Annotated in this window: 57 protein-coding genes (1 of these 57 running past the window's edge); 36 read left to right on the top strand and 21 right to left on the bottom strand. The window is 63.1% G+C overall.

The window, feature by feature from the left end; genetic code table 11:
• From thyX to R4P70_RS21615, 6 genes are all read left to right on the top strand, one after another.
• Nucleotides 1–91, top strand: the 3' portion of a protein-coding gene (gene thyX, locus R4P70_RS21590; protein WP_099697732.1) for an FAD-dependent thymidylate synthase. It extends 662 nt beyond the left edge of the window; only the last 91 of its 753 coding nucleotides appear in the window; the start codon falls outside the window, past its left edge; its stop codon occupies nucleotides 89–91.
• A 43-nt stretch (nucleotides 92–134) separates the two neighbouring features.
• Nucleotides 135–1040 carry a 4-hydroxy-tetrahydrodipicolinate synthase gene (gene dapA, locus R4P70_RS21595; RefSeq protein WP_003942142.1) on the top strand — a complete coding sequence of 302 codons (906 nt, stop codon included), beginning with the start codon at nucleotides 135–137 and terminating at the stop codon, nucleotides 1038–1040.
• Entirely contained in the window at nucleotides 1041–3050 is a 2010-nt protein-coding gene (locus R4P70_RS21600; RefSeq protein WP_019748179.1) for a ribonuclease J, read from the top strand.
• Between the two features lie 59 nt (nucleotides 3051–3109).
• Entirely contained in the window at nucleotides 3110–3733 is a 624-nt protein-coding gene (locus R4P70_RS21605; protein WP_020969462.1) for a TIGR03085 family metal-binding protein, read from the top strand.
• A 124-nt stretch (nucleotides 3734–3857) separates the two neighbouring features.
• Nucleotides 3858–6629, top strand: a complete 2772-nt coding sequence (locus R4P70_RS21610) for a DNA translocase FtsK (RefSeq protein ID WP_019748180.1) — start codon at nucleotides 3858–3860, stop codon at nucleotides 6627–6629.
• 45 nt (nucleotides 6630–6674) lie between these two features.
• On the top strand, nucleotides 6675–7655 hold the full coding sequence (locus tag R4P70_RS21615; protein ID WP_019748181.1) for a TerC family protein: 981 nt from the start codon (nucleotides 6675–6677) through the stop codon (nucleotides 7653–7655).
• 10 nt (nucleotides 7656–7665) lie between these two features.
• Here R4P70_RS21615 and R4P70_RS21620 read toward each other — a convergent pair whose 3' ends face one another.
• Complete coding sequence (locus R4P70_RS21620; RefSeq protein ID WP_019748182.1) at nucleotides 7666–7950, bottom strand: YciI family protein; 285 nt, start codon at nucleotides 7948–7950, stop codon at nucleotides 7666–7668.
• Nucleotides 7951–8009: 59 nt separating this feature from the next.
• The gene (locus tag R4P70_RS21625; RefSeq protein WP_019748183.1) at nucleotides 8010–8534 is read right to left on the bottom strand and encodes an amino-acid N-acetyltransferase; all 525 of its coding nucleotides are present in this window, start codon (nucleotides 8532–8534) and stop codon (nucleotides 8010–8012) included.
• 120 nt (nucleotides 8535–8654) lie between these two features.
• Here R4P70_RS21625 and pgsA point away from each other — a divergent pair, with 120 nt between their 5' ends.
• The 5 genes from pgsA to pspM all read left to right on the top strand — a co-directional run bounded on the left by pgsA (nucleotide 8655) and on the right by pspM (nucleotide 12107).
• Nucleotides 8655–9296 carry a CDP-diacylglycerol--glycerol-3-phosphate 3-phosphatidyltransferase gene (gene pgsA / locus R4P70_RS21630; protein WP_019748184.1) on the top strand — a complete coding sequence of 214 codons (642 nt, stop codon included), beginning with the start codon at nucleotides 8655–8657 and terminating at the stop codon, nucleotides 9294–9296.
• A complete protein-coding gene (locus tag R4P70_RS21635) occupies nucleotides 9293–9790 on the top strand; it encodes a CinA family protein (RefSeq protein WP_021333594.1) in 498 nt (165 codons plus the stop codon). Before pgsA ends, R4P70_RS21635 begins: the two co-directional genes overlap by 4 nt.
• Nucleotides 9791–9880: 90 nt before the next feature.
• Nucleotides 9881–10261: a helix-turn-helix domain-containing protein gene (locus R4P70_RS21640; protein WP_003942191.1), complete on the top strand. Its 381-nt coding sequence runs from the start codon at nucleotides 9881–9883 to the stop codon at nucleotides 10259–10261.
• A 156-nt stretch (nucleotides 10262–10417) separates the two neighbouring features.
• Nucleotides 10418–11230 carry a phage shock protein PspA gene (gene pspA / locus R4P70_RS21645; RefSeq protein WP_003942098.1) on the top strand — a complete coding sequence of 271 codons (813 nt, stop codon included), beginning with the start codon at nucleotides 10418–10420 and terminating at the stop codon, nucleotides 11228–11230.
• A 31-nt stretch (nucleotides 11231–11261) separates the two neighbouring features.
• Nucleotides 11262–12107 (top strand): phage shock envelope stress response protein PspM, encoded by an 846-nt coding sequence (gene pspM / locus R4P70_RS21650; protein WP_020907518.1) that lies wholly within the window; start codon nucleotides 11262–11264, stop codon nucleotides 12105–12107.
• A 39-nt stretch (nucleotides 12108–12146) separates the two neighbouring features.
• Here the strand turns inward: pspM and R4P70_RS21655 are convergent, their stop codons facing one another.
• Genes R4P70_RS21655 through R4P70_RS21665 form a run of 3 tightly spaced genes read right to left on the bottom strand, consistent with a single transcriptional unit; the run spans nucleotide 12147 to nucleotide 14032 of the window.
• Nucleotides 12147–12752, bottom strand: coding sequence for an energy-coupling factor transporter transmembrane component T family protein (locus R4P70_RS21655; RefSeq protein WP_019748187.1), 606 nt, complete (start codon nucleotides 12750–12752; stop codon nucleotides 12147–12149).
• On the bottom strand, nucleotides 12749–13429 hold the full coding sequence (locus R4P70_RS21660) for an energy-coupling factor ABC transporter ATP-binding protein (protein ID WP_021333596.1): 681 nt from the start codon (nucleotides 13427–13429) through the stop codon (nucleotides 12749–12751). The genes R4P70_RS21655 and R4P70_RS21660 overlap by 4 nt, the downstream gene beginning before the upstream one ends.
• Before the next feature lie 6 nt (nucleotides 13430–13435).
• A complete protein-coding gene (locus tag R4P70_RS21665) occupies nucleotides 13436–14032 on the bottom strand; it encodes a biotin transporter BioY (protein WP_019748189.1) in 597 nt (198 codons plus the stop codon).
• 237 nt (nucleotides 14033–14269) lie between these two features.
• On the opposite strand from R4P70_RS21665, the gene R4P70_RS21670 reads away from it, so the two are divergent.
• From R4P70_RS21670 to recX, 8 genes are all read left to right on the top strand, one after another.
• Nucleotides 14270–14446 (top strand): hypothetical protein, encoded by a 177-nt coding sequence (locus R4P70_RS21670; RefSeq protein WP_003942133.1) that lies wholly within the window; start codon nucleotides 14270–14272, stop codon nucleotides 14444–14446.
• A 17-nt stretch (nucleotides 14447–14463) separates the two neighbouring features.
• Nucleotides 14464–15177, top strand: coding sequence for a PIG-L deacetylase family protein (locus R4P70_RS21675; protein WP_029255236.1), 714 nt, complete (start codon nucleotides 14464–14466; stop codon nucleotides 15175–15177).
• A gap of 73 nt (nucleotides 15178–15250) precedes the next feature.
• The gene (locus R4P70_RS21680) at nucleotides 15251–15889 is read left to right on the top strand and encodes a TetR/AcrR family transcriptional regulator (RefSeq protein WP_019748192.1); all 639 of its coding nucleotides are present in this window, start codon (nucleotides 15251–15253) and stop codon (nucleotides 15887–15889) included.
• 2 nt (nucleotides 15890–15891) lie between these two features.
• The gene (locus R4P70_RS21685) at nucleotides 15892–17442 is read left to right on the top strand and encodes a glycerol-3-phosphate dehydrogenase/oxidase (RefSeq protein WP_317831722.1); all 1551 of its coding nucleotides are present in this window, start codon (nucleotides 15892–15894) and stop codon (nucleotides 17440–17442) included.
• A gap of 12 nt (nucleotides 17443–17454) precedes the next feature.
• Entirely contained in the window at nucleotides 17455–18618 is a 1164-nt protein-coding gene (locus tag R4P70_RS21690) for a glycosyltransferase (RefSeq protein WP_021333599.1), read from the top strand.
• A 52-nt stretch (nucleotides 18619–18670) separates the two neighbouring features.
• Nucleotides 18671–18865: a DUF3046 domain-containing protein gene (locus tag R4P70_RS21695; RefSeq protein ID WP_003942185.1), complete on the top strand. Its 195-nt coding sequence runs from the start codon at nucleotides 18671–18673 to the stop codon at nucleotides 18863–18865.
• A gap of 273 nt (nucleotides 18866–19138) precedes the next feature.
• Nucleotides 19139–20176, top strand: a complete 1038-nt coding sequence (recA, locus tag R4P70_RS21700; RefSeq protein WP_007735170.1) for a recombinase RecA — start codon at nucleotides 19139–19141, stop codon at nucleotides 20174–20176.
• Between the two features lie 8 nt (nucleotides 20177–20184).
• Nucleotides 20185–20763: a recombination regulator RecX gene (recX, locus tag R4P70_RS21705; protein ID WP_020907522.1), complete on the top strand. Its 579-nt coding sequence runs from the start codon at nucleotides 20185–20187 to the stop codon at nucleotides 20761–20763.
• Between the two features lie 115 nt (nucleotides 20764–20878).
• On the opposite strand, the gene R4P70_RS21710 is transcribed toward recX, so the two are convergent.
• From R4P70_RS21710 to gluA, 4 genes are all read right to left on the bottom strand, one after another.
• Nucleotides 20879–21775: an amino acid ABC transporter permease gene (locus R4P70_RS21710; RefSeq protein ID WP_007735172.1), complete on the bottom strand. Its 897-nt coding sequence runs from the start codon at nucleotides 21773–21775 to the stop codon at nucleotides 20879–20881.
• A complete protein-coding gene (locus tag R4P70_RS21715; protein WP_019748198.1) occupies nucleotides 21772–22452 on the bottom strand; it encodes an amino acid ABC transporter permease in 681 nt (226 codons plus the stop codon). The genes R4P70_RS21710 and R4P70_RS21715 overlap by 4 nt, the downstream gene beginning before the upstream one ends.
• 99 nt (nucleotides 22453–22551) lie before the next feature.
• Nucleotides 22552–23388 carry a glutamate ABC transporter substrate-binding protein gene (locus R4P70_RS21720; protein ID WP_020907523.1) on the bottom strand — a complete coding sequence of 279 codons (837 nt, stop codon included), beginning with the start codon at nucleotides 23386–23388 and terminating at the stop codon, nucleotides 22552–22554.
• Between the two features lie 126 nt (nucleotides 23389–23514).
• Entirely contained in the window at nucleotides 23515–24243 is a 729-nt protein-coding gene (gene gluA, locus R4P70_RS21725) for a glutamate ABC transporter ATP-binding protein GluA (RefSeq protein ID WP_007735175.1), read from the bottom strand.
• Nucleotides 24244–24474: 231 nt separating this feature from the next.
• On the opposite strand from gluA, the gene miaB reads away from it, so the two are divergent.
• Together miaB and R4P70_RS21735 are read left to right on the top strand one after the other, a co-directional pair.
• A complete protein-coding gene (miaB, locus tag R4P70_RS21730) occupies nucleotides 24475–26022 on the top strand; it encodes a tRNA (N6-isopentenyl adenosine(37)-C2)-methylthiotransferase MiaB (protein WP_044480362.1) in 1548 nt (515 codons plus the stop codon).
• Entirely contained in the window at nucleotides 26019–26609 is a 591-nt protein-coding gene (locus tag R4P70_RS21735; RefSeq protein WP_020907525.1) for a hypothetical protein, read from the top strand. The genes miaB and R4P70_RS21735 overlap by 4 nt, the downstream gene beginning before the upstream one ends.
• A gap of 92 nt (nucleotides 26610–26701) precedes the next feature.
• On the opposite strand, the gene R4P70_RS21740 is transcribed toward R4P70_RS21735, so the two are convergent.
• A complete protein-coding gene (locus R4P70_RS21740; protein ID WP_317831726.1) occupies nucleotides 26702–28087 on the bottom strand; it encodes a DUF349 domain-containing protein in 1386 nt (461 codons plus the stop codon).
• 139 nt (nucleotides 28088–28226) lie between these two features.
• On the opposite strand from R4P70_RS21740, the gene R4P70_RS21745 reads away from it, so the two are divergent.
• The 7 genes from R4P70_RS21745 to R4P70_RS21775 all read left to right on the top strand — a co-directional run bounded on the left by R4P70_RS21745 (nucleotide 28227) and on the right by R4P70_RS21775 (nucleotide 35502).
• Entirely contained in the window at nucleotides 28227–28988 is a 762-nt protein-coding gene (locus tag R4P70_RS21745; protein ID WP_283567489.1) for a class III extradiol dioxygenase subunit B-like domain-containing protein, read from the top strand.
• A complete protein-coding gene (gene miaA / locus R4P70_RS21750; protein ID WP_259119686.1) occupies nucleotides 28976–29911 on the top strand; it encodes a tRNA (adenosine(37)-N6)-dimethylallyltransferase MiaA in 936 nt (311 codons plus the stop codon). Before R4P70_RS21745 ends, miaA begins: the two co-directional genes overlap by 13 nt.
• Before the next feature lie 84 nt (nucleotides 29912–29995).
• Nucleotides 29996–30667: a class F sortase gene (locus tag R4P70_RS21755; RefSeq protein ID WP_317831734.1), complete on the top strand. Its 672-nt coding sequence runs from the start codon at nucleotides 29996–29998 to the stop codon at nucleotides 30665–30667.
• A 32-nt stretch (nucleotides 30668–30699) separates the two neighbouring features.
• Nucleotides 30700–31569, top strand: coding sequence for a diaminopimelate epimerase (gene dapF, locus R4P70_RS21760; protein WP_283567491.1), 870 nt, complete (start codon nucleotides 30700–30702; stop codon nucleotides 31567–31569).
• Between the two features lie 75 nt (nucleotides 31570–31644).
• Complete coding sequence (gene hflX / locus R4P70_RS21765) at nucleotides 31645–33120, top strand: GTPase HflX (protein ID WP_003942213.1); 1476 nt, start codon at nucleotides 31645–31647, stop codon at nucleotides 33118–33120.
• Nucleotides 33113–34120, top strand: coding sequence for a hypothetical protein (locus R4P70_RS21770; RefSeq protein ID WP_317831739.1), 1008 nt, complete (start codon nucleotides 33113–33115; stop codon nucleotides 34118–34120). Before hflX ends, R4P70_RS21770 begins: the two co-directional genes overlap by 8 nt.
• 56 nt (nucleotides 34121–34176) lie before the next feature.
• Nucleotides 34177–35502 (top strand): alpha/beta hydrolase, encoded by a 1326-nt coding sequence (locus tag R4P70_RS21775; protein WP_317831741.1) that lies wholly within the window; start codon nucleotides 34177–34179, stop codon nucleotides 35500–35502.
• A 39-nt stretch (nucleotides 35503–35541) separates the two neighbouring features.
• Here the strand turns inward: R4P70_RS21775 and R4P70_RS21780 are convergent, their stop codons facing one another.
• From R4P70_RS21780 to R4P70_RS21795, 4 genes are all read right to left on the bottom strand, one after another.
• Nucleotides 35542–35799, bottom strand: a complete 258-nt coding sequence (locus tag R4P70_RS21780; protein WP_003942144.1) for an HPr family phosphocarrier protein — start codon at nucleotides 35797–35799, stop codon at nucleotides 35542–35544.
• Between the two features lie 97 nt (nucleotides 35800–35896).
• Nucleotides 35897–37960 (bottom strand): fructose-specific PTS transporter subunit EIIC, encoded by a 2064-nt coding sequence (locus tag R4P70_RS21785; protein ID WP_021344069.1) that lies wholly within the window; start codon nucleotides 37958–37960, stop codon nucleotides 35897–35899.
• A gap of 18 nt (nucleotides 37961–37978) precedes the next feature.
• On the bottom strand, nucleotides 37979–38974 hold the full coding sequence (locus R4P70_RS21790) for a 1-phosphofructokinase family hexose kinase (RefSeq protein ID WP_020907534.1): 996 nt from the start codon (nucleotides 38972–38974) through the stop codon (nucleotides 37979–37981).
• Entirely contained in the window at nucleotides 38971–39738 is a 768-nt protein-coding gene (locus tag R4P70_RS21795) for a DeoR/GlpR family DNA-binding transcription regulator (RefSeq protein WP_020969481.1), read from the bottom strand. The genes R4P70_RS21790 and R4P70_RS21795 overlap by 4 nt, the downstream gene beginning before the upstream one ends.
• A gap of 191 nt (nucleotides 39739–39929) precedes the next feature.
• Here R4P70_RS21795 and R4P70_RS21800 point away from each other — a divergent pair, with 191 nt between their 5' ends.
• From R4P70_RS21800 to R4P70_RS21810, 3 genes are all read left to right on the top strand, one after another.
• Nucleotides 39930–41603, top strand: coding sequence for a putative PEP-binding protein (locus tag R4P70_RS21800; protein ID WP_317831745.1), 1674 nt, complete (start codon nucleotides 39930–39932; stop codon nucleotides 41601–41603).
• Between the two features lie 75 nt (nucleotides 41604–41678).
• Nucleotides 41679–42959, top strand: a complete 1281-nt coding sequence (locus R4P70_RS21805; RefSeq protein WP_317832133.1) for a uracil-xanthine permease family protein — start codon at nucleotides 41679–41681, stop codon at nucleotides 42957–42959.
• 185 nt (nucleotides 42960–43144) lie between these two features.
• Nucleotides 43145–44287, top strand: a complete 1143-nt coding sequence (locus tag R4P70_RS21810) for an acyl-CoA dehydrogenase family protein (protein WP_019748214.1) — start codon at nucleotides 43145–43147, stop codon at nucleotides 44285–44287.
• A 92-nt stretch (nucleotides 44288–44379) separates the two neighbouring features.
• On the opposite strand, the gene lexA is transcribed toward R4P70_RS21810, so the two are convergent.
• Nucleotides 44380–45108 carry a transcriptional repressor LexA gene (lexA, locus tag R4P70_RS21815; protein ID WP_020723648.1) on the bottom strand — a complete coding sequence of 243 codons (729 nt, stop codon included), beginning with the start codon at nucleotides 45106–45108 and terminating at the stop codon, nucleotides 44380–44382.
• A 256-nt stretch (nucleotides 45109–45364) separates the two neighbouring features.
• On the opposite strand from lexA, the gene R4P70_RS21820 reads away from it, so the two are divergent.
• Together R4P70_RS21820 and nrdR are read left to right on the top strand one after the other, a co-directional pair.
• Entirely contained in the window at nucleotides 45365–46105 is a 741-nt protein-coding gene (locus R4P70_RS21820) for a LysM peptidoglycan-binding domain-containing protein (RefSeq protein WP_047889278.1), read from the top strand.
• Nucleotides 46106–46300: 195 nt separating this feature from the next.
• Nucleotides 46301–46798 (top strand): transcriptional regulator NrdR, encoded by a 498-nt coding sequence (nrdR, locus tag R4P70_RS21825; protein WP_020907539.1) that lies wholly within the window; start codon nucleotides 46301–46303, stop codon nucleotides 46796–46798.
• Nucleotides 46799–47084: 286 nt separating this feature from the next.
• Here nrdR and hrpA read toward each other — a convergent pair whose 3' ends face one another.
• Complete coding sequence (gene hrpA / locus R4P70_RS21830) at nucleotides 47085–50990, bottom strand: ATP-dependent RNA helicase HrpA (RefSeq protein ID WP_070797209.1); 3906 nt, start codon at nucleotides 50988–50990, stop codon at nucleotides 47085–47087.
• A gap of 53 nt (nucleotides 50991–51043) precedes the next feature.
• Between hrpA and R4P70_RS21835 the strand changes: the two genes are divergently transcribed.
• Nucleotides 51044–51721: a Pr6Pr family membrane protein gene (locus R4P70_RS21835; RefSeq protein WP_070797210.1), complete on the top strand. Its 678-nt coding sequence runs from the start codon at nucleotides 51044–51046 to the stop codon at nucleotides 51719–51721.
• On the opposite strand, the gene R4P70_RS21840 is transcribed toward R4P70_RS21835, so the two are convergent.
• Nucleotides 51692–52009 carry a DUF2322 family protein gene (locus tag R4P70_RS21840; protein ID WP_020907542.1) on the bottom strand — a complete coding sequence of 106 codons (318 nt, stop codon included), beginning with the start codon at nucleotides 52007–52009 and terminating at the stop codon, nucleotides 51692–51694. The two genes, R4P70_RS21835 and R4P70_RS21840, sit on opposite strands and share 30 nt — an antisense overlap.
• A gap of 132 nt (nucleotides 52010–52141) precedes the next feature.
• On the opposite strand from R4P70_RS21840, the gene R4P70_RS21845 reads away from it, so the two are divergent.
• On the top strand, nucleotides 52142–53365 hold the full coding sequence (locus R4P70_RS21845; protein WP_317831753.1) for an aspartate aminotransferase family protein: 1224 nt from the start codon (nucleotides 52142–52144) through the stop codon (nucleotides 53363–53365).
• A gap of 3 nt (nucleotides 53366–53368) precedes the next feature.
• Here the strand turns inward: R4P70_RS21845 and R4P70_RS21850 are convergent, their stop codons facing one another.
• On the bottom strand, nucleotides 53369–53635 hold the full coding sequence (locus tag R4P70_RS21850; RefSeq protein ID WP_007732799.1) for a hypothetical protein: 267 nt from the start codon (nucleotides 53633–53635) through the stop codon (nucleotides 53369–53371).
• Nucleotides 53636–53652: 17 nt separating this feature from the next.
• On the opposite strand from R4P70_RS21850, the gene R4P70_RS21855 reads away from it, so the two are divergent.
• The gene (locus R4P70_RS21855; protein WP_317831756.1) at nucleotides 53653–54351 is read left to right on the top strand and encodes a hypothetical protein; all 699 of its coding nucleotides are present in this window, start codon (nucleotides 53653–53655) and stop codon (nucleotides 54349–54351) included.
• Here the strand turns inward: R4P70_RS21855 and R4P70_RS21860 are convergent.
• The 3 genes from R4P70_RS21860 to R4P70_RS21870 form a co-directional block, all read right to left on the bottom strand.
• Entirely contained in the window at nucleotides 54337–55017 is a 681-nt protein-coding gene (locus R4P70_RS21860; protein WP_003942237.1) for a PhzF family phenazine biosynthesis protein, read from the bottom strand. The two genes, R4P70_RS21855 and R4P70_RS21860, sit on opposite strands and share 15 nt — an antisense overlap.
• Before the next feature lie 80 nt (nucleotides 55018–55097).
• Entirely contained in the window at nucleotides 55098–55637 is a 540-nt protein-coding gene (locus tag R4P70_RS21865; RefSeq protein WP_003942122.1) for a carboxymuconolactone decarboxylase family protein, read from the bottom strand.
• Nucleotides 55638–55639: 2 nt separating this feature from the next.
• Nucleotides 55640–56227 carry a peroxiredoxin gene (locus R4P70_RS21870; RefSeq protein ID WP_003942119.1) on the bottom strand — a complete coding sequence of 196 codons (588 nt, stop codon included), beginning with the start codon at nucleotides 56225–56227 and terminating at the stop codon, nucleotides 55640–55642.
• Between the last annotated feature and the right edge of the window lie 63 nt (nucleotides 56228–56290).

The following is a 56290-nucleotide window of genomic DNA, read 5'->3' on the forward strand; positions in this document are numbered from 1 at the left end:
CGTCGCCCCAAATGTGTTCGGGGACTACGAGATTCTCCGCGGAAGCGACGGATCGGAAATCGCCGTCAGTGCATTTGCGGCCGAGTCGTGACTCGTGTGCAGAAGTAAGAGCTGAACCGGGTAACCTTCTGACCATGACCTACGGTGATTCCGCTTCTCTTGTCGAGCGTCCGTTCGGCACCATTTCCGTTGCGATGGTGACCCCGTTCACTGCCGACGGGAAGTTGGACGTCGACGCGGGAGTGCGCCTCGCAGCCCATCTCGTCGACAACGGCTGCGACGGCCTCGTTCTTGCCGGCACGACCGGTGAGTCTCCCACCACCACCGAGTCCGAGAAGCTCGACCTGCTCCGCGCAGTGATCGACGCCGTCGGCAACCGCGCGAAGATCGTTGCAGGCGCCGGGAGCAACGACACCGCCCACAGTGTCGAACTCGCCCGTGACGCGGCTCGCGCCGGTGCGCACGGTCTGCTCGTCGTCACCCCGTACTACTCGCGTCCGCCCCAGGCCGGACTCTTTGCACACTTCACCGCCGTCGCCAACGCGACCGACCTGCCCGTCATGTTGTACGACATTCCGCCCCGCTCCGTCGTCCCCATCGAGACCGAAACGATCCGCCGACTCGCCGAGCACCCGCGGATCAAGGCCGTCAAGGATGCCAAGGGCGACCTCAACGCCGGCGCAGAGTTGATCGGCACCACCGAGCTTCAGTTCTTCTCCGGTGACGACCCGCTGAACCTGCCGTGGCTCGCTGTCGGTGCTACCGGCTTCGTCAGCGTCATCGGCCATCTCGTTCCGGGTCGCCTCCGCGACCTCCACACCGCGTTCGTGTCCGGCGACATCGCCCGCGCACGCGAGATAAACCTCAGTTTGATCCCTGTGATTCGTTCCGTTGCCCGCCTCGGCGGTGTCAGCGCTTCGAAGGCGGGTCTGCGACTCATCGGAATCGATGTCGGAGAACCACGCCTTCCGCAGGTTGCACCCACTAAAGAGCAGATCGACGGTCTTGCCGCCGATCTGCATGCGGCAGGAGTTTTGTAAATGACCCGTCCCCCCCGACGTCGTAGTGCCAGTCGTCAAGCCGGTCCGCCTTCGCCTCCGGCTCCCGAAACGGCCGCGAAGGCCGCACCGGTAGAGGCACCAGCTGCGCCGGCGGCAGAAGCGGCCCCCGCCGCAGCCGCCCCGCCCAAGAAGGCCGCAGCAGCCAAATCTGCAGCGACCAAGTCCGCCGCCACCAAATCTGCTGCACCCAAGAAATCGACCGAAGACAGGTCGCCACGCAAATCTGCCGGCGGCAACCGTCCGGCAGCGTCGAAGGCGGGCAACGGGCGCGGAAACAAGCGCCCCGAGAACCGTCCGGCCGTCGATCCCACCGGTCGCCTCGGAACACCCCCGAAGGCGCCGGCATCAGGTCTGCGCATCGTCGCTCTCGGTGGCATCGGCGAAATCGGTCGCAACATGACGGTGTTCGAGCACCGCGGCAAGTTGCTGATCGTCGACTGCGGTGTGCTGTTCCCCGAGGACCAGCAGCCCGGCGTCGACCTGATCCTCCCGGACTTCCGCTACATCGAAGACCGTATGGACGACGTCGAAGCCGTCATCTTGACTCACGGCCACGAGGACCACATCGGTGCTCTGCCGTTCTTGCTGCGCCTGCGCGCGGACATTCCGGTCATCGGCGCGAAGTTCACTCTCGCCCTCGTTGCCGCCAAGTGCCGCGAGCATCGCCTGCGACCGAACCTCGTCGAGGTCGTCGAAGGAAACACCACCACTCACGGCCCGTTCGACTGCGAGTACTTCGCCGTCAACCACTCGATTCCCGACGCGCTCGCGATCGCGATTCGCACCGACGCCGGAGTTGTACTGCACACCGGTGACATCAAGCTCGATCAGTTGCCTCTCGACGGCCGCCTGACCGACCTCGCCGGTTTCTCCCGCCTGGGCGACGAGGGTGTCGACCTGTTCCTCGTGGACTCGACCAACGCCGAGGTCCCGGGATTCGTCACGCCCGAGCGTGAAATCGGGGGAGTGCTCGACAACGTCATCGGCAAGGCGAAGCAGCGCGTCATCGTGGCATCGTTCGCCAGCCACGTGCACCGCATCCAGCAGGTCGTCGACGTTGCCGCTCGGTACAACCGTCGCATCGTCTTCGTCGGCCGCTCGATGGTCCGCAACATGCAGATCGCCCAGGATCTCGGCTACCTCACGGTGCCAGACGGCCTGGTCGTCGACATCGACACCGCCGCCACCCTTCCCGACGATCGCCTCGTTCTCATCTCCACGGGTTCGCAGGGTGAGCCGTTGGCAGCGCTCTCGAGGATGGCGCGCGGCGAGCACCGCCAAATCAACATCCGGGCCAACGACTTGGTCGTTCTCGCGTCCTCCCTGATCCCGGGCAACGAGAACTCCGTTTTCGCCGTGGTCAACGGCTTGGCCAAGCGCGGTGCCACCGTCGTGACTCAGCAGAGCGCCAAGGTTCACGTCTCGGGCCACGCGTCCGCCGGTGAGCTGCTCTACCTGTACAACGCGGTTCGGCCCACCAACGCCATGCCCGTCCACGGTGAATGGCGCCACCTGCGTGCCAACGCCGCCCTTGCCAAGGCCACCGGCGTTCCGGAAGAGCGCATCGTGCTGGCCGAGGACGGCGTCGTGGTCGATATGGTCGACGGCCTCGCCGAGATCGTGGGACGCGTACCGGTCGGACACGTCTACGTCGACGGTCTTTCAGTCGGCGACGTCGGCGAGCCGACGCTCTCCGATCGCCTCGTACTCGGTGAAGGCGGCTTCATCGCCATCACCATCGTCATCAACGAGTCGACAGGACGCGCAGTCAGCACTCCCGAGGTGTCCGGTCGCGGCTTCTCCGACGATCCGACGGCACTCAAGGCCGCCGCGGATCTCGTGGAATCGGACCTGGCCCGGTTGGCGAGCGAAGGCGTCATCGACGCTCATCGCATCGCGCAGTCCGTGCGCCGCGTCGTCGGACGCTGGGTCGCGGACAAGTACCGCCGCCGTCCGATGATCATTCCGACGGTCATCGCGGTTCCGTAGATTCGGCACAGCAGGTCGCTTCCGCTCGAACCCGGTCCGGTTCGAGTACTTTGGCGAAGGTGACCTTCGCTCATGACGAACGACTCGCCCTGGTTGACAGCATGGTCGAGTTCGGCCCCGATGCTCCGACACTGTGTGGGGAGTGGACCAATCGTGACCTGGCAGCACATCTGATTGTCCGGGAGCGGCGTCTCGACGCCGCTCCCGGAATCATGTTGAGCCCTCTTGCCGGTCACACCGAGAGCGTGCGAAAGGCCGCAGCGGCGCGTCCGTGGGACGAGATCCTCGACGACGTTCGGAGCGGGCCGCCGCGATGGTCGCCGATGTACTGGCTCGACGCGCAGGTCAACACCACCGAGATGTTCGTTCACCACGAAGACGTACGCCGCGCACATCTGAACTGGGCGCCGCGTCCGTTGTCGGAGGGTCGGCAGGCTCAGCTGTGGAAGTACGCACGCCAGATCGGCAAGATGGGCTACCGCAAGGCTGCTGTCGAGGTAATTTTCGAACTTCCCTCCGGCGAGAGTGCGGTCGTCCATAAATCCGGCTCTCGCAGTGTTGTCTTGCAGGGCGAACCCGCCGAGTTGCTGCTGCACGCATTCGGTCGCAACGAAGTGAAGATCGAAGCCAAAGGTGAACTGGCCGACGTCCAATCCGTGATGGCGCTCGATCGCAGTTTCTGATTGCCTTTTTCTACCTGAGTGGCGCTCGAACGACGGGTTGCGAAGATCACGTTTCGCACTCGCGACCAGTGTTGCTGGTGTTGCGGATGGTCCAGATGGGGTCGCACAGACTAGCCTGAACTCCATGGCAGGTAAGTCGAGCGCCCGGGGATCCAGTACAAGCACGTCCACGTCCAGGGCATCGACCAGGTCGTCAGCCTCCACTCCGAGTGCGCGCACGACCGCAAAACCTCGCACCTCGCGCACCACACGGACCGTGTCGACTCCTCGGAACGTCACGACTTCGGCCAGGGCTGGTGGGCGCCCGGCCTCGGGCAAAGGCTCCAAGCCAGCGCCCAAGAAGGCCTCCGGTACGTCGTCGGCCGCGCGCCGCCCGGTATCGAAAACGTCTCAGCGGGCCAGCCCGTTGGCGGCTGTCGGCAAGGGAATCGGAGCCGGGTGGTCCCTGGCTGCCCGCGGCGTCGGCGCCACCACACGCACCGTCAGTAAGGTCGGCGAGATCGAAGCCGGCCACCGCCGCGACGGAATAGCGCTCGGCCTGATCGCATTCAGCGTCGTCATCGCCGGCGGCGTCTGGTTCAAGGCCGGTGGTCCGATCGGCGGCGGCATCGACACCCTTGTGCGCGCTATCTTCGGCGCGGCCTCGGCCGTGCTCCCCATCGTCGGCGTCGGCCTCGCGATCCTGTTGATGCGCACAGAACCGAAACCTGAGATCCGCCCCCGACTGATCATGGGATCGTTGCTGGTCGGTCTGCCGGCGCTCGGCCTCTGGCACATCATCTCGGGTTCACCGACAGACTCCACCGGTCGCTCCAACGGAGCAGGGTTCGTCGGGTACGTCGTGGGGGGCCCGCTCACCAACGGGCTCACCGTCTGGCTGTCTGCGCCGCTGCTGGTCATCGCCGCCGGATTCGGAATCCTCCTTCTGACCGGAACCACGCTGCGTGAGGTGCCGAGCAAGTTCCAGTCCTTCTTCGGTGCCTCGTATCGCTCGGACGAATACGGCGACTACGGATCCGAATTCGACGAGGACGGCGAGCACCACTACGGCGAATCTGCTTACGATCCTTCACTGTTCGACGCCGACGGCTACCCGGTCGACACCTACGCCGAGCCACCGCTCAAGCCCGCCAAGCGGACCAGCCGACGCGCACCGATCGACAACTACCCGACGGACGAGTTCGAATCCGGCGACAAGAAGACCGAAGTACTCGGTCTGTGGAACGCCGACGACACCGCAGTACCCGACGAGCCCGTCGTGGCTGCTGCCGCGCCCGTCGTGGAGACTCCGGCGCCGCGCCCCAAGGTGCCGGCCCGTTCCGTCCCTATCGCCAAGCCTGTGCCGAAACCCGAACCGGAGCCGGAGGAGAAGGAACACTTCGTCACCGATCGGGTCACCGACGGCGACTACAACCTCCCTCCGACGACGTTGCTGATCGAAGGGGACCCGCCCAAGCTCCGCAGTTCTGCGAACGACGCGATGATCGAAGCGATCAGCGAGGTCCTCGAACAGTTCAAGATCGACGCCGCCGTTACCGGATTCACCCGAGGCCCGACAGTGACGCGGTACGAGGTCGAACTCGGCCCAGGCGTGAAGGTCGAGAAGATCACCGCGCTCGCCCGCAACATCGCCTATGCAGTGGCTACCGACAACGTCCGTCTCCTGGCCCCCATTCCGGGTAAGTCCGCGGTGGGCATCGAGGTACCGAACTCCGACCGCGAAATGGTTCGCCTCGCCGACGTGCTGAACGCGCCGAGCACCCGACGCGATCACCATCCACTGGTGATCGGTCTGGGCAAGGACATCGAAGGTGACTTCGTCAGTGCCAACCTCGCGAAGATGCCCCACCTTCTGGTGGCAGGTTCGACCGGCTCGGGTAAGTCGAGCTTCGTGAACTCGATGCTCGTCTCGTTGCTCACCCGAGCAACGCCGGAAGAAGTACGGATGATCCTCATCGACCCGAAGATGGTCGAGCTCACGCCGTACGAAGGTATCCCGCACCTGATCACGCCGATCATCACTCAGCCGAAGAAGGCCGCGGCAGCGCTGGCCTGGTTGGTCGAGGAGATGGAACAGCGTTACCAGGACATGCAGGCCAACCGGGTGCGTCATATCGACGACTTCAACTCCAAGGTCAAGTCCGGCGAAATCACCGCCCCGCTGGGCAGCGAGCGCGTCTACCGTCCGTACCCGTACATCCTGGCAATTGTGGACGAGCTGGCCGACCTCATGATGACCGCTCCCCGCGACGTCGAAGAAGCGATCGTCCGCATCACGCAGAAAGCCCGTGCTGCCGGTATCCACCTGGTGCTGGCAACGCAGCGCCCCTCCGTCGACGTCGTCACCGGCCTGATCAAGACCAACGTGCCGTCTCGTCTGGCGTTCGCGACGTCTTCACTGACGGACTCGCGAGTCATCCTCGATCAGCCAGGCGCCGAGAAGCTCATCGGTATGGGTGACGGCCTCTTCCTGCCCATGGGTGCGGGTAAGCCGACCCGTATGCAGGGCGCGTTCATCACCGACGAAGAAATCTCGGCGGTCGTCGACTTCGCGAAGAACCAGGCGGAGCCCGAGTACACCGAAGGTGTCACCGCGCAGAAGGCCGGGGAGAAGAAAGACGTCGACCCCGACATCGGCGACGACATGGATGTCCTCTTGCAGGCCGTGGAATTGGTGATCACCAGCCAGTTCGGTTCGACGTCGATGCTTCAGCGCAAGCTGCGAGTCGGGTTCGCCAAGGCCGGCCGACTGATGGACCTCATGGAAAATCGTGGCGTCGTCGGACCCAGCGAGGGCTCGAAGGCCCGCGAGGTACTCATGAAGCCTGAGGAACTCGACGGTCTGCTGTGGTCGATTCGCGGCGGCGACCCGGATGAGGCACCCGCAGACGAGTAGGGACACCTCGGCGGACAAGCCGTCGACAGACGACCGGAGGAACCCGTGCATGTGACGCCGTTGGCTTGGGGAATCACGATCGTGGTGATCCTCGGCCTGTTCGTCTTCGACTTCTTCGCCCACGTCCGCACGCCGCATGCGCCGACCTTCCGGGAGTCCGCGTTCTGGTCGACGGTCTACATCTCGATCGCCATCGTCTTCGGCCTCGTCGTGATGTGGATCTGGGGCACCACGTACGGCGGTGAGTACTTCGCCGGCTATGTCACGGAAAAGGCGCTCTCGGTCGACAATCTGTTCGTCTTCGTGATCATCATGTCGACCTTCGCGGTACCACGAGAGTTCCAGCAGAAGGTATTGCTGATCGGCATCGTCCTCGCGTTGGTGATGCGCGGAATCTTCATCGGTGTCGGTGCCGCCGCCATCAACGCATACAGCTGGGTGTTCTACCTCTTCGGTGCGTTCCTGATCTACACCGCGTACACCCTGATCCGCGATCACGGGCATGAGAAGGAAGCCGAGGAGAAGCGCGACAGTCGCATCATCTCGCTCGTGAAACGGGTGCTGCCGACTACCGAGGAATACGACGGCGACAAACTGATCACCCGGATCGACGGCAAGCGCGTCGTGACTCCGTTGTTGTTGGCGCTCATCGCAATCGGCTTTGCCGACGTGCTCTTCGCGCTCGATTCGATTCCGGCGATCTACGGTCTGACTCAGGAACCGTATCTGGTGTTCACCGCCAACGCCTTCGCACTGATGGGCCTACGGCAGCTGTACTTCCTGATCGGCGGGTTGCTCGAACGGCTGGTCTATCTCTCGTACGGGCTCTCGATAATCTTGGCGTTCATCGGTGTGAAACTGGTACTTCACGCGTTGCACGAGAACACCCTCTCGTTCGTCAACGGAGGTGAACACGTCTCCGTGCCGGAAATCTCCACGGCACTCTCACTCGGAGTGATCATCGGAGTATTGGCGGTGACGACGGTCGCGAGCCTGTTGAAGACTCGCGACCGGGCCGGGGAGTAGGCCGACGCTCTCAGGCGCTGAACTGACCCAACACCGGAACCCACTCGGTGATCCGGACCTTCTCGATCAAATCGGCGATCGCGAACGGGTCGTGGGTGAAGAGGAGTGAAACGGTGTCGGCGTCAGCGGCGTCGACGATGATCAGCGCGCCGTTTCCATCTGCAAACGGGCCAGATGACAGAACGATCGAGCGGGAAACCAGATCCGCGAGCCAGGCGCGGTGATCGCTGCGGACTTCGTCGCGCTGAGGGGTCTTCTCGGGTGCGTAGGTGTATTCGACGAGGAACAACGACATCGTGAACCGCTTTCGGAGGCTGGTGATCGAGACAGGTGTGTTTGAAGAGTCTGAACGGTTCAGAGAGTCAGGAGCATGCGAGTATTGCCGAGTGTGTTGGGTTTCACATAGCTCAGATCGAGGAACTCGGCGACGCCGGCGTCGTAGGACCGACACATTTCCGCATAGACCTCGGCGGTGACGGGAGTGCCGTCGATCTCCGCGAATCCGTGACGGTGGAAGAACTCGGTCTCGAACGTCAAAACGAACAACCGTTCCAACTCCAATTCCTTGGCGACCTCGATGAGTTTGTCGACGACGTGGAAACCTGCGCCCTGCCCTTTCGCAGTCGGATCGACTGCTACGGTGCGGATCTCACCCAGGTCCGCCCACAGCACATGCAGTGCGCCGCAGGCGATTACCTGGTCACCCCGCTCGGCGACCCAGAACTCCTGGACTGCCTCGTACAGCGTCACGAGATTCTTCTCGAGGAGGATCTTGCCGGCGTAGATGTCGATCAGACGCTTGATTTCGGGGATGTCCGACGTTCGCGCGCGACGCACGATCAACTGGCTCTCGGTATAGGTCGGCGCGGTCGAAGTCATGTGGTGCACATTAGTCAATGGCCCTACCGATATTCTAAGTCGCGTGCCTGTCCGCCCCACGCAATTCCCGCGCCGCTCGGCTGTATCCCGGGTTCGGCTCACCGCCTGTGCGGTGATCCGATGAGTACCCCGCGTGATCAGACCGACGCCCATCGCGCCGCCGTCGGCCCGTCCGACGGCACACCTGTCGCGGACAACCCGGTTCCGTTGCTGAACATCGCGAACATTCTCACGATGATCCGAATGGTTCTCGTTCCGGTGTTTCTCGTTGTTCTGTTCGTCGACGGCGGACACTCGACGTGGTGGCGTCTCGGGGCGATGGGCGTGTTCATCGTCGCCGCGATCACGGATCGGATCGACGGCCAATTGGCTCGGAAGTACGGTCTGGTCACCGATTTCGGGAAACTCATGGACCCGATCGCGGACAAGGCGCTGATCGGAGCCGCGCTGATCGGGCTCTCGGTTCTCGGTGATCTGTCGTGGTGGGTGACCGGAGTGATCATCGCCAGGGAACTCGGAATCACGCTGCTGCGGTTCGCGGTTCTGCGGCACGCGGTCATCCCGGCGGGCAAGGGCGGCAAGCTCAAGACCCTCGTGCAGGCCGTTGCGATCGGGTTCTACCTCTGCCCGCTGCCGAGCAGTTGGGACATCGTCAGCGGGCTGCTGATGGCTGCTGCCGTCGTGCTGACGGTGGCGACGGGAATCGAATACATCGTGCAGGCGATCAGGCTTCGCGCCGGAGTTCGCGCAGTCGAGTCATGACCGATCCGCTGCTCGGACTCGGAGTGGTCGAACTTGTCGAGGCCCTCGGCGCCGCGAAGCAGACTGTCGCCGCCGCCGAATCTCTGACAGCAGGGTTGTTCACGGCTGCAGTCGCGTCGGTGCCGGGGTCGAGCGCGGTGCTGCGCGGGGGCCTGGTCGTGTACGCGACCGACCTGAAAGCAACGCTGGCCGGTGTGGATCCAAGCCGCCTGGCAACGGACGGCCCCGTGTCCGAGAGCACGGCGGTGGCATTGGCGCTCGGTGCCCGGACGAAGTGCGGTGCGGACTGGGGTATCGGTCTGACCGGAGTCGCCGGTCCGAGTGAGCAGGACGGACACCCGGTCGGAACAGTGTTTCTCGGTATCGCCGGCCCTGACGGAACCGAATGCGAACCGCTCGCGCTCGGCGGCGAACGGTGGGAGATTCGGACAACCGCGGTCGCGACTGCCGTGTCGCGGTTGCGTGATCGTGTCGTAGAGCGTGCGGCACGATAGGCTCGGGAACCAATCGGATGTGTTCGGACGTTGACGATTGTGAAGACGTACGACCATGCACGATGAGGTCACGGATGAAGGAGGAGCGAGATGGCGCTGCTATTGCGTGAGGCAATCGGTGACAGTCTCCGGCGTACGCGCGTTTCGCAGAGCCGCACGCTACGTGAGGTGTCGAACAGCGCGCGTGTGAGCTTGGGCTATCTGTCCGAAGTGGAACGTGGACGTAAGGAAGCATCGAGCGAATTGTTGGCGGCGATCTGTGATGCGCTCGCAGTCCCACTGTCCGACGTGCTGGTCGACGTGAGCGAGACCCTGGCCACGAAGAAGAGCGCTCCGGTAGCTGGTCGGCAGGTTGCCGAACCTGCCGTGTCGGCTTCCGGCTCTGTCTCGGCTTCCGGTTCGCCGACTATCGCACGCGACACCCGCGTCGTGATTCCGGCACCGAACGCTCGAAGGTTGGCGGCGGCGTAGCCACTACCGGCCGTAACCGATAGATTTTGTACGTAACCGCCGGTTTCCAGCAGGTGGGGTCAGAGCAGATAGGGCGCAGCCCTTGTTTCGGTGCGCGACGGTCGCGCTCCGGGTCGCGTTCGGCGCGGCGCATCAGATGGAGGCAGGATCAAACCAATGGCTAATCCTTTCGTCAAGGGCTGGAAGTACCTGATGGCGCTCTTCAATTCGAAGATCGATGAGAAGGCAGATCCAAAGGTTCAGATTCAGCAGGCGATCGAGGACGCACAGCGCCAGCATCAGGCGTTGTCCCAGCAGGCTGCGTCGGTGATCGGTAATCAGCGTCAACTCGAGATGAAGCTCAGCCGTCAACTCGACGAGGTCGAAAAGCTCAACGCCAACGCGCGCCAGGCAGTCAACCTCGCCGATCAGGCCGCTGCTGCCGGCGACAACGACAAGGCGATTCAGTACACCAACGCTGCAGAAGCTTTTGCGGCCCAGTTGGTGACGGCCGAGCAGGGCGTCGAGGATCTGAAGGCACTGCACGACCAGTCCTTGCAGGCAGCCGCTCAGGCCAAGAAGGCCGTCGAGCAGAACGCGATGACTCTGCAGGCAAAGGTTGCCGAGCGCACCAAGCTGCTCAGCCAGCTCGAGCAGGCCAAGATGCAGGAGCGCGTGAGCGAGTCCCTTCGTTCCATGGACAGCACGCTGTCGGCTCCGGGCAACACACCCAGCCTCGATGCTGTGCGCGACAAGATCGAACGTCGCTACGCTGACGCACTCGGCTCGGCCGAGCTCGCCCAGAACTCCGTTCAGGGCCGCATGATGGAGGTCCAGCAGGCCTCGGTCCAGATGGCAGGGCACAGTCGCCTCGAGCAGATTCGTGCATCCATGAAGGGCGAGGCGCTGCCGTCCGGCGGCGCAGCAGCCACTCCCGCGACTCCGTCCGTCGAGAAGCAGCCCCCGGCTGCCGGTCAGACCGGGCAGTAGCCGAATCCTCGATGTCGGCAGTGATGCTCTGATGTTTTCTTCACGAGACGGTCGATCTGGGCGTGAGCCCCGGTCGGCCGTTCCCGTTTCCGTATCCGGCGCTTTCGGAGCCTTGGGACGCACCGCGGATACATTGCGCGAGGTCGGGCTTTCGGCGGCGGATGCCGCTCGGCGGTGGCAGGACCCGCGGGCCAAGTTCGAGCGCAAGCGTGCCCGTGCGCGCCGACGCGCTCAGCGTTGGGGTTTCATGTCCGGAGGATCCGTGGTCGGCACGGCCGGCCTCGCCGTCGCGTCGGCTCCCGAGTGGTCGGTGGTCGTGGCAGGCGGGGGAGCGGCACTGTTCGCGGTTCCGGCCGTGATCGCGGTCGGCCGCTACCGTTCGATGAGTTCCGGCCCACCGCCGTCCGCGCCGATTCGCCGGCGGTTGCCACCGTCGTCGTCTCGTGCGTTCATCCCGATGTCGCGCCTCATCGGCGCCGAGACTTCGCTGTTCGAGATCTTGAGTGTGCTCAGACGCGCCGACACCATCGACCCCGGTGAGTTGGACGAAATCACTGTTACCGCCGATTCGGCATTGAGAGCGATGTTCGCGGTGTCTTCGGATGTCGTCGCGATGGAACGCGCTGTGGCCGCGACGCCGAAGGTAACCGAACCTCTTGATCCCACCATCGACGGCGCAGTCCGTGAGTTGCAGTCGGGGTTGGATCAGTACGAGGATCTGGTGACTTCGGCAGCTGCTCTGACAGCGCCTCACAGCCCGTCGGCGCTCGTGGGATTCAACCGAGAGCTTTCGGCGCTGCACGCGGCCGCCGAGCGGCTCTCGGCGCTTGCCGACGCCATCGGCGAGGTGGACGACATCACCCGCAAGTACAACTGATCGGCTCTCGCGCCTGATCGATGCACACTGTTCGACATCTCAGTCGTCGGCGCCGCGGGCCGCCAATGCTTCGCCCATTGCGTCCGCGGTCATCAGGGTGCCGACGATGACCGGCACTGCGAAGGATCGCAGCGAGAATCCGAGCCCTCGCGCCTTGCGTGCCTCGGACACCTGTGTGATGACCTCGAACATCAGCGGGATACACCGGATCGTCATTGCGAGGAGCAAGGCGATCCGTTCGGGATTGACGCCGAAGCGTCGCAAGGGTGTCAGAAATCTGGTGATCGCGTCGAGCATCTCGGAGATCCGTGTGGTCAGACCCATGATCGCCGCGAAGGCGATCGAAATGATCAGAACCCCGCAAACGACGGCCGCTCGCTGCCATCCCGCGACTACCAGCTGGAACGCCCCGATGAAGAGCAACATCCACAGCGCCGGACGCAGCTGCCGGATTGCAGTCATCGGAGGAATGCGCGCAATCGCGTACAGGGCCACAACTACGATCGTGGGAGCTGCCAGTTGCCACGGCTCACGCACGAAGATCGAGACGGCGAGAATGGCCACGACCAAGGCGAAGAGCTTGATTCCCGTCGGCATCCGGTGCAGGAGTGAGCAGCCCGGTCGGTAGACGCCGAGAGTGGTCACGAGACCAACGACCGGTAGTGATCGATGGAGTCGGCGGGGGAGCCGTCAGCGACGACGCGGCCTTGGTCGACGACCAACACCCGTTCGAAGGATTCGAGGAGATCGAGTTGGTGGGTCACGACGATCAGTTGCTGATCGAGTGACGCGAATACCGAGCTGATCAGCCGAGAGTTGCGAAGGTCGAGGAGCGTGGTGGGTTCGTCGGCGACGAGTACGTTCGGTTCCGTCACCATGATGGCTGCGAGCGCGAGGAGCTGTTTCTGCCCGCCCGAAAGCTGGTGGGTGGGATGGTCGGCGTGCCCGGCGAGGCCGTAGCGTTCGAGCACCGAGGCCACCTTTGCGGCGCGCTCGGCTTTGCCCAATCCGCTACGGCGGAGCGAGAATTCGATGTCCTCTGCAACCGTCGGCATCACGATCTGGTGGTTGGGATCGGTGAAGACGAATCCGACCTGCTTGCGTACGTCGCGGCCCTTCTTCGCCGTGTCCAAGCCGTTGACGTGGACGTGTCCTTCCGTCGGAACGACCAGTCCGTTGATCATGCGAGCGAGGGTCGACTTTCCGCTTCCGTTCGCACCCACGATTCCGATTCGCTGCTCGCTCAGTCGCAGATTTATCTGCTGCAGGACCGTTCGTTCACCGAAGCTGTGTCCGACGTTCTCGAAGACGATCTCACTCATCGGAGATTAATTCGCCACCACGGTCTTGTTCGACGAGATCACCGAGTCGCGCAGCAGTGCTGGGTATGCCCGATGGACCTGGGACGCGACCAACGCGGTGACGACCGCTTTTGCGGCGTCGAGAGGAATGAAGGCGGCGTTGGCCGACCACGCGGCAACGAAGCTCATGTGTCCGCGGACCATCATTCCGACGATGCCGAACGCGTAGAGAATGACGACGCCGCCGAGAAGGTTGATGCCGATGCCCGCGATGATCCGGTACTTGGGCAGCATCTTGGCAGTCAGCCATCCGATGACAAACGCCGTCGGGATCCACCCGATGAGGAATCCGGCTGTCGGGCTGGAGAGAGACACGAGTGCGGTGCGACCGCCGGCAAGGACCGGTAGACCGACCAATCCCAGGGCAATGACCGTCAGGACGGCGAGAACACCCTTGCGCGGTCCGAGTAGAGCGCCGGCCATCATGACGCCCATGGACTGAAGTGTGATCGGCACGCCGGAAATGCCGATGTTGATCGACCCGGGGAGGCCCAGCGCGATGATGAGTGCGGCGAAGACGGCTACATGCGCGAGATCGCGAGCGGGGAAACGGGTCGTAGACACTGCGGACGTGCTCCTTCGGCATACGGGATCGAACTTCGCGAGTTTACGCCAGGAGCAAGCTCCGATGGGTTGGACACCTGACCTGCGTGAGGGCCGGTCTCGGGGTGAACCCTGATCTTTACCTGAACTTGCCGCTGAGCTGCTGCTTTGTCACGCCAGACCTGTCAGGCTGGTTCTACGGATGAAGCAGCACCTGTCCGATTCGACTGATTATTCAACGGCACGTTGGAGGTAAGCATGTTTTGGAAGATCGTTTTGGCCGTCGTACTGGTGTGGGTCGCACTCGCGGTGGTCGGTGCCCTGATCAAGGGGCTTTTCTGGGTTTTGGTGGTCGGCGCTGTCGGCTTCGGAATCTATTTCCTGGTGAAGGCGATGTCGGGAAGTGACGACAATTCGCCCGCTTCGCGGTTCTGACGGGCAAGATCTGCCCTATGGAAAACTTCCCCGAGGACTGGCAGCGCGCGATTGTCATCGTGGCGCATCCCGATGACATCGAATACGGCGCAGCCGCAGCAGTGGCGCAGTGGACCGATCTCGGCAAAGACGTGCGATATGTCCTGGCCACGCGCGGCGAGGCCGGAATTGCCGGTCTGTCGCCCGAGGAGTCCGGCCCGGTCCGTGAGGAAGAAGAGCGTCGCTCGGCCGCGATCGTCGGTGTCAGTGAGGTGGAGTTCCTCGGCCTGCCCGATGGTCGTCTCGTGGAAGGCTTGGAGTTGCGCTCGACTCTCGCCGCAGCAATTCGTCGTCACCGCCCGGAATTGGTGGTGACGATGAACTTCTCCTATACCTGGGGGCCTGGCTACCTCAACAGCGCGGATCACCGAGCGCTCGGGATCAGCGTCCTGGACGCGACCGCTGATGCGGCGAACGAATGGATCTTTCCGTCATTGACGGCGCAGGGACTGGCGCCGTGGTCCGGCGTTCGGTGGGTTGCGGTCAACACGATGACTCCTACACACTGCGTCGACGTGACGTCGACGGTCGATCGCGCCGTGGATTCACTCGCGGAACATGCGCGATATCTGGCGGCGTTGAGTTCCACGCCGATCCGGGAACAGGCGCGCGCACAGATCGACATGGTCAGCGGACCGAAGCCTGGATTCGACGCCGAGCGCGCAGTTGGTTTCGAGTTGTACTATTTCTGATGATCTCTGAGCGAGAGAACTCGCAAGTCCCGACGGGATTACCGGTGACTTGTCCGGTATTGTGTTACACACGATGGTAATCCGTAACGCAGATGGCCCAATTGTCCCTCGCAAGGCAGACGGTCAGCGCATCCCCAGCCGCGAGATCGACGACGTGATTCTCGACGCAGCAAGGTCGTGTGTCCTCGATTTCGGAATGCAGCGAACCACACTGGCGGAGATCTCGCGTCGCGCCGGCGTGAGCCGGCCGACCGTCTACCGGCGATGGCCGGACACGCGAGCCGTCGTCGCGGATCTGCTCACTCGGGAGATTCGATCGGTGCTGCCCGAGGTGACCTTCACCGGGTCTGCGGCCACATTGCTCGTGGAAGCGATCGGGGACGTCGTCGGCCAGATTCGCGACCATCCGCTCTTCGTGAAGATTCGGCACGCTGATCAAGAGTTGCTCACCACCTACATCGTGGACCGACTCGGCGCGAGCCAGAAGTCGATTCTCGAACTGATCACTTCCGTCGTCGCTGCCGGTCAACAAGACGGTTCGATTCGCGAGGGAAGCGTCAACGAGATTGCGGCGATGGTTCTACTGATGGCTCAGTCCGTCGTCATCTCCGCACCGACTCTCGAGCCGGAACTTTCCGCCGACGCGTCGGTCGAGCAACTCAGACATGCGGTCGCTGCGTATCTGGCACCTGCAAAGAATTCGGGAGAATAGCTGTGGACCCTCGAGATTCAGCAGGCAGTGATTCAGCAGGCGGCGATTCAGCTCTCAATGCACAGCGGCGTACTCGTGAGCTCGAGCAGTTGGCGAACGGCGATTCGGTTGACGTCCTGGTCATCGGCGGCGGAATCACCGGTGTCGGTGTCGCTCTCGACGCCGTGACTCGTGGGCTCAGTGTTGCGCTGGTCGAAAAGCACGACCTCGCGTTCGGCACCAGCCGCTGGAGTTCGAAACTGGCACACGGCGGCCTTCGGTACCTGGCTTCCGGCAATGTCGGTATAGCGCGTGAAAGTGCGGTCGAGCGCGGCATTCTCATGACGCGCACCGCGCCGCACCTCGTTCGCGCCATGCCTCAACTCGTACCGCTGTTGCCCGAAACGTCGTTCTTCGGGAAGGCCCTGGTGCGTACCGGTTTCCTGGCCGGTGACGCTCTGCGCATGTCGGCGCGAACCCCGGCTTCGGTTTTACCCAGATCACGGACGGTCAGCGCTGCGCGGGCGCGCGAATTGGCTCCCGCGGTCAAGCAGGAGAACCTACGAGGCGCCTTGACCGCGTTCGACGGGCAGCTCATCGACGACGCCCGGCTCGTCGTCGGCATCGCCCGAACCGCAGCGTCCTACGGCGCGCGAATCCTGACCCGCGTCGGTGCATACGACGTATCCGGAACGTCGGCCACCTTGCGCGACGAGTTGACCGGGTCCGAGTTCTTGATGCGTGCCCGCGTCGTGGTCAATGCGACCGGTGTCTGGGCTGATCAGGTCGACTCCAGCATCACCCTGCGCCCCAGCCGCGGGACGCACCTGGTGCTCGATGCAGAGCGATTGGGGAACCCCACGGCAGCACTGACCGTGCCGATTCCCGGCGAGACCAACCGTTTCGTCTTCGCGCTGCCCGCGCAGCTCGGCCGGATCTACCTCGGGTTGACCGACGAAGCAGCGCCGGGACCGGTGCCCGACGTACCGACGGCGTCCGAGGACGAGATCGACTTCCTGCTCGACACCGTGAACACGGCGTTGGAAGTTCCGCTGACCCGTGAGGACGTCTTGGGGACCTTCGCGGGTCTGCGTCCGCTGCTGGACACCGGTGAAGGCTCGACGGCCGACCTCTCGCGCAATCACGCTGTAGTCCGTTCGGACTCGGGCTTGGTCACGGTGGTGGGCGGAAAACTCACGACGTACCGCAAGATGGCCGAAGACGCCGTCGACGCCGCGGTCGAGGTCGGATCGCTGAGCGCCGGGGCGTGTCGGACACGCGCGTTGCCGCTGGTAGGCGCTGCATCACCGGTGGAATTGAAAAAGATCAAGGCACCGGCGTCGTTGGTGGCGCGATACGGCACAGAGGCCGAGGTCGTGGCCGCGGCGAGCAGCGATCGACTCCGATCGGTTGCGGACTTGGAGATCTGCGGCGCCGAGTTCGATTTCGCGGTATCGCATGAAGGCGCAGTCGACGTCGACGACGTCCTTGATCGCAGGACGAGAATCGGATTGGTGGCTTCGGATCGCGAACGCGCACTGGGTGCGGCGGAACAGGCCTTTCACTCGGTGTGACACTCTGATCCGGTGCGTGTAGCCGTTGTTGCCGGGCCGGACCCGGGTCATGCTTTTCCCGCAATAGCGTTGTCGTTGGCGTTGATCCAGGCCGGCGACGACCCGATTCTGTACACGGGGACCCGGTGGGTCGAGGCAGCGCGAGCGGCCGGCGTGGAAGCCGAGCCTCTCAAGGGCTTGGCCCCGCGGCCGGGAGACGACGATCTTGATGCAGGCGCTCGGATTCATTCGCGCGCCGCCTATATTTCCACCGAACTGCTTCCCGACCTGAAATCCGTCTCCCCGGATCTCGTCGTCTCCGACATCCTCACTGCCGGAGGCGGATTGGCCGCCGAACGACTCGGCATCCCCTGGGTGGAACTTTCGCCTCACCCGCTGTACTCACCGTCGCGGGGGTTACCGCCGATCGGCAGTGGGCTCGCGCCCGGCATCGGAATTCGTGGTCGACTTCGCGACACCCTGATGCGCGCCGCAACAGGACGTTCGATCAAGCAAGGGTTGGCGCAGCGCTCGCAGGCCCGTGTCGGCATCGGGCTACCCGCCCTGGATCCAGGCCCGCATGCTCGCCTGATCGCAACACTTCCGGCACTGGAAGTGCCGCGTCCCGACTGGCCGGAGCACGCCCACGTCGTCGGCCCGCTTCTCTGGGAGCCGACCGAGGTGATTCTGGACCCACCGCCAGGTGACGAACCGCTGGTCATGGTGGCGCCGTCCACGGCGCACACCGGCGCAGTGGGAATGTTCGAGGGCACGGTCGAAGGACTCGGCGGCGCCGGTGTGCGGCTGATCGCGTCGATGCTCGACGGAGCCGAAGGCGAGCATCCCGATTGGGTTCGTGCAGGTCTCGGACGCCAGGACGCGATGCTGCGTGACGCGTCGGTGTTGGTGTGCGGCGGCGGGCACGGCATGTTGGCGAAGGCCTTGCTGGCCGGCGTGCCGACGGTCGTCGTTCCCGGGGGTGGGGACCAGTGGGAGTTGGCCAATCGCGCTGCGCGGGCAGGGACGTCGGTGATCGTGCGGCCCGCAGATGCCCGCTCGATTCGCGATGCCGTACTGCAGGTGCTCTCCGACAAACGATTCGCGGAAGCTGCGATGTCCGCTGCCGCGACTGCGTCGCAGGTCGCCGATCCGGTGGCGGTGTGCCGACAGGTGGTCAACGGCGGTGTGACGGCGTGAGCATGTTGCGCCTGAATGCAGGTGCACCGCTCTGTGGACTACGGTGGCGGCTGTGCGGTTGACCGAATTTCATGAAATGGTGCGCGAAGAGTTCGGGCAGGTACGAGGCGACTCGATGCTGATCGACCATGTACTCCAGAGTCTCGACGGAATGACTGCTGCGGAGGCCGTCGAAGCAGGTTGGGAGCCTCGCGAAGTGTGGCGTGCGCTCTGTGTGGAGTTCGACGTACCACCCGCCCGCCGCTGATTTTTTCGGCGTGTCGAACGTCTCCCATCTTCTGTTCGAACACGTGTTCGTCTATGCTGAAGCTGTTCGGTGGTGACGCTCCTTTCGTAACTGCGAACTTTCGGTGATCGACAAGCACAGTGATCGACAAGCGCGAAAGCAAGATCGAAAAGTCTGTCGGTGGCCGGATCTACTCTGATCGCAACACACCAACAGGGTCGGCTCAGGCAGGCGCTGAAGAGACGGAGTCTGCTCAGGCAGGCACTGAAGACTGAAACAAGGATGGGGATCACGATGGCACCACAGGCACCTGATCGGGACAAGGCACTCGACCTCGCGTTGGCGCAGATCGACAAGAACTTCGGCAAGGGTTCGGTGATGCGCTTGGGCGAGGGTGTTCGTCAGCCCATCGCCGTCATTCCCACCGGTTCCATCGCGCTCGACGTCGCGCTGGGTATCGGCGGACTGCCGCGTGGCCGCGTCATCGAGATCTACGGCCCGGAATCTTCGGGTAAGACCACCGTGGCACTGCACGCAGTTGCCAATGCTCAGGCCAACGGCGGCATCGCGGCGTTCATCGACGCGGAGCACGCACTCGATCCCGACTATGCAGCCAAGCTGGGCGTCGACACCGATGCACTCCTGGTCTCGCAGCCCGATACGGGTGAGCAGGCCCTCGAAATCACCGACATGCTGATCCGTTCGGGCGCCCTCGACATCGTCGTGATCGACTCCGTGGCCGCTCTTGTTCCTCGCGCCGAGATCGAAGGCGAGATGGGTGACAGCCACGTCGGTTTGCAGGCTCGACTGATGAGCCAGGCACTGCGCAAGATCACCGGTGCCATGAACAACTCGGGCACCACCGTCATCTTCATCAACCAGCTTCGCGAGAAGATCGGCGTGATGTTCGGTTCTCCCGAAACCACCACCGGTGGTAAGGCACTGAAGTTCTACGCTTCGGTCCGCCTCGACATCCGTCGTATCGAAACTCTCAAGGACGGTACCGACGCAGTCGGTAACCGCACTCGAGTCAAGGTCGTCAAGAACAAGGTCGCGCCGCCGTTCAAGCAGGCCGAGTTCGATATTCTCTACGGCCAGGGCATCAGCAAGGAAGGCTCGCTCATCGATATGGGTGTCGAGCACGGGTTCATCCGCAAGTCCGGCTCCTGGTACACCTACGAAGGTGACCAGTTGGGTCAGGGCAAGGAAAATGCTCGTAAGTTCTTGCTGGAGAACACCGATATCCGTGACGAGATCGAGAAGAAGATCAAGGAAAAGCTCGGTATCGGTGCTGACGTCACTGCAACCGACGAAGCTCCCGCCGACTTCTGAGTTCAGTCATGAGCTTCGACGACGGTGACAACGGCGAGAATGCTCGTGAAGAGTACGGCGCTCCTCGGCGTCGATCCCGTCAACGATCCGAGAAGCCGTCGCAACGCGCAGAAGGTGGGACAGAGGCGCAGGCCAAAGATGCTTGCCTGCGCCTTCTGACCGACCGGGCGCGCAGCCGCTCCGAACTGGAAACCAAGCTGAGCGGACGCGGCTTCGAACCCGAGATCATTACCAAGGTCCTCGATCGACTCCAGGAAATCGGGTTGATCGACGACGCGGACTTCGCGAACCAATGGGTTCATTCGCGGCATACGTACTCGGGCAAGGGAAAGCGTGCGCTTGCAGTCGAGTTGCGGCTCAAAGGAATCGACCAGGACGTCGCTTCCGAAGCGTTGTCGCAGATCGATCCGGAAGATGAGCGCGAGCGAGCAGCGGAGCTGGTTCGGCGGAAGCTGAAGAACAAGCCCGTCGATGATCGTGACAAGGTCACGCGTCGACTGGTCTCGATGCTGGCACGCAAGGGATATTCAGCTGGGATGTCGTACGAGGTGGTCAAAGCCGAGATGGCGGCGGTCACCGACTCCTAACGAAGTGCAGCATTCAGAACAACAGGGCGGGGGTACCACCGAAATTCGGTGGTACCCCCGCCCTGTTGTGTATTCGCGCTAACGCGGCCGGATTCGACTCACGGCTCCATCTGATTCACGGCTTGGTCAGGTCCATGCCCGGAACCGAAACGGCTGGGTCGGCGGACGGAGCCGCGATGGGGCCCTTGCCCTTTCGCTTTCCGGAACGCAGGCGCTTCTCCACCTTGGTTGCCAGGAAGGTCAGAGCCGAGTTGAGAGCGATCATAATCGCGGCGACCACGATGAGCGCCGGCAGGAAGTTTCCGTAGAAGGTGCCGAGCTGTTGGGCCTGACGCACCAGCTCGACATACCCGATCAGGTAACCGAGGGCGGAGTCCTTCAACGCCACGACCATCTGTGAAATCAGTGCCGGGAGCATGGCGGTAACCGCCTGGGGGAGCAGGATCGTCACCATGATCTGCGTCTTGCGCATGCCCAGTGCCTTGGCGGCCTCACTTTGCCCTCGTGGGAGTGAGTTGATTCCGGCACGGACGATCTCGGCGATCACTGACCCGTTGTACAGAGTCAGACCCACGACGACTGCCGCGAGTGCGAGGTACTTGGACTTGAAGACCTCGTATTCGGCGAACACCTGATACGAGAAGATCATCAGAATCAGAACCGGTACTGCTCGGAACAATTCGACGATGACGCCGCAAATCTTCCGAATGATGTTGTGCTCGGAGAGTCGGCCGATACCCAGGGCAGAACCGAGGATGAGCGCGAAGACGATGGACATCGCAGCCGCGATCAGCGTTCCCCGGATGCCGGGTATCAGATACGTTGTCCACGACGTGGATTCGAGGAACGGATCCCACTTCGCTGCTGTCAGCTGGCCCTTTTCGTCGAGTGCGCGGTAGATGACGTAACCGATTGCGACCATGAGTGCAGCGACGACAAGGGACGCGAATCGGTAGAGATTTCGCGCTCTGGGGCCTGGCGCGTCGTAGAGGACTGTTGCGCGGTTGCTCATCGTGAAACCTCGAATCGCTTGCTCAGCTTGCCGAAGATCAAGCCCATGGGAAGTGTCAGGATCACGAAACCGACAGCGAAGATTCCACCGACGACGAAGATCGCCGCTTCGTTTTCGATCATCTTCTTCATCAGCGCTGACGCTTCGGATACGCCGATCACCGCGGCGATGGTCGAGTTCTTGGTCAGTGCGATCAGCACGCTACCCAGCGGTGCTGTGACCGCGCGAAATGCCTGAGGCAGGACGATCAGCCGAAGATTTTGTGCAAACGACAGACCGAGTGATCGGCCCGCTTCGGCCTGGCCGACCGGAACGGTATTGATTCCCGATCGAAGTGACTCACACACGAACGCGGCGGTATAGACACTGAGGCCGAGTACTGCGAGTCGGAAGTTGTTGTCTGTCAAGAACGTCGGTGAGTCCGACTTGGCGAGATTGACTCCGAGCGTCTGCGACAGACCGAACAGACAGAACAGCAGAATCAGTGTCAGGGGGGTGTTGCGGAACACGGTCACGTACGCGGTACCCAGGAATCGGGCGACCGGAACCGGTGACACGCGCATGGCCGCGATCAGGACACCGATGATGACGGCGCCGATCGCGGAGAAGAACGTCAGCTGGATCGTGGTCCAGAAGGCTTCCAGAATCTGGTCGCCGTACTTGCTCAGAAGGTTCACTTGCCGTCTCCCCAGATCACGGGATCTCCGTTGGTGGCGTCACGCGCTGCGGCTCCCGAAATGGGGAGCCGCAGCGAGATTGACGGTGAAAAAAGCAGGTCAGTAACGATCAACGGTGGGCGGGGCCGGGATCGGGTAGCCCGAAGCACCAACGGTGTTGTTGAAGGCTTCTTCCCACGCGCCGGTGGAGATCATCTTCTCGATGGCATCGTTGATCTTGCCGCGACCCTCGGAATCGTCCTTGGCCAGGCCGACACCGTACTTTTCGGTCGTGAACGGTTCTCCGACGACCTTAAGCTCGCCCGGGTACTGGGCAGCGTAGCCGGCGAGGATGATGTCGTCGGTGGTGACAGCGTCGACAGCGCCGTTGCGCAGAGCCTCGACACAAGCGGAGTAGGTGTCGAGCGGCTGGAGCTGGACGTCCTTGGCGTAGTTGTCCTGGATGTTCTGCGCCGGAGTCGAACCCGACACCGAGCAGAGCTTCTTGCCGCCGGTCAGGGAATCGGGGCCGGTGATGTCGGTGTTGTCGGAGCGAACGAGCAGCGACTGGCCTGCGATGAAGTACGGGCCGCCGAAGCTGACCTTTTCCTTGCGCGTGTCGGTGATCGAGTATGTCGCGACGATGTAGTCGACCTCGCCGTTCTGGATCAGGGTCTCGCGCTGGGCTGACGGAGATTCCTTGAAGGTGATGCCTTCGGGCTTTACGCCCAGTTCGTTTGCGATGTAACGGGCTACCTCGACGTCGAAGCCGGAGAAGGTGCCGTCAGGGTTGCGCTGACCGAGGCCGGGCTGATCGAACTTGATGCCGACGGTGAGAGTGCCGTCGGAAGCGCTCTCGGTGATCGACTTGTTCTCCTCGCCGCCGCCACAGGCCGTGGCAGCGAACGCGATGGCCATGATTCCGATTCCGAAACGGACGGAACGATTGATCTTCATGAAGATCCTCTCAGTTGTCGACACACGAACAGTGCAGTCGAGATGAACGGTGCAGCCGAGGTGAACGGTGCAGTCGAGCAAGTTGTCTTGTGGACGAGGACAGGACTGTCGGAGGGGAGACTGTAATCAGTGCGTGAGGATCTTGCCGAGGAAGTCCTTGGCCCGATCCGACTTGGGATGGGTGAAGAACTCTTCGGGCGTGGTGTCTTCGACGACCTGGCCGTCAGCCATGAACAGCACACGATCGCCGGCTTTGCGCGCGAAGCCCATCTCGTGCGTGACCACGAGCATGGTCATGCCTTCCTTCGCGAGGGAGGTCATGACGTCGAGGACTTCGTTGACCATCTCGGGGTCGAGAGCGGAGGTGGGCTCGTCGAACAACATCACCTTCGGCTGCATCGCAAGAGCGCGAGCAATGGCGACACGCTGTTGCTGACCGCCGGAAAGCTGCGCCGGGTACTTGTCGGCCTGATTGGCGATACCGACACGTTCGAGCAACGCCTGCGCGGTCTTCTTGGCTTCGTCCTTTTTTGCCTTGCGGACCTTCATCGGTGCGAGCATGACGTTCTCGAGGATCGTCTTGTGCGCGAACAGGTTGAAAGACTGAAAGACCATCCCGACGTCGGCACGAAGTGCGGCAAGTGCTTTGCCCTCTTCGGGGAGCGTCTTTCCGTCGACGGCGATGGTGCCGGAGTCGATGGGTTCGAGGCGATTGATGGTGCGGCACAGAGTCGATTTACCGGAGCCCGACGGACCGAGGACGATCACCACTTGGCCCTTGGGTACCTCGAGATTGACCTCTTGCAGGACGTGAAGTTCCCCGAAGTGTTTGTTCACCGAGGTCATCGAAATCATGGATGTGGAATCGCCGGAGGTGGTCGGCGTCGTCGCATCGTCGGCTTGGGTCATAAACGAGAACCTTAGGCGTAGTTTGCGTCGACGCCCGTGATTTCGCCATGGTTCTTGCCATATGTAATGGAAATTTTACTGTGACGACGTTTATGTCGCGTTTCGGCTGTTTATCAGGGCGTTATTACACGTCGTAGTGGACGTGAGCTAGGCTGAAGCGTGTCACTGATCGACGAAATGTCCCCTGCACTTCCGGAGCCGACTGCAGTTCCGGAGGCAACTGCTACGCCTGTTCGCACCTACGAGGTGCGGACGTACGGCTGTCAGATGAACGTCCACGATTCCGAGCGACTGTCCGGTCTGCTCGAGGACGCCGGGTATTCGAAGGCGGAGACCGGAACCGATCCTGATCTTGTCGTCTTCAATACGTGTGCGGTCCGCGAGAACGCGGACAACAAGTTGTACGGCAACCTCAGCCAGCTCGCCCCCAACAAGGAGGCGAACCCCGACATGCAGATCGCGGTCGGTGGGTGCCTGGCGCAGAAGGATCGTGACACCGTCGTCAAGAAGGCACCGTTCGTCGATGTCGTCTTCGGCACTCACAACATCGGCTCGCTTCCCGCGCTGCTCGACCGCGCGCGTCACAATCAGCGCGCCGAAGTCGAAATCCTCGACGCACTCGAGGCGTTTCCGTCGACACTGCCAGCCAAGCGCGAATCTGCTTATGCAGGTTGGGTTTCCATCTCGGTGGGCTGCAACAACACGTGCACGTTCTGCATCGTTCCGGCCTTGCGTGGCAAGGAAGTGGATCGACGTCCCGGCGACATTCTGGCCGAGGTGCAGGCACTCGTCGACGAGGGTGTCTCGGAAGTGACCCTGCTCGGACAGAACGTCAACGCCTACGGCGTGTCGTTCGCCGATCCGGAGCAACCGCGCGATCGCGGAGCCTTCGCCTCCCTCTTGAAGGCGTGTGGACACATCGACGGCCTCGAACGGGTCAGGTTCACATCGCCGCACCCGGCAGAGTTCACCGATGACGTCATCGAAGCGATGGCAACCACTCCCAACGTCTGCCCGCAGCTGCACATGCCGTTGCAGTCCGGTTCGGACAAGGTTCTCAAGGCGATGAAGCGCTCGTACCGCAAGTCGAAGTACCTCGGGATCATCGAGAAGGTGCGCGCCGCAATGCCGCACGCCGCCATCACCACGGACATCATCGTCGGGTTCCCGGGGGAGACGGAAGAGGATTTCGAGGAGACGCTGGACGTCGTGCGTAAGGCGCGATTCTCCAACGCCTACACCTTCCAGTACTCCAAGCGCCCGGGCACGCCGGCGGCGGAGATGGCCGATCAACTCCCCAAAGAGGTTGTCCAGGAACGCTACATGCGATTGCTCGCGGTTCAGGAAGAAGTGAACATCGAGGAAAATCGCAAACTCGTCGGCACCGAGGTAGAACTGCTGGTGGCTGCGGGTGAGGGCCGCAAGAACGCAGCGACTCACCGTCTCAGCGGTCGCGCGCGAGACGGCCGCCTGGTGCATTTCCGACCCGAGGGAAACCTCGACGGCACAATCCGACCCGGCGACGTGGTGACGGTCGTCGTCACCCACGGAGCCCCCCATCACCTCGTGGCCGATGACGGAGTGCTCACACACCGTCGGACCCGCGCCGGTGATTCGTTCGAAAAGGGCATCACACCCAAGACCCCGCCCATCGGCGTAGGTCTCGGACTACCGAAGATCGGTGCCCCAGCCCCACAACCCGTCCAGATGGGATGCAACGCATGACCTCGCAACACGAGAACAAGACACCTCAGCCGGGCGACGACGCCTTCGAGGGCTACCGCAAGGACCTCGACGACGCGGAACGCAAGGTCGCGGGAGAAATCGATCCGGGTGCGCGCGCCATGGTTGTCGCGGTTGCGGTGCTCGTGCTGGTCGGCACACTTGCACTGCCCCATGCGGGAGTTGCGAACGGCTGGGATGTGCTCGCGTACAACCAGGACGCGGAAAGTGAACGGATTGCACTGTTCTCACGCTTGTTCGTGTGGTTCGTTGTCATCTTCGGCATCGGATTCTCGATGCTCGCACTCGTGACGCGGCGCTGGAGTCTGGCGTGGGTCGCGCTGGCCGGTAGTGCCGTGGCGAGTGCGCTGGGAATGATGGCCGTCTGGTCACGTCAGACCATTCCCGCCGGATTCAACGTGGCAGGACCGTCGATCGGGCTGGTCATCGGATGGTTTGCCGTCGTGTTCTTGACGTTCCATTGGCTCAAGGTGGTCTGGACGCGAACCAACATTCAGCTCGCCGCCGAGGAGCAACGCCGGATCGCTGCGGCTGAAGCCGAGAAGCATCAGGAATGGAACGTCGGCTGACACGGAAGTTCTCTTAGCCAATAGCGCAAGACAACGCCGGCTGACTCCTTTCGGAGTCAGCCGGCGTTGTTGTCGTACTCGTTTGTCGTCTGCTACTCGCTGACAGCGCTCTCGGCTGCTTCGGCCCACTCACGCCACTGCTTTGCCTGAGCGAGAGCCTTCTCGGCGTCCTTCGTCTTGCCGGCAGCCTGAGCCTTGGCGGCCTGCTCCTCGAACTGGCTGACCCGCTCCTTGAACTGCGCGACCCGGGCAAGTGCTTCCGGATCGGTACGACGCCACTCGGCGTCGACGGCGTCGCGCACCTTGGTTTCGATGGCCCGGAGCTTCGCTTCGAGTTCCTGCATCCGGTCGCGCGGCACCTTGCCGATCGCGTCCCACTTCTCCTGCAGGTCGCGCAGCGCTGCACGAGCGTTCTCGAGTCCGTGTGCCGGATCGATGTTCGCGTTCGCAGCGAGCAGCTCTTCCTTTGCAACCGCGTTCTGCTCGAATTCGGCGTCGCGCTCGGATGCAGCAGCGTTGCGTGCGGCGAAGAACACGTCCTGAGCGCCCTTGAAGCGCTTCCACAGGTTGTCGTCGGCCTCGCGCGGTGCGCGGCCGGCAGCCTTCCACTCGCTGAGTAGATCGCGGAATTCTCCAGCGGTCTGTCCCCATTCAGTGGAGGTCGACAGCTTCTCGGCGCGGTCGACCAGTTCTTCCTTCGTCGAACGGGCGCTCGCACGATCACGATCGAGTTCGGCGAAATGCGCTCCACGCCGTCGGTTGAAGGACTCGCGAGCCTTGGAGTACCGCTTCCACAGTGCGTCGTCGACCTTGCGGTCGATTCCGCGAATCGTCTTCCACTCGTCGAGAATCTCGCGCAGTCGATCACCCGCGGTCTTCCACTGGGTCGACTCCGAACCGATCTGTTCGGCCTCGACTGCGAGGGCCTCCTTGCGGGCGGTGCTCGCGGCGCGAGACTGTTCCTTCTCTTCCTTCGCGTGCGCTGCGGCCTCGTCGGACCCGGCAACGATCACGTCGAGTCGGCGGGCCAGAGCGTCGAGGTCACCGATCACGGCAGCGGTGGAGAGGGATTCGGACAGAGCGATGGCGGCAGCCTTGGTCTTCTTGGCGTCTCCGGCGCCCGACGTCAGACGAGCCTCGAGTAGCGAGACCTCGGTCGCGAGGTCGTCGTAGCGACGACCGAAATGGGCGAGGCCCTCGGTGGCGTCCCCGGCCTGCCACGAACCGATCTGGCGTTCACCGTCAGCGGTCTTCACCCAGGCGGTTCCGTCTTCCTCGACGCGGCCGAACTTGCTCGGGTCGCTGGCCGGCGCGGCGGTGACGGCATGCGAGGCTGCCGGGCCGGGGCGAGGTGCTCCGGGGCGGGGCGCACCGGGGCGTGGTCCACCAGGTTTGGGAGCACCGGGTTTGGGTGCTGCCGGGCTCGGGCTGGCCGAACTGCTGTCGGCGCCGGTGGTGGGTTCACTGTTCTCGGTCATCGGTCCTCGTCTCTGCCGCGCGTCACGGCTGCCTGATCGCATTCCTGGTTCCATTGAACCCGGTACTCACGTTCTCCGACTATTGAATCAGGTAAGAGGGTGTGAGGTCGCCACCTCGGGGTCGACTAGCGTGGCAACTGTGTTGACTTCCGCTGTTCTCGTCCCCTCGGCGCCGTTACTCGTGCCGGAATTGTCCGGTGATTCGACCGAGTCCGCTCAGGTGCGCGCTACAGCGATAGCCGCCGTGCGCCGGCTCTCTCACGAGGCGGTTCACTGGGTGGGCGTCGGTGTCGGCCCCGAGAATGCAGGACCCAAGAATGCAGCAGGCGAACTCTGGCGATCGGGCGTCGGACGTGGGCAGATCGGTACTTTCGCGGGATTCGGCGCCGATGTCCGGACGTCCCTGGACGCGGATGCGGCAGGTGAACCGATGCCATCTCTCGAACTGTGCGCCCTTGTTGCCGGCTGGCTGCGTGCCCGAGCGGACGTGGAGATCACCGTCGACATGCACGTCGTCAGTGCAGAGGCGTCGGTGAATGAATGTCGTGAATTCGGACAGCAGCTGCGCAAGCAACTCGACAGGGACAACCGACCGCAAGGGCTTCTGATCGTGGCTGACGGTGCGTCCACGCTGACGGCCAAGGCGCCCGGAAGCTTCGACGAGCGCGCCGCTGGCGTGCAATCGGCCATCGACGATGCCCTGACCGCCGGTGACCCGGAGGCGCTTCTTGCTCTCGATCCGCAGCTCTGCCGGAGTGTCGGAGCCCAGGGTCGTGCGGCGTGGCAGGTCCTGGCCGGTGTCTTCATGAACTCGTCTCGGTCAACCACGACACGTTCGGTGGTCGACTACAGCGATGCGCCGTTCGGCGTCGCGTACCACGTCGGGACGTGGCGGCCGTGAACGTCCCTGAAGAACTTCGCCCGATCGCAGTTGTCGGTCCGACCGCGTCGGGAAAGTCCGATCTCGCGTTGGCACTGGCCGAGGAATTCGGCGGTGAGATCATCAACATCGACGCGATGCAGCTCTATCGCGGCATGGATATCGGGACCGCCAAACTGACGCCGGCCGAGCGTCGCGGGATTCCGCATCACCTGCTCGACGTTCTCGACGTGAAGGAGACCGCCACCGTCGCGCGTTATCAAAGCGACGCGATCGCGATCGCCGAGAATCTGATCGCGGCGGGCAAGGTTCCGGTGATCGTCGGCGGATCCATGATGTACGTCCAGTCCCTACTCGACGAATGGTCCTTTCCGGCAACGGATCCCGAAGTTCGTGCGAAGTGGGAGGCAGTGCTGGCCGACGGTGGGGTCGGTGCGGTGCATACGGCGCTTGTTGCTGCTGATCCGGTAGCGGCGGCGTCGATACTGCCGACGGACGGTCGGCGGATGGTTCGGGCGCTCGAGGTCGTCGAGCTGACAGGTCTGCCGTTCGCGGCCTCAGCTCCGCAGATCGGTGACCCTCGTTGGGGAACCCGCATTCTCGGCGTGGATCGGGATACGGAAGAACTCGACACACGGATTCGGTTGCGAACCGAACTGATGTTTTCAGGCGGACTTGTCGACGAAGTCGCCGTACTCGTCGAGCAAGGATTGCGTGAGGGCGTCACAGCGCCGCGAGCCATCGGCTACGCACAGGTGCTCGCACATTTCGACGGTGAATACGATCTGGCCGAGGCACTCGAACGGACGTTCATCGGGACGCGGCGCTACGTTCGCCGCCAACGATCATGGTTCCGTCGTGACGCACGCGTGCACTGGCTCGACGGTGCCGATCCGGAGCTGGCTCGCTCGGCCTTCGCTGCCCTTGCATATCGCGGCCTGTAACACGATCGCGCCGATCAGCTATCTTACAGTTAGCTCTTTCGCGATCCATTCGTTTCGCGATCGACGGACTGGAGGACAACGAACATGGCGCAGACCGGGACACACGCGCGACCGAGAGGCCGACGCGCGGGTCGGCTGCCGCTTCTCCTACTGCTCGTCACATTTCTCGCGGTCGGCGGGGTGCTCGTCTATTTTGCGGTGAGTGCGGCCGGGAAGCCCATCAGCGCACCTGTTCCCGAAGGACCCTTCGACGTGGGAGCCCCAACCGATCCAGGGGCGAGTTGGGCGCCTGCGCCAACGGATCTGCCGCCGAACACGCTCGCGATTCCCGATCTCGATGTGCGAGCCGACATCGTGACCAGTGGGTTCGGCGCCAACCGCGGAATGATCCTTCCGCACCCTGACAAGGTTTCGCATTTCACCAACGGCGTGCAGTTCGGATCTTCGGAGGGCACCAATCTTGTTGCCGGCCACGTCGACGACGGTGATCGCACGCACGGCGCCTTGTGGGCGCTGCACCAGATGAAGCCCGGAACACCGATCTACGTGAGCGACGACACCGGAACGATGTTCACCTATCACGCAGCGAGCCTGAAGCTGTACGAAAAGGTGGCTTTGCCGGCCGAGTTCTTTTCCGAAACGGGTGCGCCCAGGCTGGTCCTCGTGACCTGCGGCGGCGCAACCGTGCCCGACCCCTCGTTGCCGTCCGGCTTCACGTACGAACAGAACGTCGTGGTCACCGCGTCACCTGCGTGAGTCGGTCGGTAGGTCCGGATAGGATGGCGACCATGGATTTCAGTAAGGGCCACGGCACGCAGAACGACTTCGTTGTTCTCCCTGACCTCGACGTTCGGGTCGATCTCGAGCCGGCGCGAGTTTCAGCGTTGTGTGATCGTCAGCGTGGCCTCGGCGCCGACGGCATCCTTCGTGTCGCCCGGGCAGGCGCACTTGCGGACGCGGGCGTGCTCGGTGCGCTGCCCGACGGCGTCGCTGCCGAAGACTGGTTCATGGACTACCGCAACAGCGACGGCTCCATCGCGGAGATGTGCGGAAACGGAGTTCGCGTATTCGCCCACTATCTCAAGGCCTCGGGCTTGGAGAGCAAGGACGAGTTCGTGGTCGGCAGTCGTGCCGGAGCGCGTCCGGTCGTGGTGCACGGCTACGACGCCACACATGGTGACGTGACCGTGGCGATGGGCCCGATCAAGGACCTCGGCACCAGTTCGGCAACAATCGACGGCCGCGTCTTCGCCGGCGTCGGCATCGACGTCGGTAATCCGCATTTGGCGTGTGTCGACGAGCACGTGACGGCAGAAGTTTTGAGTGCGCTCGATTTGAGTGTTTCTCCGGGCTTCGATCCGGGGTTCTTCCCGCACGGGGTCAACATCGAGATCGTGACGCCGATCCACGACGGTGGGGTCCACATGCGCGTACACGAGCGTGGTGTGGGCGAGACTCGTTCCTGCGGAACCGGAACGGTCGCAGCTGCGGCCGCGGCGCTGAAGTTCGACGGCCGCGACGAAGGCTCGGTGCTGGTGCGCGTGCTCGGCGGCGAAGTGCAGGTCACCGTCGAAGGCGGCGAAGGGTCGTTGCGGGGGTCCTCGGTTCTGGTGGCGAACGGGACGATCAGCGATGTCTGGTGGCAATCGCTCGTGTGATATCGCCCGCGGGAAATACGCCTGCAGGAAATACGGATGCACCGTGGCCAGGTTTCGTGGGACCATGGATCTTGTATGACGAACACACATGAAAACGAAGAGTCCACCGCTCACGAGCAGTCCGAGTACGCGCAAGCCGAATACACGGCAGCGTCCGCATCGGGCAACCCGTCGACCGGTGAGATGCAACTCGCAGATCGCGGCGCCCTGCGCCGCGTGGCCGGTCTGTCGACCGAGCTCGAGGACGTCACCGAAGTCGAGTACCGCCAGCTTCGACTCGAAAGAGTTGTCCTGGTCGGCGTCTGGACGCAGGGAACTGCCGAGCAGGCCGAGGCGAGTATGACCGAGCTGGCCGCACTGGCCGAGACGGCCGGCTCCGAGGTCCTCGAAGGACTGGTTCAGCGCCGCGACAAACCCGACGCTGCCACCTACATCGGTTCCGGCAAGGCTCAGGAACTGCGCGAAGTAGTCCTGGCGACCGGCGCCGACACCGTCGTCTGCGACGGTGAGCTGACGCCGGCGCAGCTCACGGCGCTGGAGAAGATCGTCAAGGTCAAGGTCATCGACCGGACGGCTCTGATTCTCGACATCTTTGCTCAGCACGCCACGTCTCGTGAGGGTAAAGCCCAGGTGGCTTTCGCTCAGATGGAGTACATGCTCCCGCGTCTGCGTGGTTGGGGCGAGTCGATGTCGCGCCAGGCCGGTGGCCGTGCCGGCAGTAACGGAGGTGTGGGCCTGCGTGGTCCCGGTGAGACGAAAATCGAGACGGACCGTCGCCGTATTCGTGAGCGCATGGCAAAACTGCGCCGCGAGATCAAGGGCATGAAGGCCGCCCGCGACACCAAGCGGACCCGTCGACTGCAGAGCGACATCCCGTCGATCGCCATCGTCGGATACACGAACGCGGGCAAATCGAGTCTGCTCAATTCGCTCACCGGATCCGGTGTGCTCGTGGAGAACGCGTTGTTCGCCACCTTGGACCCGACAACTCGTCGCGCCGCACTCGACGACGGCCGCGAGTACGTACTCACCGACACGGTCGGCTTCGTGCGACACCTTCCGACTCAGTTGGTCGAGGCATTCCGCTCGACTCTCGAGGAAGTGACCGACGCGGATCTGCTTCTGCATGTCGTCGACGGTTCGGATCCGTTGCCGACAGAACAGATCAAGGCTGTGCGGGAAGTCGTCACCGATGTTCTGCGCGAGACGGATTCGAAGGCTCCGCCGGAGTTGATCGTGGTCAACAAGATCGACGCGGCAGATCCGGTTACCTTGACGCAACTACGTGGTCTGCTGCCTGGTGCCGTGTTCGTCTCGGCGCGGACCGGTGAAGGAATCGCTGAACTACGAGCACATCTCAGCGAGGTGCTGGTTCGGCCGGAGGTCGAGGTCGACGTGCTGGTGCCGTACACGCGCGGTGATCTTATGGCTCGAATCCACTCGGACGGAACGATTTTGGAATCGACTCACGAAGAGGCGGGAACGCGGGTGCACGCACGCGTGCCACAGATGTTGGCCTCGGCATTGGTGGAGTACGCACCTAGTGCGTAGTTTCGGGGCCGTGGTCGCGGTGCTTGCTGCGACTACGGCAACCGCACTGCTTCCCGGAGCGCTCGCACAGGCGTCGTCGTTCGAACCGAGCGAGTTCGCCCCACTCTGTACACCTACCGATCCTGCGCTCCAGGAGTTGTCGGGGATGGTCGTCGTCGACGATCGGATCTACGCGATGGGTGACGGCGGCAGTGACGACTTCGTATTCGAAATGGACCTGAACTGTGTTGTCCAGAAACAGATTCCGGTCCCGATAGATCCTTACGACGTCGAAGATCTTGCGGTGAGTGGGCGAACGCTCGTTCTGTCGGACACCGGTGACAACCTCCGGACCCGCGAAACAGTGGCGTTCATCACGATGGACCTCGATTCCGGTGACGGTACGTTGCACCGCCTCACGTACCCGGACGGTGCGCACGACACCGAGTCGATACTGCTAGATCCCGACGGCCATGTTTTTGTCGTGACCAAGGAATTGTTCGGCGAAAGCAGTGTCTACACACCGGTCGGGGATCAGAAACTGAGTGACTTGGCGCAGCCCGGCCCGACGCCGCTCGAGCGCGTCGGAGCCGTGTCCCTCGGACCGGAGAAGCCCGTGTCGGTGATGTTCACCGGGGGAGCGGTGTCGTCGGACGGTTCGGCGATCGCACTTCGGAGTTACTCCGACCTGTACCTGTACGAAGTCGTGGACGGCGGAATCGGCGCGACGCTCACCGGTACCGAACCGCTGCGGATCCCGCTCCCGAAGGAGCCTCAGGGTGAGGCGGTGGCATTCAACGATGCGGGCGATGTTCTGATCGGTTCTGAATCTGCCGGCGGAGCGTTGCCGCCGGTGTACGTGATGCGAGCGCTCGTGGACGCGACAGAAGCGACGGCTGACTCGTCTGACGGTTCGGTCGGTGTCGGGGTCGATCCGTGGACATTCGTGTGGGCCGGGTTGGTCGCGGCAGGATGTGCGATCGGGGGCGCGGCGTTCGTGAGATTTCGACGACGCCGCTGATTCCCAAATAATTCCACGAATTCGCAGACCGCCGGTAGATGTGGATACTGGAACGAATGCACGGGCATCAACTCCTGACGCGGCTCTCGCGTATGTCACTCGAGCACGGACACATCACCGCAGTGCTGCTCGTGGGTTCCGTCATCGTCGGCGTCGGCACGTTGCTTCTGCTTAGGTGGTTGCCGCGTAGGGCCGCGTTGGTTGCGCTAGGTCTGTCAGTGCTCGGATCAGCCACCGGTGCGATGTTCGTGTGGCTCAGTTATCGACCGTTGCCCGCGCAGCTACCCCTGTCGAGTTTTGTGTGGATAGCGTTGGCGATATTCGGAGTCATCGGCGCGGCGCTTGTTCTCCTTCGGCGTCCAGGACTGGCCCGCGGCCTTTCCGTGACGGTGTTGGCCGGTCTGGCCGCGATCGTCGCGGTGGGTCAGGTCAATGCCCAGACCGGCATTTACCCCACGCTCGGATCACTGGTCGGGCACTGGCCGGTCGGCTCGGTCGAGCACGTTGCTTTCGATTCACTCCCCGGGGCCGAACCTCGGCTACAGCGGGGACTTCCCACCGAAACTCATTGGGAGGTTCCGGTGCGGATGCCGAGCAACGGCGTCGTGACGGAAGCGTCGATTCCGGGAAACATCTCGGGTTTCGACGCGAGGCCGGCGACGTTGTATCTCCCGCCGGCCTATCTTGCCGATCCACGTGCGGAGTTGCCCGTCCTGGTGTTGGTGGCGGGTGAGCCCGGCAGCCCCAGTGACTGGCTGGACAGTGGCCGTCTCGCGACCACCGTCGACGCCTATGCATCGAGGCATTCCGGGCTTGCTCCCGTGGTGGTGGTGCCCGACGCGTTGGGGGACTACGACGCCAACCCCGGCTGCATGGATTCTGCGCTCGGCAACGTCGCGACGTATCTGGACCAGGACGTCCCGCACTGGATCGAATCGAACCTTCAAGTGAATCCGGACGCTGCGCAATGGGCTATCGGTGGGTTTTCCTACGGCGGGACATGCGCGATCGAAATGGCCGTGAACTTCCCGGACCGATACCCGTCGTTCCTGGACTTCTCCGGCCAGGACGAACCGTCGACCGGTGACCACGAGGACACTGTGGCTGCGATGTTCGACGGCGACGAAGACGCTTTCGACGCGGTCAACGCCCGAGACCTGATGGCGCAGAATCGGTATCCGCAGTTGTCTGGTGTATTTGTCGCGGGTGAAGACGACGACATCTACCGCCCTCAGCAGGAGATCATGTTCGAGGCTGCGCGCGCCGCCGACATGAACGTGGACTACTACACCCTTCCCGGCGGGCACTCGGGTGATGTGTGGGGCACTGCTCTGGAACTCGAAATGGACTGGCTGGGCCGGACACTCGCACTGACTCCGTGAGAGTGTCCGGCCCGCTGCACAGCACCGACTGACATCAGGTCAGGCGTCGAGATCAGCGGCTACCAGTTCGGCGACCTTGGCGAGTGCGTCGGCGTCGTCGGACTCGATGGTGACTTCGGTGTCCTTGGCGGCTCCGAGCGTCATGATCATCAGGGCCGAACCTGCATCCACCGGTTCGCCGTCGGCGACTGCGAGGGTGACCGTGGCGCCGGAGGCTCCGACTGCTTCGGCGATGAGAGCGGCGGGGCGGGCGTGGAGGCCGACTGCGGAACCGACGGCAACTGTCTTGCTGGGCATGGGATCTCCTCGTTGTGAATCTATCGGTGCGGACGTTGTGGGGTCTTTGGGCGGATTTGGTGACAACAGTGGTGACTGCAGCGTTGCTTGCTGTCGATCATGCCGCAGCGGGCACGATTTCGGGGTCGAGTTCGGCATCGGACGGCCCCTTGCGGAAGAACTCCTTGGCTCCGACGACGGCGAGCGCAGCTACCACGGTTCCCGCGGCGAGCGAGACCAGGAACCAGCCGATTCCGCCGACTGCGAAGAAGACGAAGATCCCGCCGTGCGGGGCGCTGAGAGTGACGTCGAAAGCCATGATCAGCGCACCGGTGACGGCGCCGCCCGCCATCATCGAGGGGATCACGCGAAGCGGGTCGGCAGCGGCGAACGGAATCGCGCCCTCGGAGATGAATGCCGAGCCCAGCAACCAGGCAGCCTTTCCGTTCTCACGTTCGGCTTCGCTGAAGAGCTTGGGACGCAGCACCGTCGAGGCAAGTGCCATGGCCAGTGGCGGAACCATACCGGCAGCCATGACTGCCGCCATGATGCGCAAAGTGGCCGGGTCGTTGACGTTGAGTCCGGCTACAGCGAAGGCGTAAGCCGCCTTGTTGACCGGTCCGCCGAGGTCGAAGCACATCATCAGGCCGAGAATGATGCCGAGGAAGATGGCCGAGCTGCCGGACAGTCCGTTGAGCCAGTCGGTGAGACCGGAGGTGATCGCAGCGAGCGGACGACCGAGGACGATGAACATCAGTGCTCCGACAACCAGCGTCGCGAACAGCGGAATGATCACCACCGGCATCAGGCCCCGCAGCCACTGCGGGACGGCGATCCGGCCGATGTAGAGCGCGACGACGCCGGCGATGAGACCACCGACCAGGCCGCCGATGAATCCGGCACCGACAAACACGGCGACCGCGCCGGCTGTGAAGCCGGGAGCGATGCCAGGCCGGTCGGCGATAGCGAAGGCGATGTAGCCGGCCAATGCGGGCACCAGGAAGCTGAATGCCAACGAACCGATCTGGAACAGCACTGCGCCGAGATAGGTGGCCAGACCACCGTCGGGAAGGTTGGTGATCGAGTTGTTGAGAACGATGTCCTTGGCAGGACCGGAGATCTCGTATCCGCCGAGCAGGAAGCCGAGTGCGATCAGCAGACCGCCGGCCGCGACGAACGGGATCATGTAGCTGACACCGGTCAGGAGGACCTGACGGAGGTGGGTGCCGAACCCTACGGAACCGGCATCGGAATCCGCGGCCGCGGCGGCGGTGCCGTCCACGGTGGCGGCGGCGGGATTCTCGGAGGCGCGCAACGCTTCTGCAAGCATCTTGTCCGGCTCGTTGATCGCCCGCTTCACACCGGAAGCGACAACGGGTTTGCCGGCGAATCGTTCGCGGCCCTTCACTCCGACGTCGGTAGCGAAGATAACCGCGGCGGCTCCGGCGATGACGGAAGGGTCAAGCGGGGTGCTTCCGCTCGAGCCCTGCGTTTCGACGTGAACCTTGACCCCGGCGCGTTCACCCGCGGCGACGAGCGAGTCCGCAGCCATGTAGGTATGAGCGATTCCGGTCGGGCACGCGGTGACCGCGACGATGTGACGCTCCGCGGGCGTTGGGGCCTCCTCGGTAGAGTGTTTCCCAGTGGAAACAGGAGGAGTGGGTGTGGCTGCCGCAGCCTTTGCTGGAGCATCCTTCGGCGCGGGATTGAGTACCTCGTCGACCAGTCGCACGATCTCGTCCGGCGTCGACGCCTCACGAAGCGACGTGACAAACGCGGGTCGGACGAGCGCTCGGGCCAAGGACGAGAGCAGCTTCATGTGCTCGGCTCCGGCGCCTTCGGGTGCCGCGATCAGGAACACCAGATCGGCGGGGCCGTCGGGTGCCCCGAAATCGACCTTCGGATCCAGTCGAGCAAATCCCAGGGACGCGGACGAGACGGCCTCGGCGCGGCAGTGGGGAATGGCGATTCCGCCCGGCAGTCCGGTCGCGGACTGCGCTTCGCGAGCGAGTGCGGCAGCGACCAGCCCCGCGGCGTCGCTCGCCCGTCCCGCTGCAGTCAATCGCGCTGCGAGAGAGCGAATGACATCTTCCTTGGTCGTACCCAGGTCGGTGTCGAGTGAGATCAGTTCGGGACTGATGATCTCGGGGCCGGAACCGCCGGCTGCGTTGGTATCGGACATGTCAGGTTCCTTAGGGCGTCAGGCGAGTTCGGTGGGGACGGGGATGGGAGAGGAGGCATCGGCTGCAGATACCGAAACCGCTGCCAGATCGATCTGTTCGGGCGTGGGAAGAGTTGTGCCGGGAAGGGAGGCAGCGGCGCTTCCGTAGGCGACCGCGTGACGTAACCGCTCGGATTCCGAGCCGCCTCCCGCTTCGGCGAGGATGTAGCCGGCCAGCGACGAATCGCCTGCGCCGACGGTACTGACTGCGACAATCGGGGGAGCGGTGGCGATCCACGCGCCGTCGGCGGTGACGAGGACAGCACCTGCTGCGCCGAGCGTGGCGAGCACACTGCCGACGCCGCGGTCGACCAATCGCTGCGCCGCCGTGATCGCAGGCCCGGGATCACCGTTCTCGGCAGCACGTTCGAGGACGTGGCCGTCGACGCCGGTCAGTTGTGCGAGTTCCTCGCCGTTGGGTTTGAGCAGGTCGGGTGCCGAGCCGGGGAACGCTTCGGCGAGTGCCGTCAGCGGGGCGTCCGAGGTGTCGACCGCCACCTTGCACGGGTGATCGCGCAGTGCCGCGACGAGTTCGCCGTACCACCCGAGCGGAACGCCGGGGGGCAGTGAGCCGGACAGCGCGAACCACAGTGCGGTATCGGCGCGAACAATCAACTCCTGTGCCAGGGCGTCGAGCGTCGAACCGGACAGCGTTGCGCCGGGTTCGTTGATCTTCGTCGTTGTCCCGTCCGGTTCCGCGATGGTGATGTTGGTGCGAGCCAGACCCGTTGTGGCGACACCGATGTGGGGAATCCCACCGGCTGCCAGCGCCGAGAGCAGAGGGTCACCACCGTTTCCCGGTAGAACCGCGAGCACGTCGAGGTCGGCTGCGGCGAGAACACGCGCGACGTTGACCCCCTTGCCGCCGGGGTCGCTGCGAGTGGAGTGGGCGCGTAGGACGGAGCCTCGTTCGAGCCGTTGCTCGAGTTGCACGGTCCGATCGATACTCGGGTTGGCTGTCAGTGTGACGATCATGCGATCACCACCTCGATTCCGTGGTCGTGGAACTCGGATGTGTCTGTGGGACTGATCTCTTCGTCGGTGATGAGGACGTCGATGCTGTCGAGCGGGGCGAAGCTGATCAAGTGCTCGCGGCCGACTTTGGTGGAATCGGCCACCACCACAACGTGATTGGCGGCTTTGACCATTGCTCGTTTGACGGCGGCCTCTTCGCTGTCCGGAGTGGAGAGTCCGTGCCCGACGCTGATCGCGTTCGTTCCGATGAAGGCGACGTCGACTCGCAACGTGCTCAGCAGGCGTAGGGCGTCCTCGCCGACCACGGCTTGAGTCACCCCGCGTACTCGACCGCCGAGCAGTATCAGGGAAATCGAGTTCATCGATGCCAGGCGTGCGCCGATCGGGACGGAATTGGTGACGGCTGTGAAGTCGTTCTCGGTCGGCAGTTCGGGGATCATGCGGCCCGTGGTCGTGCCCGCGTCGAAGATCACGCTGCCGCCGGTGGGAGGGAGGTAGGTGACCGCGCAGCGGGCGATCCGGTCCTTCTGTTGCGCGCGGGTCTGATCGCGTTCCGCCATGCCCGGTTCGGTGACGTGGAGGGATCCGGTGGGAACGGCGCCGCCGTGTACACGCCTGATCTGTCCGATCCGCTCGAGGAAGGCCAGATCGCGACGCACGGTCTCGGTGGTCACACCGAAGGTCTCCGACAGAGCCGCCACGGACATGCGTCCGCGCTGCGACACCATGGTGCCGATCGCTTGTTGGCGTTCTTCCGCGTACACGTGCTCTCCGATTCCGAAGTGTGATCCGACGGTGCGTTGTGGATCACAGTGAATGTTGCTTTATGTTGTTTTACGCCCGAGTGTGTTGACATGTCAAGACTTGGGAGTAATCTTCGTCACAACGAAGGTGAGGGCTTTACGCGCTCGAGGTGATCCGGTGTGACACCGGGCCCATCGCTCAAGGAGGACAGATGACCGAACAGCTCAACCGAATCACCGTGCACGGCACCCCCGTGGTGCCTGGAATCGCCTACGGCCCGGCGATCTGGCCGTCCAGCCGACCAGAACTCGTCACCGATGCGCCGGCACTCGACGAGGCAGATCGAGAGGCCGCCGCAGACGCCTTCGTCGCAGCGGCGAAGGCTGTCGAGAACCGCCTTCTCGGACGGGCCGCCGAAGCTACCGGCGCGGCCGCAGAGGTTTTGCAGGCCAACGCGGCGATGGCAGCTGATCGTGGCTGGATCGGGGCGGCCAAGAAGTCGATCGCCGGCGGAGTGCCCCCGGTGCAGGCTGCGATCGCGGCGACGGAGCAGTTCGTGGTGCTGTTCACCAAGGTCGGCGGTTTGATGGCCGAGCGCGTCACCGACCTCGAGGACATCCGCGACCGCGTGATCGCCGAACTCTCCGGATTACCCGAACCTGGAGTTCCGATGCCCGAGACACCGTCGGTGCTGTGCGCGGACGATCTGGCTCCTGCAGACACCGCGGGCCTCGATGCATCCAAGATCATCGGACTCGTGACCATCTACGGCGGCCCGACCAGCCACACGGCAATCATCGCGCGGCAGTTGGGCATCCCGTGCATCGTCGCCGCGAAGGAATTGGAATCCATCTCGGCAGGAATACCGATTCTGATCGACGGAACAACCGGCGACGTGATCGCGGAGCCGGATCCCGGGCACGCGCGTGAACTGGTCGAACAATCCCGGATCGATCGCGAACGCGTCAGCACCTGGACCGGACCGGGCCAGACGGCGGACGGCCGGCCGGTAGACGTTCTCGCCAACGTTCAAGACGGCGCGGGCGCTCGCGCCGCGGCGTCGACTGCTGCGGGGGGCATCGGGCTCTTCCGGACCGAACTCTGCTTCCTCGGCCGTGAGACCGAACCGACCGTAGACGAGCAGGCGGCGATCTACGCCGAGGTTCTCGAGGCCTTCGCAGGAAAGAAGGTCATCATTCGCACGTTGGACGCGGGTTCGGACAAGCCGCTCAAATTCGCCAACCATCAAGAAGAAGCGAATCCGGCACTCGGCGTTCGTGGGGTCCGAATCGCCTGGCAGGACATGGGAATTCTCGACCGCCAGCTCGACGCGATCGCGGCAGCCGCGGCGTCGACCAACTCGTCCCCGTGGGTCATGGCACCGATGATCGCCACCCCGGCCGAGGCGAAACGTTTTGCCGATGCGGTGCGGGCACGCGATCTTGTTCCCGGTGTGATGGTGGAGATCCCGGCGGCGGCGCTGTTGGCCGACCAGATTCTCGAACACGTCGAATTCCTCTCGATCGGTACCAACGACCTCGCTCAGTACACGATGGCCGCTGATCGGATGTCCTCCGAACTCGCCGACCTGACCGATCCATGGCAGCCCGCGGTGCTCGCCCTTGTCGCACGTACGGCCCAGGCAGGTCAGGCGGCAGGCAAGCGCGTCGGCGTCTGCGGTGAGGCGGCCGCCGATCCACTGTTGGCGTGTGTTCTGGCCGGACTCGGAGTTTCCTCGCTCTCCTGTGCTGCGGCGTCGGTCGCGGGTGTGGGCGCGAAGGTCGGATCCGTCACCATGGCGCAATGTGAGGCGGCTGCGGCAGCGGTGCTGGCAACCGGTGATCCGGTGGCAGCGCGCAAAGCGGCGGCTGACGCAATCAGCTGAACTGGTTTGATCGGTCTCGGTCGGAGACCGAGCGCCTGACCTCTAGTATTTCGACCTGTGATCGAACGAGAAACAATGACCGGGGCCGGCGGAATCGGCTGGACTGTCCACGGAGACGGCAAGCGGATCGCCGACGGAGCCGTCGTGGCGCCGGACGAACGACTGAGTTGGCCGCGCACCATCGGAATCGGGATGCAACACGTCATCGCGATGTTCGGAGCGACACTGCTCGTTCCGACCATCACCGGCTTCCCCGTCACGACGACGCTCTTGTTCTCGGGTATCGGCACCGCGCTGTTCCTGCTCATCACCCGGGGCCGGATCCCCAGCTATCTCGGTTCGTCCTTCGCGTTCATCGCCCCGCTGACAGCGTCGGCAGGATCGGGCCCGGCCGCGCAACTCGGTGCCGTCATGGCCGTCGGCATCGTGTTGATGTTGATCGGCGTCGCCGTACGTCTGATCGGCAGCCGGGTCATCGACGCCGTCATGCCGCCGGTGGTGACGGGCGCTGTCGTCGCGCTGATCGGTCTCAACCTCGCTCCGACGGCGGTCGGCTCCTTCGAATCGCAGCCGCTGATCGCCACGGTGACGCTCGTTTCGATCCTGCTGGTCACGGTCGTCGGTCCCGGGCTGCTCGGCCGGCTGGGCATTCTGGTCGGCGTCGTGATCGGCTGGGTCTTCGCCGCGGTCATCGGCGGACTCGACAGTGAACGAGTGTCCGCTCTGCGCGAAGCAGACTGGTTCGGGCTGCCGAGTCTGCACGGACCGTCGTTCGACTGGTCGGTGATCGTGCTCGCGCTCCCCGTGGTGATCGTTCTGGTCGCCGAAAACGTCGGACATGTCAAAGCGGTGTCCGCTATGACGGGTAAGTCCCTCGACGATCTGGCCGGCAATGCACTGTTTGCCGACGGTCTCGCCACTACCTTGGCGGGCGCCGGTGGCGGATCCGGAACCACCACGTATGCCGAGAACATCGGTGTCATGGCAGCGACGCGTGTGTACTCGACCGCCGCGTACTGGGTAGCCGCCGCTACCGCTGTGATCCTGGCATTTTCGCCCAAATTCGGCGCACTGGTCTTCACGGTGCCGAACGGCGTCATCGGCGGCGCAACGATGGTTCTCTACGGCCTCATCGGCATTCTCGGTGTGCGCATCTGGATGGAAGCGAAGGTCGACTTCACCGATCCGGTCAACCTGACGGTCGCTGCGGCGGCGTTGGTCGCCGGCATCGGGAACTTGGCGCTGACCATCGGTTCAGTCGAGTTGGGTGGCATCGCCTGGGGATCGATCGGCATCCTCGTCGCGTACCCGATCATGCGATATCTCGCCAAATTCCGTACTTCGAGTAACAGATAACCGCTACAGTCACGAATCGTGATCGTTCGGGTCATCGACGGGTATCGCAACAGGTTCTACCGTCGGAGGCAGTGACGTGGGCCCGCGCACTTCGGCGTGCCCAGTCTCAGCGAATACACCCCAGCGGGTATATCCCCAGCGGGTACATCACTGAAGTGCCATATATCGAATTGCAAGGAGTCGGCGTGGAGCGCACCCTGTTCGAACCGGAACATGAACTCTTCCGGGAGTCGTACCAGAAGTTCTTGGCACAGCACGTGGCACCGAACCACGAGAAGTGGGAAGAGCAGAACATCGTCGATCGTGACGTCTGGGTCGAGGCCGGAAAGCAGGGCTTCCTGGGAACTGCGGTCCCTGAGGAATTCGGCGGCGGCGGTGTCAAGGATTTCCGCTACAACGCGATCATCACCGAGGAAACCACCAAGGGTGGGTTCAGCGGTATCGGCTTCACGCTGCACAACGACGTCGTGGCACCGTACCTCCTGGAGTTGAGCAATGAGGAGCAGAAGCAGCGTTGGCTACCCGGATTCGCGTCGGGTGAGCTGATCTCGGCGATCGCGATGACCGAACCGGGTACCGGTAGCGACCTGCAGGGCATCAAGACGAAAGCGGTTCGCGACGGGGACCACTGGGTCCTCAACGGTTCGAAGACCTTCATCACCAACGGAATCAACGCCGACATCATCATCGTTGTCGCGTGCACCGACCCGGACAAGGGTGCTCAGGGCTTCAGCCTCCTCGTGGTCGAGCGGGACATGCCTGGCTTCGAGCGTGGACGCAACCTCGACAAGATCGGCATGAAGGCTCAGGACACCGCCGAACTCAGCTTCACCGACGTACGCGTTCCCGCTGCCAACCTGCTGGGCGAAGAGGGAATGGGCTTCTTCTACTTGATGAAGAACCTTCCCCAGGAACGACTCTCGATCGCCGTCGTTGCCGCTGCCGCAATGGAATCGGTTCTCGAGAGCACGATCCAGTACTGCCGCGACCGCAAGGCATTCGGCAAGTCGATCGGTAGCTTCCAGAACACCCGATTCGTACTGGCCGAATTGGCAACGGAGACCACGGCAGTGCGCATCCTGGTGGACAAGTTCATCGAGCAGCTCAATGCCGAGAAGCTGACCGTGCAGGAAGCTGCGATGGCGAAGTGGTGGACCACCGAAGCTCAGGTCAAGCTCATCGACCGCTGCCTCCAGTTGCACGGAGGCTACGGCTACATGAAGGAATACCCGGTTGCCAAGGCGTACATGGACTCTCGTGTGCAGACCATCTACGGTGGCACAACCGAGATCATGAAGGAGATCATCGGACGTTCGCTGAATCTCTGATTCGGGTGATGGACCGCTGATCGTCACGAAAAGACTCTGGGCCCCGGCTGATGCCGGGGCCCAGAGTTTTGTGATCGAGGGTGCGAGCGAATTCAGATCTTCCGCATGACGGTGACAACCTTGCCCAGGATGACGGCGTTGTTGCCGGGAATCGGCTCGAAGAGTTCGTTGTGCGGCATCAGCCACACCTCCTTCTTCGTACGCTTGAACGTCTTCACGGTGGCTTCGCCGTCGATCATGGCGGCCACGATGTCACCGTTCTCCGCCACGTTCTGCTGACGGACCACAACCCAGTCGCCATCGCAGATCGCTGCATCGATCATCGACTCGCCGACAACCTTGAGCATGAAGAGCGAACCCTGGCCGACGAGTTCGCGGGGGAGTGGGAACACGTCCTCTACCGCTTCCTCGGCAAGGATCGGTCCGCCGGCAGCGATGCGACCCAGGATGGGGACGAACGCCGGCTCCGGTAGCGGGTCGGCACTGTTGTACTCGCCGGAATGCTTCGACACCGACGCGATGGCGGTATCGGCCGCAACCTCGTCGAGACCTCGAACATCGACTGCACGAGGGCGATTGGGATCGCGTCGAAGGAAGCCCTTGCGCTCCAACGTTCGCAGTTGATGTGCGACCGACGACGTGGAGGTGAGCCCCACCGCATCACCGATCTCGCGGATGCTCGGCGGATACCCGCGCTCCGTCACCGAATCGCGGATGACTTCGAGAACGCGCCGCTGACGCTCGGTGAGCGTCTCGCTCGACGGAGACGGAACTGCAGAAGCTCCTGCCTCCGCGGCTGTGCTGGAGCGATCGTCCTTCATGGCCTGTTGCCTCCGTGTCTGAAGAAGTCGTGTCTGTAAAGGCTGTGTCTGAAAAAGTGCCTGGTGCAAATCGCGCAGAAACCTGTCGGTGCCTCCTGCCAACATTCGAGCTGTCGACAAACACGGAGGCTTTCGCAATTCCCGCTGTGTGGTCTGACACGAATCTAGCCGGATTTGCTCGCGGTTTCAAACATCTGTTCGATTCGTGTCGCTCGAAGTAGAGACATTGTCGGCCAGGCGTGGTAGAAATTCGAACATGCGTTCCATCGAACGCATGATCGAACACATCGATCGGTGTCGACCAGCGGAGGTCACGATGGGTAACGCAGCACTGAGAAGCAACAGGGTTTTCGACGACGCGATTGGTGACGACGCGATTGGTGATGACGCGATTGGTTTCGACGGCACGTCGGCGTTGAAGTACCACCCCTCGTTCTATGGGCCCGATGGTGGATCCGACGCTGACGGTGTGTCGTTCGAACGGCGCGGCACGGCCGAAATGCGGGGCGTGGCCAGGTATGTCGACAACGAACCGCAGGCGGCCGTCGTTCGTCGTGTTCCGGCGGTTGGCGCGGTTTCAGGTTCGCGTTCATTGCGTGAATCTCCTCGCCGGTGGGACGGCGAGCACGATTCGTCACGCCCGTACGGAGGAAGTTTCGCGCACCGAAACAGAGTCGGTGTCTCACGGGTCGAACATGAAGTGGCTGCCGAGGACGTCAGTTGGAAGACAGTGTTCCTTGGCGCCGTATTCACTGCACTGGCAGTGTTGGCGTTGGTGGGGATCGGCGCTTTGTCGAGTGGTGATGTCGCTGCGACAAACGGTGCGACCGAAGTGGTTCGTGTTGCTGCGGGTGAATCCCTCAGTGATATTGCTGCCAAGGTTGCGCCTGGCCAGGCTGTCGGCTCGGTGATCGAGCAGATCATGGATCTCAATGCGATGTCGAGTTCCGGACTGTCCGTTGGGCAAACGCTGATCGTGCCGGCCTCGGGCCGCTGACCGTACCCCGTGCCAGGCGGGGGCGTACCGAGCGTGAGAGCAGTCGGTTCACAGCGAGTAAGCTGTCCACTTGACAGTCCCACCACCTCGGGTGGTCGCGTTGAGTACGTGGATCTGCTCTGTAAATCGTCGGAGGATTTGCAGTCGGTAGCGAATCTGAGTTGCGGCCATTTCGGCGACAACGAAGGAACCCCGATGCATTGCCCGTTCTGCCGGCACCCTGATTCCCGAGTGGTCGATTCGCGCGAGGCCGACGAGGGCCAGGCGATCAGGCGGCGCCGTTCGTGCCCCGAGTGTGGCCGCCGATTCACCACGGTTGAGACGGCAGTTCTCTCGGTTGTGAAGCGCAGCGGCGTGACGGAGCCGTTCAGCCGAGAAAAGGTGGTCAAAGGAGTGCGTCGCGCATGCCAGGGCCGCCAAGTGGACAACGATTCGCTGAATTTGCTGGCCCAACAGGTCGAAGATGCCGTACGTGCTTCGGGTTCTGCCGAAATTCCCAGCAACGAGGTAGGGCTCGCGATTCTCGATCCGCTTCGAAATCTCGACGAGGTTGCATACCTGCGATTCGCATCGGTGTACAAGTCCTTCAGTTCTGCCGCGGATTTCGAACGTGAGATCACCGACATGCGCGAACATGCCGAGACCCGTGCTGCCGACAAGGCTTCCGGCGCCGAGACCGTTTCCGTCGACTGAGGCCTTTGCCTTAGATAACGCTGAGAGCACAAAGCGGCCGTAGGTAACGCTGAGAACACAAAGCGAACAATCGAACAAATCGGGCAAGTTATTCGCTTAGTGTCGACCAAGTACGTTCGTCCGCATCTCGGATCTTCACGGAGGCGTTATGAACTTAGTTGCAGTTCTCGGAGTCGTGAACAGCCTGGTAACCCTCGGGTTCGCCAACACTGTTGCCACCTTTGGTGGTTTCCTCACCAACGTCAACATTCAGACAATCTACTGATCGCGCAATTCTCGCCGAACGTCAACGCTTGATCGCTTCGATAGCTTTCAGGACTCGCTTTTCGGAAATCGGTGTGGGTGTACCGAGGGACTGCGCAAACAGGCTCACGCGCAGTTCTTCGATCATCCAGCTGATCGAGTCGACATCTCGAGCAGTGCGACGCTCTTCGGGAAGTGAACTCAACAACCGGTCGTACGCTGCGTACACCCGGTCGAGGACGTCCATCGCCTGCTGATCTCGTTGTGCACTTGCGGGTAGAGCTTCGAGACGGAATTTTGCTGCGGCAAGATACCGCGGCAAATCGCGTAGGCGGGCCGAGCCCAATTCGGCGACAAATCCCGGAAACAGCAGTGAGGTCAACTGTTCTCGGACGTCGTCTGCTGCTTCGCCGCGGGAGCGGTCCAGAACGACGCTCAGTTGGTGTGCTTGTTCGAGGATCGGAACAATCATGCGCAGGATCGCGGAGACGCGTCCGGCCAGTTCGGAGCGTGCGATCTTCACCAGGGCGTCGAACGCCTCAGGCGTGCGTACCGGTCCGCCGTGGGCAGCTATCACTTCGTTGGCAGCTGCCACCCGGCAATCTTCGACGAGGGCCTCCAAGCCGCCGTCCGGATTCTGGCCGAGAGCCAGACGCTGAGTGTTCGACAAGCCGGCGGTCACGGCCTTGAGTTGGGTGGGAACGGCCGCGAGAAGAAGCGCCCGAGTGCCTTCCCGCATCGCCTGCGCCTGCGCAGCCGGCGTACTCAGGACACGAACGGCAACTCCGCCGTTTTCCGGCACCAGTGCTGGGTAGCCGGTTACCTGCTGTCCGCCGATGGAGCGAGTGATGGTCGGTTCCAGCGCGCCGAGCGTTTCGGATGTCCAGACGGTTGCCGCTGCCCGTTCGGTACCGGTTGCCGCCTTGGCCACTTCCTTCTGTACGCGCGGGGCGAGCGTGCGTCGTAGCTGCGCCAGATCCTTACCCTTCGCGAGAACCTTGCCCGATTCGTCCTCGACGACAAATGTCATCCGAAGATGGTCGGGCAGCGCGGCGGGATCGAAGTCCTTGGCGTCGATCTGGATCCCGCCCAAGTGCGAGAGTTCGCGGGCCATTGCGGTCATCAACGGCTCGGATCGAGGTTTGACTGCTGCCAATGCTGCGGCGGCGTAGTCGGGTGCGGGCACGACAGCGCGTCGGATGTTCTTGGGCAACGTCTTGATCAGAGCAGTAACCAGATCGACGCGCATACCGGGGACCAACCAGTCGAAGCCGACCGGCTGAAGTTGCGCGAGCAGGCCGACCGGGATGTGCGCGCTGACGCCGTCGTCGTCCTTTCCGGGCTCGAATTGGTAAGTGAGCGGAAACTGCATGTCGCCCTGGCGCCAGGCGTCCGGGTACTCGCCGCCCAGTACTGCAGCCGCGTCGGAGTTGACCACCGTTTCCGGCGTGAAAGTCAGCAGACTCGGATTCTTGCGCCGCTCGGTCTTCCACCACTGGTCGAAATGCTTGGCGGATACGGCTTCCTGGCCGATACGTTCGTCGTAGAACTCGTAGAGAGTTTCGTCGTCGACGAGGATGTCGCGGCGACGCGCGCGGTTCTCGAGTTCCTCGACGTTGTCGAGCAGTGCGCGGTTCTCGTGGAAGAACTTGTGGTTCGTCTGCCATTCGCCCTGCACGAGCGCATGGCGGATGAAGAGATCGCGAGAGGCCTCGGGATCGATTCGTGAGTACGTCACTGCGCGGCCGGTCACCAGAGGAACTCCGTAGAGAGTGACCCGCTCGTATGCCATCGCCGAGCCGCGCTTGGAGGACCAGTGAGGTTCGGAATAGGTCCGTTTCACCAGGTGCGGGGCGAGCTTTTCAGCCCACTCGGGTTCGATGCGCGCGGACATGCGAGCCCACAGTCTCGACGTTTCCACGAGTTCGGCGGCCATGACCCAGCGTGGTGGCTTCTTGAACAGTCCTGATCCGGGGAAGATCGCGAAGTGGCTGCCCCTGGCGCCCAGGTAGTCCCGCTTCTCGCCCTCGCGTAGCCCGATGTGTGAGAGCAAACCGGCGAGGAGTGACTGATGGATCGCGTTCTCGCTTGCGGGTGTCTCACCCACCGTCCAGCCGAGGCCGCGGGTGATCTGCCGGAGTTGACCGTGCAAATCCTGCCATTCGCGGATGCGGAGCCAGTGCAGGAACTCGTTCCGGCACATCTTGCGAAACTGGTTGGAGGACAGATCGTTACGTTGTTCGCGTAAGTAGTCCCACAGTTTCAGGTATGCCAGGAAGTCGGAGTTCTCGACATTGAACCTGGCGTGCTTTTCGTCGGCGGCCTGCTGGAACTCGGCGGGCCGCTCGCGAACGTCCTGGATGGACAACGCCGCGACGATGACAAGGGTTTCGTGAAGGCAACCGTTGTTCTTGGCTTCCACCAGCATTCGTGCCATCCGCGGATCCACCGGAATCTGGGCCAGCTCGCGGCCGACCGGCGTCAGTTCGGGGTGGCTTGCCTCGGAACCTCGCGCGATGGCGCCGAGTTCTTCGAGCAGTCCGATTCCGTCCTTGACGGCGCGCTGGTCCGGCGGTTCGACGAAGGGGAAGGCAGCGATGTCGCCCAGACCGAGGGCCGTCATCTGCAAGATGACGGATGCGAGATTGGTCCGCAGGATTTCCGGCTCGGTGAACGCCGGCCGTGACTCGAAGTCCTCCTCGGAATACAGGCGGATGCAGATTCCTTCGGCGACGCGGCCGCAACGCCCGGACCGCTGACGAGCTGACGCCTGCGAAATGGGCTCGATCGGCAATCGTTGAACCTTGGTGCGCACCGAATATCGCGAAATGCGCGCGGTTCCCGGATCGACGACGTACCGAATGCCGGGAACGGTCAACGAGGTCTCGGCCACGTTGGTGGCAAGGACGACGCGTCGGCCGGTGTGCGGCGAGAACACTTTGTGTTGCTCGGCAGCAGACAGTCGCGCGTACAGCGGGACGATTTCGGTGTTGCGAAGACGCCGATCGCGTAAAGCGTCTGCGGTGTCGCGAATTTCGCGTTCGCCGGAGAGGAAGACCAAGATGTCGCCTTCGCCCTCCGCGCTCAGCTCGTCGACCGCCTCGCAGACCGCGTCGACGGGATCACGGTCGAAGGTGATGTCGCCGGACTCGACGGTCAGTGGCCGGTAACGCATTTCGACGGGGAATGTTCGACCGGATACCTCGACTATCGGCGCGGGCTTACCGTCGACAGCGAAGTGCTTGGCGAAGCGTTCGGGATCGATGGTCGCCGACGTGATGATGACCTTGAGATCGGGTCGGCGGGGGAGCAGCTGAGCCAGGTAACCGAGGATGAAGTCGATGTTGAGGCTGCGTTCGTGCGCTTCGTCGATGATCAGCGTGTCGTAGCGTCGGAGCATACGGTCGCGCTGAATTTCGGCGAGGAGAATGCCGTCGGTCATGAGCTTGACGTAGGTGCGGTCCGAGACCTGGTCGGTGAACCGCACGGTGTATCCGACGGCGTCGCCGAGTTCGGTGTCGAGTTCTTCGGCGATACGTTCGGCAACGGTGCGTGCTGCCAGTCGGCGAGGCTGTGTATGTCCGATCAGGCCGCGGACGCCACGTCCGAGTTCGAGGCAGATCTTCGGGATCTGAGTTGTCTTACCCGAGCCGGTCTCGCCGGCGACGATGACAACCTGATTCTCCGAGATCGCGGTCGCGATGTCGTCCTTGCGCTGACTGACGGGCAGAGCTTCCGGATACGAGACTGCGGGAACATTGGCGGAGCGTGCCGCCAACCGTGCGCGCGCCGTTTCAATTTCCTCGGCCAGCGCCACCAAAGCGTCTGGTGTGCGGGCACGGTCGAGTTTGCGACGGAGTCGACTCTCGTCGCGGAGTGAGACCTGCGCCAGCGCGCTCTTCAGGTCACTCCGCTTGGGGGAGAGTGGGGCCGGTGGTGTTGTAGACATGCTGATGACAGCCTATCGAACGCGTTCACAACTACCGCTCGCAGATCGTTTTGATGTGCAAATATCGACCAGTGACGACAAATACCGCAAATGAGGCAGTTACACCGGTCGCGTCGACGCCTGTTGCCGTGCGAGTACTTCGCTTGTTGTTCGCGATCTACGGACTCACGGCGCTGCTGTGGATTCCGATTCGAAACGCCGACGGATTCTCGTTGTCGAACTATCTGAGCTACTTCACCATCGAGAGCAACATCCTTGCGGTGATCGTATTGCTGGTCGGCGCCCTTCGGGATCCGCAGTCTCGGACATGGCAGTCGGTTCGCGGTGCGGTGACGCTCTACATGGTGATCACCGGAATCATCTACGCCGTTCTACTGGCCAATATCGACGTCAATTTGAACGACGCGTGGATCAACTCGGCGCTCCACCGCATTCTTCCGCTGGTGATGCTCCTCGACTGGGTGTTCTTCGCTTCGAGGCACAGGATCTCCGAAATCCGCTCGCTGCAGTGGCTGCTGTTTCCGGTGATCTACGCGGTGTACACGTTGATTCGAGGGCCGATCGTCGACTGGTATCCGTATCCGTTCATGGATCCTCGCCACCAGGGCTATCTGGCCCTGTTCATCGGATTTGTCGTACTGGGCATCGCGATGGCCCTGATGGCGTTGGCGGTCAATGCCGTCGGACGGCTGGGAGCCGGGCTACGCGGACGGAACGCTGCGAAGTCCTAGTGGATTGCCGGAGGCGAGCACCTGCTCGAGGCGGTCCACGTTCGGGTGCTTACCGGGGTTCGCCCGCGCGTCCTCGGTGTGTTCGGCAAAGATCGTCAGTCCTGCCGAGGCGGCTTCGGGTGTGAGCGCGCCGTAGACCTGAGCGAGATGGTTGTACACCTTGACCGAGCCGGACTTTCCGGGCTTGTTCTCGACGGTGTCGATGACGGTTCCGTCGGCGTCGAGTACCTCGATGGCGGCCAGATGATCGATGGTGGGCAGTGCGGCGAGATTGTCGGCAAAAGTCATGGTCGACAGATTACGTGTGTACCCGGAAATGCCGGTGCCCGGCGAGCGCCGTCGTGCGCCGATTCCCGGTGTCGATATAGTCGCAGCACATCGTTTGCACACCAGCATCGTTTGTATTCGAAGGGGACAATGATGGCTTCGGCATTGTGGCACGGGTTCGCGGACATGGGCGCTGTGGATAAGAACGGCGCGTTTGTCGTCTCTCGCGGTGAGGGCGCGTACATCTGGGACCGCGAGGGCACTCGGTATCTGGATGCGACGGCGGGCCTGTGGTTCACCAATGTCGGGCACGGGCGCACGGAGATCGCGGACGCGGTGGCGGCTCAGTTGTCGAAGATCGCTCATTTCTCCAACTTCGGTGATTTTGTTCCCGAGACCACGCAGGTGTTGGCGGAGCGGTTGGCGACGATCGCGCCGGTTGCCGGGAGCAAGATCTTCTTCACTTCGGGTGGTTCGGATTCGGTGGACACTGCGGCGAAGCTCGCTCGCCGGTACTGGCACGAGGTGGGGCAGCCGGAGAAGGCGATCATCGTCGGTCGTCAGAAGGCGTACCACGGAATGCATGTTGCGGGAACAGCTCTGGCGGGTATTCCGGTGAACCGTGAGGGGTACGGCGAGCTGATGGCGGATGCGGCCACAGTCGGCTGGGATGATGCGAAGAGTCTGCTCGAGTTGATCGAGAGGATCGGTGCGAACAAGATCGCCGCGTTCTTCGCGGAGCCGATCATCGGTGCCGGTGGGGTGTATCTTCCGCCGGAGGGGTACCTGGCCGAGGTGCGCGACATCTGCCGCGAGCACGACATTCTGTTTGTCGTCGACGAGGTCGTGACCGGTTTCGGTCGTATCGGCGGCGAGTGGTTCGCGTCCACCCGCTTCGATTTGCAGCCCGACATGATGACCACGGCAAAGGGTTTGACGTCCGGTTACGTTCCGATGGGTGCGGTGTTCATCGCGCCGCGGGTGGCGGAGCCGTTCTATGCGGGTTCGTGGTGGCGTCATGGTTACACGTACGGCGGGCATGCCGGTGCTGCTGCGGCGGCGATGGCGAACCTCGACATTCTCGAGCGTGAGAATTTGCTTGGGGAGTCGAAGCGTCTGGAGGCGTCGTTGCATACGCATCTGCAGCCGTTGGCCGAGCATCCGCGGGTGGCGGAGGTTCGTAGTGGGCTCGGTGCGGTCGCTGCGGTGCAGTTGGCTGATCCGGCGGAGGCGTTGCCGTTCGTGAAGACGTTGCGTGAGCACGGTATTTCGGGTCGCGCGGCGGGTCAGGGTGCGATGCAGATTTCGCCGACGTTCGTCATGACCGACGATCAGGTCGCGGAGATGGCAGCAGGGATCCTCGCAGCTCTCGGATGAGTTTCAGTTGCGGCGCCGGAAGAGTTTCTCGATTCGGCGCCGCACAGCGTTGGGTGCAGGTTCGAGTTCCAGAACCTCTTGTTCCGACTGCTTGGCGTAGGCCTGGGTGTACCGCTCGTGCAGTACCGAGCGAATTTCGTCCGGAGAGTAGGCCCGACGCTGGCGTTCGCCGCGCGCAACGAGAACCCCGGTGGCGGCAACGCCCATTGCACCGGCGAGGCCGACCAGTTTCCAAACGTGCGAGGCGCGCAGAGGAGTAGGGAGTTTCATCCCTCTACGCTAGAGGCATGGACCGACGATTGCTTTCGCAGGTGAGTCTCGAGGAGGCCGCCGCGGCGACCCGCACGGGCGACATCTGGATCTTCCGCGGAGAGTCGACGGCGGACCGGGCCATCCAGACGCTGACCAACAGCCCGGTCAACCACGTCGGAATGTCGGTCGTGATCGACGACCTTCCGCCGCTGATGTGGCATGCGGAACTCGGTCACTCGCTGCAGGACATGTGGACCGGACGCTTCCAGCGTGGTGTCCAACTGCACGATCTGCGATCGGCGGTTCAGGTCTGGGGAGCCAAGTACGGGCAGCGTGGATGGTTGCGCCAGCTCGACCACGAGATCACCCGGGAGCAGGAAGACGCTCTGCTCAAGACGATCGCACGGCTGGACGGTACGCCGTTCCCGTCGACGGCCAAGCTTGCCTCACGCTGGTTCGGAGGCCGAATCCCGAAGCTGCGCAAGAAGTCCGACGTGTCCGCAGTGGACGTCGAGAGCGCCTACTGCGCCGAAGTGGTTGCCAAGACCTATGAGGCGATGGGTCTGCTTGTCGGTAATCGTCGTATCAACTGGTTCGATCCGGGCAAGTTCTGGAGTGGAGATCAGTTGCCCCTCGCGCCGGGAGTTGCGCTCGGTGACGAGATCTCGGTGTCATTCAGCGCACGTGACCTCGAGGCCGGACGCAATCCCGCCGGGTACTCACAAGGTTCGTGACGGCTCGGCGACGACGCGGCCGCCGACTTCGAGCCACCCTTCCGGAGAGAAGGTGGTGTGAAGCACCGATCCGCGTCCCTGGGTGATGAGCAGTGATTTCCTCAATCGGTCCGTGATGCGCAGCGCTGCAGATCCGGTCGCCTCGTCCTCGGCGATTCCCATCACCGGTGCGAACATGCGTGCGCGGATGGCAGCTTCGAGCTTGTCCTGCCATGCCCACAGATACGAATGATCCGCCTCGTAGTCGGACGGATCTGCGTCGATGACGTCGTCGACCGTGTCCATCGGATAGATCGCGAATTCCGGTGCCCATTCGGCACGCGCGCGTACCCACGTCAATGCGCCGGATTGGCGGACGTCGACACTGCCGGCAGGAACGTCGAGGGCGCTCACGCGACGGCCCTGTTCGCCCAGCCACCACGTGGCACCGACGGTCGGGTGTCCGGCGAAGGGGAGTTCTGCTGCCGGAGTGAAGATCTGGACCCGCGCACGCGAGGCGCCGTCATCCGGAACGTCGATGAAGATGGTCTCGCTGTAGTCGAGTTCCTTCGCGACGGCTTGTCGATCCGATTCTGCAACCGTGGACGCGTCGACGATTCCCAACGGATTCCCGTGCTTGCCGTTCTCGTCCGTGAAGACCCGGACCACACTCACCTCGATACCCATCGGTCCACCCTAGCGCGCGAAAAGCCCTCCCCACCTTCACGGTGGGGAGGGCTTTTCGAACTGCACTCAGGTCCGGGTGATCAGACCTGTGCGGCAGAGAGGATCTCGTTGGCTTCGACAGCCTGTGCGACGCCCGCGACGATGGAACCGGCGCGGATCGCTTCGAAGATGACCTCGCGGTCGACACCTTCCTGGCGGAGGGTGTTCTCGTGAGCTTCGAGGCAGTGGTTGCAGCCGTTGATCGCGGACACTGCAAGCGACCACAATTCGAAGTCGGCCTTGTCGACGCCCGGGTTGCCGATGATGTTCATCCGCAGGCCGGCACGAAGGTCGTCGTACTTACCGTCGAGGTAGCCCTTGGTGCGGTAGAAGACGTTGTTCATGCCCATGATTGACGCTGCGCCGAGAGCGGCGTTGTATGCCTCTGCCGACAGGTTGTCGGCAGCCTCGGAAGCAATCTCCTTGAGCGTGGACGCAGACTTGGTGGCTGCGGCCGTTGCGAGGAGCGTTCCCCACAACTGCTGCTCGTTCAGGACCGTCGTGCGCGCAATGGAACTCAGGTTGAGCTTGAGGTCCTTCGCGTACTCGGGAAGCGAGTTCTTGAGGTTCTCGACGCTCATACTCAGACGCTCGCAGTCAGGAGCTCGCCGGCGTTGATGGTCGGGTCGCCCTTCTTCCAGTTGCATGCGCACAGCTCGTCGCTCTGGAGAGCGTCGAGGACGCGGAGAACCTCGTCGACGTTACGGCCGACGGAACCGGCTGTGACGGAGACGAACTGGATCTCGTTGTTGGGGTCGACGATGAACGTCGCGCGGTCTGCAACGCCGTCGGCGTTGAGGACGCCGGTGGCCTCGGCAAGCTCGCGCTTGAGGTCCGAGAGCATCGGGAAGGGGAGGGTCTTGAGCTCTTCGTGCTGTGCACGCCACTGGAAGTGCACGAACTCGTTGTCGACGGAAGCGCCGAGAACCTGAGCGTCACGGTCTGCGAACTCTTCGTTGAGCTTGCCGAATGCAGCAATCTCGGTGGGGCACACGAAGGTGAAGTCCTTGGGCCAGAAGAAGACGATGCGCCACTTGCCTGCGTAGTCGTCACTGGTGACGGTGGTGAAGTAGTCATCGGGCTGCTGGGCATCGACCTTGGACAGGTCGCCGCCGATGACAGCCGTGAGGTTGTAAGCGGGGAACTGGTCGCCGATTGTGAGCAGAGCCATGTGTCTCATTCTCCTACGTGTCTCGTGAACAGGAATTTCTTGCGCACACGATCCGGCTGTTCG

This window comes from Rhodococcus sp. IEGM 1241 (assembly GCF_033142365.1).
Lineage (GTDB): Bacteria > Actinomycetota > Actinomycetes > Mycobacteriales > Mycobacteriaceae > Rhodococcus_F > Rhodococcus_F erythropolis.

Excerpts from the sequence above, each read along its gene's own strand:
- dapA (WP_003942142.1), top strand. The coding sequence starts at position 135 with ATGACCTACGGTGATTCCGCTTCTCTTGTCGAGCGTCCGTTCGGCACC.
- R4P70_RS21600 (WP_019748179.1), top strand. The coding sequence starts at position 1,041 with ATGACCCGTCCCCCCCGACGTCGTAGTGCCAGTCGTCAAGCCGGTCCG.
- R4P70_RS21610 (WP_019748180.1), top strand. The coding sequence starts at position 3,858 with ATGGCAGGTAAGTCGAGCGCCCGGGGATCCAGTACAAGCACGTCCACG.
- R4P70_RS21620 (WP_019748182.1), bottom strand. The coding sequence starts at position 7,950 with ATGTCGTTGTTCCTCGTCGAATACACCTACGCACCCGAGAAGACCCCT.
- R4P70_RS21625 (WP_019748183.1), bottom strand. The coding sequence starts at position 8,534 with ATGACTTCGACCGCGCCGACCTATACCGAGAGCCAGTTGATCGTGCGT.
- pgsA (WP_019748184.1), top strand. The coding sequence starts at position 8,655 with ATGAGTACCCCGCGTGATCAGACCGACGCCCATCGCGCCGCCGTCGGC.
- R4P70_RS21635 (WP_021333594.1), top strand. The coding sequence starts at position 9,293 with ATGACCGATCCGCTGCTCGGACTCGGAGTGGTCGAACTTGTCGAGGCC.
- R4P70_RS21640 (WP_003942191.1), top strand. The coding sequence starts at position 9,881 with ATGGCGCTGCTATTGCGTGAGGCAATCGGTGACAGTCTCCGGCGTACG.
- pspA (WP_003942098.1), top strand. The coding sequence starts at position 10,418 with ATGGCTAATCCTTTCGTCAAGGGCTGGAAGTACCTGATGGCGCTCTTC.
- pspM (WP_020907518.1), top strand. The coding sequence starts at position 11,262 with ATGTTTTCTTCACGAGACGGTCGATCTGGGCGTGAGCCCCGGTCGGCC.
- R4P70_RS21660 (WP_021333596.1), bottom strand. The coding sequence starts at position 13,429 with ATGAGTGAGATCGTCTTCGAGAACGTCGGACACAGCTTCGGTGAACGA.
- R4P70_RS21670 (WP_003942133.1), top strand. The coding sequence starts at position 14,270 with ATGTTTTGGAAGATCGTTTTGGCCGTCGTACTGGTGTGGGTCGCACTC.
- R4P70_RS21675 (WP_029255236.1), top strand. The coding sequence starts at position 14,464 with ATGGAAAACTTCCCCGAGGACTGGCAGCGCGCGATTGTCATCGTGGCG.
- R4P70_RS21680 (WP_019748192.1), top strand. The coding sequence starts at position 15,251 with ATGGTAATCCGTAACGCAGATGGCCCAATTGTCCCTCGCAAGGCAGAC.
- recA (WP_007735170.1), top strand. The coding sequence starts at position 19,139 with ATGGCACCACAGGCACCTGATCGGGACAAGGCACTCGACCTCGCGTTG.
- recX (WP_020907522.1), top strand. The coding sequence starts at position 20,185 with ATGAGCTTCGACGACGGTGACAACGGCGAGAATGCTCGTGAAGAGTAC.
- R4P70_RS21710 (WP_007735172.1), bottom strand. The coding sequence starts at position 21,775 with ATGAGCAACCGCGCAACAGTCCTCTACGACGCGCCAGGCCCCAGAGCG.
- R4P70_RS21720 (WP_020907523.1), bottom strand. The coding sequence starts at position 23,388 with ATGAAGATCAATCGTTCCGTCCGTTTCGGAATCGGAATCATGGCCATC.
- gluA (WP_007735175.1), bottom strand. The coding sequence starts at position 24,243 with ATGATTTCGATGACCTCGGTGAACAAACACTTCGGGGAACTTCACGTC.
- miaB (WP_044480362.1), top strand. The coding sequence starts at position 24,475 with ATGTCCCCTGCACTTCCGGAGCCGACTGCAGTTCCGGAGGCAACTGCT.
- R4P70_RS21735 (WP_020907525.1), top strand. The coding sequence starts at position 26,019 with ATGACCTCGCAACACGAGAACAAGACACCTCAGCCGGGCGACGACGCC.
- R4P70_RS21740 (WP_317831726.1), bottom strand. The coding sequence starts at position 28,087 with ATGACCGAGAACAGTGAACCCACCACCGGCGCCGACAGCAGTTCGGCC.
- R4P70_RS21755 (WP_317831734.1), top strand. The coding sequence starts at position 29,996 with ATGGCGCAGACCGGGACACACGCGCGACCGAGAGGCCGACGCGCGGGT.
- dapF (WP_283567491.1), top strand. The coding sequence starts at position 30,700 with ATGGATTTCAGTAAGGGCCACGGCACGCAGAACGACTTCGTTGTTCTC.
- hflX (WP_003942213.1), top strand. The coding sequence starts at position 31,645 with ATGACGAACACACATGAAAACGAAGAGTCCACCGCTCACGAGCAGTCC.
- R4P70_RS21775 (WP_317831741.1), top strand. The coding sequence starts at position 34,177 with ATGCACGGGCATCAACTCCTGACGCGGCTCTCGCGTATGTCACTCGAG.
- R4P70_RS21780 (WP_003942144.1), bottom strand. The coding sequence starts at position 35,799 with ATGCCCAGCAAGACAGTTGCCGTCGGTTCCGCAGTCGGCCTCCACGCC.
- R4P70_RS21785 (WP_021344069.1), bottom strand. The coding sequence starts at position 37,960 with ATGTCCGATACCAACGCAGCCGGCGGTTCCGGCCCCGAGATCATCAGT.
- R4P70_RS21790 (WP_020907534.1), bottom strand. The coding sequence starts at position 38,974 with ATGATCGTCACACTGACAGCCAACCCGAGTATCGATCGGACCGTGCAA.
- R4P70_RS21800 (WP_317831745.1), top strand. The coding sequence starts at position 39,930 with ATGACCGAACAGCTCAACCGAATCACCGTGCACGGCACCCCCGTGGTG.
- R4P70_RS21805 (WP_317832133.1), top strand. The coding sequence starts at position 41,679 with ATGACCGGGGCCGGCGGAATCGGCTGGACTGTCCACGGAGACGGCAAG.
- lexA (WP_020723648.1), bottom strand. The coding sequence starts at position 45,108 with ATGAAGGACGATCGCTCCAGCACAGCCGCGGAGGCAGGAGCTTCTGCA.
- R4P70_RS21820 (WP_047889278.1), top strand. The coding sequence starts at position 45,365 with ATGCGTTCCATCGAACGCATGATCGAACACATCGATCGGTGTCGACCA.
- nrdR (WP_020907539.1), top strand. The coding sequence starts at position 46,301 with ATGCATTGCCCGTTCTGCCGGCACCCTGATTCCCGAGTGGTCGATTCG.
- hrpA (WP_070797209.1), bottom strand. The coding sequence starts at position 50,990 with ATGTCTACAACACCACCGGCCCCACTCTCCCCCAAGCGGAGTGACCTG.
- R4P70_RS21835 (WP_070797210.1), top strand. The coding sequence starts at position 51,044 with ATGTGCAAATATCGACCAGTGACGACAAATACCGCAAATGAGGCAGTT.
- R4P70_RS21840 (WP_020907542.1), bottom strand. The coding sequence starts at position 52,009 with ATGACTTTTGCCGACAATCTCGCCGCACTGCCCACCATCGATCATCTG.
- R4P70_RS21845 (WP_317831753.1), top strand. The coding sequence starts at position 52,142 with ATGGCTTCGGCATTGTGGCACGGGTTCGCGGACATGGGCGCTGTGGAT.
- R4P70_RS21850 (WP_007732799.1), bottom strand. The coding sequence starts at position 53,635 with ATGAAACTCCCTACTCCTCTGCGCGCCTCGCACGTTTGGAAACTGGTC.
- R4P70_RS21855 (WP_317831756.1), top strand. The coding sequence starts at position 53,653 with ATGGACCGACGATTGCTTTCGCAGGTGAGTCTCGAGGAGGCCGCCGCG.
- R4P70_RS21860 (WP_003942237.1), bottom strand. The coding sequence starts at position 55,017 with ATGGGTATCGAGGTGAGTGTGGTCCGGGTCTTCACGGACGAGAACGGC.
- R4P70_RS21865 (WP_003942122.1), bottom strand. The coding sequence starts at position 55,637 with ATGAGCGTCGAGAACCTCAAGAACTCGCTTCCCGAGTACGCGAAGGAC.
- R4P70_RS21870 (WP_003942119.1), bottom strand. The coding sequence starts at position 56,227 with ATGGCTCTGCTCACAATCGGCGACCAGTTCCCCGCTTACAACCTCACG.